This is a genomic window from Lentzea sp. NPDC036955 (genome assembly GCF_055608005.1).
In genome coordinates, this window is sequence record NZ_JBVJRC010000004.1 from 479,210 (window position 1) to 534,803 (window position 55,594).

General features: G+C 71.0%; 58 protein-coding genes (2 of these 58 cut by a window edge). 30 read left to right on the forward strand and 28 right to left on the reverse strand.

Features of this window, described 5'->3' with window-relative positions; all coding sequences use genetic code 11:
• Positions 1–953, reverse strand: partial view of an alpha/beta hydrolase gene (locus ACZ7CF_RS15740; RefSeq protein WP_470369851.1) — the beginning only. 1,033 nt of this gene lie to the left of the window's left edge; only the first 953 of its 1,986 coding nucleotides appear in the window; its start codon is at positions 951–953; its stop codon lies off the left edge, out of view.
• On the reverse strand, positions 950–1,273 hold the full coding sequence (locus ACZ7CF_RS15745; protein WP_360394409.1) for a type VII secretion target: 324 nt from the start codon (positions 1,271–1,273) through the stop codon (positions 950–952). Before ACZ7CF_RS15745 ends, ACZ7CF_RS15740 begins: the two co-directional genes overlap by 4 nt.
• A 95-nt stretch (positions 1,274–1,368) precedes the next feature.
• On the opposite strand from ACZ7CF_RS15745, the gene ACZ7CF_RS15750 reads away from it, so the two are divergent.
• From ACZ7CF_RS15750 to arfB, 6 genes are all read left to right on the forward strand, one after another.
• Positions 1,369–2,115 (forward strand): maleylpyruvate isomerase N-terminal domain-containing protein, encoded by a 747-nt coding sequence (locus ACZ7CF_RS15750; protein WP_360394412.1) that lies wholly within the window; start codon positions 1,369–1,371, stop codon positions 2,113–2,115.
• Positions 2,115–2,438, forward strand: a complete 324-nt coding sequence (locus ACZ7CF_RS15755) for a hypothetical protein (RefSeq protein ID WP_458429999.1) — start codon at positions 2,115–2,117, stop codon at positions 2,436–2,438. The genes ACZ7CF_RS15750 and ACZ7CF_RS15755 overlap by 1 nt, the downstream gene beginning before the upstream one ends.
• 180 nt (positions 2,439–2,618) lie before the next feature.
• Positions 2,619–4,124, forward strand: coding sequence for an amidophosphoribosyltransferase (gene purF, locus ACZ7CF_RS15760; protein ID WP_360394417.1), 1,506 nt, complete (start codon positions 2,619–2,621; stop codon positions 4,122–4,124).
• A 29-nt stretch (positions 4,125–4,153) separates the two neighbouring features.
• Positions 4,154–5,215 carry a phosphoribosylformylglycinamidine cyclo-ligase gene (gene purM, locus ACZ7CF_RS15765; protein WP_470369852.1) on the forward strand — a complete coding sequence of 354 codons (1,062 nt, stop codon included), beginning with the start codon at positions 4,154–4,156 and terminating at the stop codon, positions 5,213–5,215.
• 61 nt (positions 5,216–5,276) lie between these two features.
• The gene (locus ACZ7CF_RS15770; RefSeq protein ID WP_470369853.1) at positions 5,277–6,425 is read left to right on the forward strand and encodes a SigE family RNA polymerase sigma factor; all 1,149 of its coding nucleotides are present in this window, start codon (positions 5,277–5,279) and stop codon (positions 6,423–6,425) included.
• Positions 6,426–6,434: 9 nt separating this feature from the next.
• A complete protein-coding gene (arfB, locus tag ACZ7CF_RS15775; RefSeq protein ID WP_458430002.1) occupies positions 6,435–6,857 on the forward strand; it encodes an alternative ribosome rescue aminoacyl-tRNA hydrolase ArfB in 423 nt (140 codons plus the stop codon).
• On the opposite strand, the gene ACZ7CF_RS15780 is transcribed toward arfB, so the two are convergent.
• Together ACZ7CF_RS15780 and ACZ7CF_RS15785 are read right to left on the reverse strand one after the other, a co-directional pair.
• Positions 6,840–7,511: a response regulator gene (locus ACZ7CF_RS15780; protein ID WP_360394425.1), complete on the reverse strand. Its 672-nt coding sequence runs from the start codon at positions 7,509–7,511 to the stop codon at positions 6,840–6,842. The two genes, arfB and ACZ7CF_RS15780, sit on opposite strands and share 18 nt — an antisense overlap.
• Positions 7,508–9,037 carry a sensor histidine kinase gene (locus ACZ7CF_RS15785; protein ID WP_360394428.1) on the reverse strand — a complete coding sequence of 510 codons (1,530 nt, stop codon included), beginning with the start codon at positions 9,035–9,037 and terminating at the stop codon, positions 7,508–7,510. Before ACZ7CF_RS15785 ends, ACZ7CF_RS15780 begins: the two co-directional genes overlap by 4 nt.
• 130 nt (positions 9,038–9,167) lie before the next feature.
• On the opposite strand from ACZ7CF_RS15785, the gene ACZ7CF_RS15790 reads away from it, so the two are divergent.
• From ACZ7CF_RS15790 to ACZ7CF_RS15800, 3 genes are read left to right on the forward strand one after another with little or no spacing between them, the layout of a single operon-like run.
• Positions 9,168–10,136 (forward strand): Bug family tripartite tricarboxylate transporter substrate binding protein, encoded by a 969-nt coding sequence (locus tag ACZ7CF_RS15790; RefSeq protein WP_360394851.1) that lies wholly within the window; start codon positions 9,168–9,170, stop codon positions 10,134–10,136.
• The gene (locus ACZ7CF_RS15795) at positions 10,133–10,663 is read left to right on the forward strand and encodes a tripartite tricarboxylate transporter TctB family protein (protein ID WP_470369854.1); all 531 of its coding nucleotides are present in this window, start codon (positions 10,133–10,135) and stop codon (positions 10,661–10,663) included. The genes ACZ7CF_RS15790 and ACZ7CF_RS15795 overlap by 4 nt, the downstream gene beginning before the upstream one ends.
• Entirely contained in the window at positions 10,664–12,181 is a 1,518-nt protein-coding gene (locus ACZ7CF_RS15800; protein WP_470369855.1) for a tripartite tricarboxylate transporter permease, read from the forward strand.
• A gap of 69 nt (positions 12,182–12,250) precedes the next feature.
• Here the strand turns inward: ACZ7CF_RS15800 and ACZ7CF_RS15805 are convergent, their stop codons facing one another.
• Both ACZ7CF_RS15805 and ACZ7CF_RS15810 read right to left on the reverse strand, forming a co-directional pair.
• Positions 12,251–13,744 carry a CoA-acylating methylmalonate-semialdehyde dehydrogenase gene (locus ACZ7CF_RS15805; protein WP_470369856.1) on the reverse strand — a complete coding sequence of 498 codons (1,494 nt, stop codon included), beginning with the start codon at positions 13,742–13,744 and terminating at the stop codon, positions 12,251–12,253.
• Positions 13,741–14,742 (reverse strand): LacI family DNA-binding transcriptional regulator, encoded by a 1,002-nt coding sequence (locus ACZ7CF_RS15810; protein WP_470369857.1) that lies wholly within the window; start codon positions 14,740–14,742, stop codon positions 13,741–13,743. Before ACZ7CF_RS15810 ends, ACZ7CF_RS15805 begins: the two co-directional genes overlap by 4 nt.
• Before the next feature lie 133 nt (positions 14,743–14,875).
• On the opposite strand from ACZ7CF_RS15810, the gene ACZ7CF_RS15815 reads away from it, so the two are divergent.
• The 10 genes from ACZ7CF_RS15815 (at position 14,876) to ACZ7CF_RS15860 (ending at position 25,251) form a co-directional block, all read left to right on the forward strand.
• Positions 14,876–15,871, forward strand: coding sequence for a Gfo/Idh/MocA family protein (locus tag ACZ7CF_RS15815; protein WP_470369858.1), 996 nt, complete (start codon positions 14,876–14,878; stop codon positions 15,869–15,871).
• Between the two features lie 4 nt (positions 15,872–15,875).
• Entirely contained in the window at positions 15,876–16,736 is an 861-nt protein-coding gene (locus ACZ7CF_RS15820; RefSeq protein WP_470369859.1) for a TIM barrel protein, read from the forward strand.
• 14 nt (positions 16,737–16,750) lie between these two features.
• Positions 16,751–17,737: a sugar ABC transporter substrate-binding protein gene (locus tag ACZ7CF_RS15825; protein ID WP_458430011.1), complete on the forward strand. Its 987-nt coding sequence runs from the start codon at positions 16,751–16,753 to the stop codon at positions 17,735–17,737.
• A 75-nt stretch (positions 17,738–17,812) separates the two neighbouring features.
• Positions 17,813–18,802, forward strand: coding sequence for an ABC transporter permease (locus tag ACZ7CF_RS15830; RefSeq protein ID WP_458434291.1), 990 nt, complete (start codon positions 17,813–17,815; stop codon positions 18,800–18,802).
• Positions 18,799–19,569, forward strand: coding sequence for an ATP-binding cassette domain-containing protein (locus ACZ7CF_RS15835; RefSeq protein ID WP_360396733.1), 771 nt, complete (start codon positions 18,799–18,801; stop codon positions 19,567–19,569). Before ACZ7CF_RS15830 ends, ACZ7CF_RS15835 begins: the two co-directional genes overlap by 4 nt.
• Positions 19,566–20,498, forward strand: a complete 933-nt coding sequence (gene iolC, locus ACZ7CF_RS15840) for a 5-dehydro-2-deoxygluconokinase (RefSeq protein ID WP_360396734.1) — start codon at positions 19,566–19,568, stop codon at positions 20,496–20,498. Before ACZ7CF_RS15835 ends, iolC begins: the two co-directional genes overlap by 4 nt.
• Complete coding sequence (locus ACZ7CF_RS15845) at positions 20,495–21,400, forward strand: Cgl0159 family (beta/alpha)8-fold protein (RefSeq protein WP_360396736.1); 906 nt, start codon at positions 20,495–20,497, stop codon at positions 21,398–21,400. Before iolC ends, ACZ7CF_RS15845 begins: the two co-directional genes overlap by 4 nt.
• A complete protein-coding gene (gene iolB, locus ACZ7CF_RS15850; RefSeq protein ID WP_470369860.1) occupies positions 21,397–22,284 on the forward strand; it encodes a 5-deoxy-glucuronate isomerase in 888 nt (295 codons plus the stop codon). The genes ACZ7CF_RS15845 and iolB overlap by 4 nt, the downstream gene beginning before the upstream one ends.
• Positions 22,281–24,134, forward strand: coding sequence for a 3D-(3,5/4)-trihydroxycyclohexane-1,2-dione acylhydrolase (decyclizing) (gene iolD, locus ACZ7CF_RS15855; protein WP_470369861.1), 1,854 nt, complete (start codon positions 22,281–22,283; stop codon positions 24,132–24,134). Before iolB ends, iolD begins: the two co-directional genes overlap by 4 nt.
• A 121-nt stretch (positions 24,135–24,255) precedes the next feature.
• Entirely contained in the window at positions 24,256–25,251 is a 996-nt protein-coding gene (locus ACZ7CF_RS15860; RefSeq protein ID WP_470369862.1) for an NADH:flavin oxidoreductase/NADH oxidase, read from the forward strand.
• Between the two features lie 72 nt (positions 25,252–25,323).
• Here ACZ7CF_RS15860 and ACZ7CF_RS15865 read toward each other — a convergent pair whose 3' ends face one another.
• Positions 25,324–25,509: a DUF3073 domain-containing protein gene (locus ACZ7CF_RS15865; RefSeq protein ID WP_360396744.1), complete on the reverse strand. Its 186-nt coding sequence runs from the start codon at positions 25,507–25,509 to the stop codon at positions 25,324–25,326.
• 173 nt (positions 25,510–25,682) lie between these two features.
• Between ACZ7CF_RS15865 and ACZ7CF_RS15870 the strand changes: the two genes are divergently transcribed.
• A complete protein-coding gene (locus tag ACZ7CF_RS15870) occupies positions 25,683–26,546 on the forward strand; it encodes a DUF8083 family protein (protein WP_360396746.1) in 864 nt (287 codons plus the stop codon).
• On the opposite strand, the gene ACZ7CF_RS15875 is transcribed toward ACZ7CF_RS15870, so the two are convergent.
• Genes ACZ7CF_RS15875 through ACZ7CF_RS15895 form a run of 5 tightly spaced genes read right to left on the reverse strand, consistent with a single transcriptional unit; the run spans position 26,489 to position 30,648 of the window.
• Complete coding sequence (locus tag ACZ7CF_RS15875) at positions 26,489–27,670, reverse strand: MFS transporter (protein ID WP_360396748.1); 1,182 nt, start codon at positions 27,668–27,670, stop codon at positions 26,489–26,491. The genes ACZ7CF_RS15870 and ACZ7CF_RS15875 overlap by 58 nt on opposite strands.
• A 57-nt stretch (positions 27,671–27,727) precedes the next feature.
• Complete coding sequence (locus ACZ7CF_RS15880) at positions 27,728–28,297, reverse strand: RsiG family protein (protein ID WP_360396750.1); 570 nt, start codon at positions 28,295–28,297, stop codon at positions 27,728–27,730.
• A gap of 60 nt (positions 28,298–28,357) precedes the next feature.
• Positions 28,358–29,182: a beta-keto acid cleavage family enzyme gene (locus ACZ7CF_RS15885; protein ID WP_360396751.1), complete on the reverse strand. Its 825-nt coding sequence runs from the start codon at positions 29,180–29,182 to the stop codon at positions 28,358–28,360.
• A gap of 18 nt (positions 29,183–29,200) precedes the next feature.
• Positions 29,201–30,262, reverse strand: a complete 1,062-nt coding sequence (gene ygfZ, locus ACZ7CF_RS15890; RefSeq protein WP_458430017.1) for a CAF17-like 4Fe-4S cluster assembly/insertion protein YgfZ — start codon at positions 30,260–30,262, stop codon at positions 29,201–29,203.
• Positions 30,259–30,648 (reverse strand): Fur family transcriptional regulator, encoded by a 390-nt coding sequence (locus tag ACZ7CF_RS15895; protein WP_470369996.1) that lies wholly within the window; start codon positions 30,646–30,648, stop codon positions 30,259–30,261. The genes ygfZ and ACZ7CF_RS15895 overlap by 4 nt, the downstream gene beginning before the upstream one ends.
• Positions 30,649–30,719: 71 nt before the next feature.
• On the opposite strand from ACZ7CF_RS15895, the gene ACZ7CF_RS15900 reads away from it, so the two are divergent.
• Positions 30,720–31,562: an aminodeoxychorismate lyase gene (locus tag ACZ7CF_RS15900; protein ID WP_470369863.1), complete on the forward strand. Its 843-nt coding sequence runs from the start codon at positions 30,720–30,722 to the stop codon at positions 31,560–31,562.
• Position 31,563: 1 nt separating this feature from the next.
• On the opposite strand, the gene ACZ7CF_RS15905 is transcribed toward ACZ7CF_RS15900, so the two are convergent.
• The 11 genes from ACZ7CF_RS15905 to ACZ7CF_RS15955 form a co-directional block, all read right to left on the reverse strand.
• On the reverse strand, positions 31,564–34,098 hold the full coding sequence (locus tag ACZ7CF_RS15905; protein WP_470369864.1) for a glycosyl hydrolase family 18 protein: 2,535 nt from the start codon (positions 34,096–34,098) through the stop codon (positions 31,564–31,566).
• A gap of 85 nt (positions 34,099–34,183) precedes the next feature.
• Positions 34,184–35,035: a 5-oxoprolinase subunit C family protein gene (locus ACZ7CF_RS15910; protein ID WP_470369865.1), complete on the reverse strand. Its 852-nt coding sequence runs from the start codon at positions 35,033–35,035 to the stop codon at positions 34,184–34,186.
• Positions 35,032–35,619, reverse strand: coding sequence for a 5-oxoprolinase subunit PxpB (gene pxpB / locus ACZ7CF_RS15915; RefSeq protein ID WP_470369866.1), 588 nt, complete (start codon positions 35,617–35,619; stop codon positions 35,032–35,034). Before pxpB ends, ACZ7CF_RS15910 begins: the two co-directional genes overlap by 4 nt.
• Positions 35,620–35,685: 66 nt before the next feature.
• A complete protein-coding gene (locus ACZ7CF_RS15920) occupies positions 35,686–36,297 on the reverse strand; it encodes a heme-binding beta-barrel domain-containing protein (RefSeq protein ID WP_360396765.1) in 612 nt (203 codons plus the stop codon).
• A 247-nt stretch (positions 36,298–36,544) separates the two neighbouring features.
• Positions 36,545–36,844 (reverse strand): DUF1416 domain-containing protein, encoded by a 300-nt coding sequence (locus ACZ7CF_RS15925; protein ID WP_360396767.1) that lies wholly within the window; start codon positions 36,842–36,844, stop codon positions 36,545–36,547.
• A gap of 5 nt (positions 36,845–36,849) precedes the next feature.
• On the reverse strand, positions 36,850–37,695 hold the full coding sequence (locus tag ACZ7CF_RS15930; protein ID WP_360396769.1) for a sulfurtransferase: 846 nt from the start codon (positions 37,693–37,695) through the stop codon (positions 36,850–36,852).
• A 33-nt stretch (positions 37,696–37,728) separates the two neighbouring features.
• Positions 37,729–38,166: a DUF4395 domain-containing protein gene (locus ACZ7CF_RS15935; protein ID WP_360396771.1), complete on the reverse strand. Its 438-nt coding sequence runs from the start codon at positions 38,164–38,166 to the stop codon at positions 37,729–37,731.
• Between the two features lie 73 nt (positions 38,167–38,239).
• Positions 38,240–38,317, reverse strand: coding sequence for a putative leader peptide (locus ACZ7CF_RS15940; protein WP_352235731.1), 78 nt, complete (start codon positions 38,315–38,317; stop codon positions 38,240–38,242).
• Positions 38,318–38,396: 79 nt separating this feature from the next.
• Entirely contained in the window at positions 38,397–38,816 is a 420-nt protein-coding gene (locus ACZ7CF_RS15945) for a thioredoxin family protein (RefSeq protein ID WP_360396773.1), read from the reverse strand.
• Positions 38,813–39,649 carry an LmeA family phospholipid-binding protein gene (locus ACZ7CF_RS15950; protein ID WP_458430023.1) on the reverse strand — a complete coding sequence of 279 codons (837 nt, stop codon included), beginning with the start codon at positions 39,647–39,649 and terminating at the stop codon, positions 38,813–38,815. The genes ACZ7CF_RS15945 and ACZ7CF_RS15950 overlap by 4 nt, the downstream gene beginning before the upstream one ends.
• The gene (locus tag ACZ7CF_RS15955; RefSeq protein WP_470369867.1) at positions 39,646–40,302 is read right to left on the reverse strand and encodes an alpha/beta hydrolase family protein; all 657 of its coding nucleotides are present in this window, start codon (positions 40,300–40,302) and stop codon (positions 39,646–39,648) included. The genes ACZ7CF_RS15950 and ACZ7CF_RS15955 overlap by 4 nt, the downstream gene beginning before the upstream one ends.
• 240 nt (positions 40,303–40,542) lie before the next feature.
• On the opposite strand from ACZ7CF_RS15955, the gene ACZ7CF_RS15960 reads away from it, so the two are divergent.
• The 7 genes from ACZ7CF_RS15960 (at position 40,543) to ACZ7CF_RS15990 (ending at position 47,486) form a co-directional block, all read left to right on the forward strand.
• Complete coding sequence (locus ACZ7CF_RS15960) at positions 40,543–41,295, forward strand: response regulator transcription factor (RefSeq protein ID WP_360396779.1); 753 nt, start codon at positions 40,543–40,545, stop codon at positions 41,293–41,295.
• Positions 41,296–41,305: 10 nt separating this feature from the next.
• Positions 41,306–42,181 carry a mycothiol synthase gene (gene mshD, locus ACZ7CF_RS15965; RefSeq protein ID WP_458430025.1) on the forward strand — a complete coding sequence of 292 codons (876 nt, stop codon included), beginning with the start codon at positions 41,306–41,308 and terminating at the stop codon, positions 42,179–42,181.
• A gap of 198 nt (positions 42,182–42,379) precedes the next feature.
• Positions 42,380–43,486: a phosphate ABC transporter substrate-binding protein PstS gene (gene pstS, locus ACZ7CF_RS15970; RefSeq protein ID WP_360396781.1), complete on the forward strand. Its 1,107-nt coding sequence runs from the start codon at positions 42,380–42,382 to the stop codon at positions 43,484–43,486.
• 33 nt (positions 43,487–43,519) lie between these two features.
• Positions 43,520–44,584 carry a phosphate ABC transporter permease subunit PstC gene (gene pstC / locus ACZ7CF_RS15975; protein ID WP_360396783.1) on the forward strand — a complete coding sequence of 355 codons (1,065 nt, stop codon included), beginning with the start codon at positions 43,520–43,522 and terminating at the stop codon, positions 44,582–44,584.
• Entirely contained in the window at positions 44,581–45,495 is a 915-nt protein-coding gene (pstA, locus tag ACZ7CF_RS15980) for a phosphate ABC transporter permease PstA (protein ID WP_360396785.1), read from the forward strand. The genes pstC and pstA overlap by 4 nt, the downstream gene beginning before the upstream one ends.
• A 10-nt stretch (positions 45,496–45,505) precedes the next feature.
• Positions 45,506–46,282 (forward strand): phosphate ABC transporter ATP-binding protein PstB, encoded by a 777-nt coding sequence (gene pstB, locus ACZ7CF_RS15985; protein ID WP_360396787.1) that lies wholly within the window; start codon positions 45,506–45,508, stop codon positions 46,280–46,282.
• Between the two features lie 10 nt (positions 46,283–46,292).
• Positions 46,293–47,486 carry a hypothetical protein gene (locus ACZ7CF_RS15990; protein ID WP_470369868.1) on the forward strand — a complete coding sequence of 398 codons (1,194 nt, stop codon included), beginning with the start codon at positions 46,293–46,295 and terminating at the stop codon, positions 47,484–47,486.
• Between the two features lie 16 nt (positions 47,487–47,502).
• On the opposite strand, the gene phoU is transcribed toward ACZ7CF_RS15990, so the two are convergent.
• From phoU to dusB, 5 genes are all read right to left on the reverse strand, one after another.
• Positions 47,503–48,168, reverse strand: a complete 666-nt coding sequence (phoU, locus tag ACZ7CF_RS15995) for a phosphate signaling complex protein PhoU (RefSeq protein ID WP_360396791.1) — start codon at positions 48,166–48,168, stop codon at positions 47,503–47,505.
• A gap of 72 nt (positions 48,169–48,240) precedes the next feature.
• A complete protein-coding gene (locus ACZ7CF_RS16000; protein ID WP_470369869.1) occupies positions 48,241–50,976 on the reverse strand; it encodes an LCP family protein in 2,736 nt (911 codons plus the stop codon).
• A 958-nt stretch (positions 50,977–51,934) separates the two neighbouring features.
• Positions 51,935–52,780 carry a GGDEF domain-containing protein gene (locus ACZ7CF_RS16005; protein ID WP_470369870.1) on the reverse strand — a complete coding sequence of 282 codons (846 nt, stop codon included), beginning with the start codon at positions 52,778–52,780 and terminating at the stop codon, positions 51,935–51,937.
• A 141-nt stretch (positions 52,781–52,921) separates the two neighbouring features.
• Complete coding sequence (locus tag ACZ7CF_RS16010) at positions 52,922–53,374, reverse strand: hypothetical protein (protein WP_360396797.1); 453 nt, start codon at positions 53,372–53,374, stop codon at positions 52,922–52,924.
• Positions 53,367–54,494 (reverse strand): tRNA dihydrouridine synthase DusB, encoded by a 1,128-nt coding sequence (dusB, locus tag ACZ7CF_RS16015; protein ID WP_360396799.1) that lies wholly within the window; start codon positions 54,492–54,494, stop codon positions 53,367–53,369. Before dusB ends, ACZ7CF_RS16010 begins: the two co-directional genes overlap by 8 nt.
• 245 nt (positions 54,495–54,739) lie before the next feature.
• Between dusB and ACZ7CF_RS16020 the strand changes: the two genes are divergently transcribed.
• Together ACZ7CF_RS16020 and ACZ7CF_RS16025 are read left to right on the forward strand one after the other, a co-directional pair.
• Positions 54,740–55,417, forward strand: coding sequence for a DUF4241 domain-containing protein (locus ACZ7CF_RS16020; protein ID WP_360396801.1), 678 nt, complete (start codon positions 54,740–54,742; stop codon positions 55,415–55,417).
• A gap of 59 nt (positions 55,418–55,476) precedes the next feature.
• A protein-coding gene (locus ACZ7CF_RS16025; protein WP_360396803.1) for a DUF6328 family protein crosses the window boundary here: on the forward strand, positions 55,477–55,594 show its beginning. It continues 365 nt past the right edge of the window; only the first 118 of its 483 coding nucleotides appear in the window; it begins with the start codon at positions 55,477–55,479; the stop codon falls past the right edge of the window.

A 55,594-nucleotide genomic window follows, 5' to 3' on the forward strand; every position in this document is an offset into this window, starting at 1 on the left:
ACGTAGGGCTGCTTGCCGTTCGCCTTGCCCAGGTCCCTGGCGTCGGTCAACGCCTTGGCCGCGTCGTTGGAGTTCTTCTCCCGCCGGGCCGCCTCGTCGTACTGCGCCATCAGCTGGGAGCCCTGCGGGTCGTTGCGCAGTGCGCGCTGGCCCTCCGCCGACTTCGGGTCGACGCCGAGCTCCCGCGCGCGGTCGGCGAGCTGCTGCCCGAGCTGTTCGCGCTGCTGCTTGAACCGGGCCTGGTCCTCGGGGATGCGCTTGCGGTTGGCCTCGTCGAGCACGTCGGCCGGCAGGCCGCGGAGCTGGCCGAGCTCCTGGTACCTGGTGTCCCGCAACGCCTTGCGCTGGTCCTCGCTGAGCGAGTTCCACCAGGCGGCGACCGCCTTCGGGTCGGTTCCCGGCGGCGGCACCGGCGGCAGCGGTCCACCCGCACCGCTCGCGCGCTGGGCCGCCCGGCTCCAGCCGCCGTCGGTCCGCGCGGACTCCTCGAAGCCCGGCGGGATCTTGGCGAGCGCACCCGCGTAGGAGCGCAGCACGGCGTCGTAGCCGGTCCGCACCCGGTCCAGTGCGGCGTTGACCTGGTTGGCCAGCTGGCGCGTCTGCTGCTCGTCGAGGCCCGGCGGGCGGCTGCGCCACACGCTGATCGCCTGGTCGGCGGCGCCGCGCATCTGCCCGTAGGCGCGGGAGGCGGCCTGCACGATGTCCACGCCGGCACCGAGGCGTTCGCGGACCGCCTTCGTCGCGGTGGAGGACAGCTCCGCACGCGCGGTGAACTTCGCGGCGCTCTCGCCGACCCAGCTGCTGACCGCGGTCCTGCCGCCGTTGACGACCGACTCCCCGGCCCTGCCGACGGCGCTGATCGCACCGGTGATCGGGTCCGCGGCGGCGGCGATGCGGCTGACGTCCCCCGAGGCGAGCCGGCCGTACAGGCCCTCCGGATCGGTGTAGCTCACCGGCCGCCCCCCAGTCCGTTCATGATCTTCGTCAGGAACGACGCGTGGTCGTCGTCCGTGCGCTGGTAGGCCTCCGCGTTCGACACCAGGCCCTCGGCGGCGTCGGTGAACCAGGCCGAGCCGCGCTGGAGGTCCTGCGAGTGGGTGCCGACGAACCGCGACAGGGCGTCCGCGAACTCGGCGGCCGCGTCCACCTCGCCGAGCGCACCGGCGTCGAGCTGGAGCATCGAGATCATCTCCGCTGCCTCCCGCACCGCGTCGGAGCCGTTGCCGAACTCCTTCGACGCGGTTCGCAGCAGCTCTGGCTCAACGCCGAACATCGCCACCCCCTGGTTGGTCGTCGATCCATGCGACGCAGGAGCATCATGACCGGTTCCCCACTCATGCGAAGACCGTTTCGGGCACGATGACGCGCATGGTGCAGACAGGGTGGACGGCCCAGCGGTGGACCGCTGTGTTCATCGAGCAGGCGGAGATGTTCCGCAAGGCAGTGGCGGACGCGGACCCGGCGGCGGAGGTGCCGACCAGGCCCGGCTGGACCGTGCAGGACCTGGTCATCCACCTCGCGCGCTTCCTCGAGACCTCCACCGCCTACCTGCGCACCGGCAGCCGCAACCCGATGGCGCCGCCGCCCGCGCCGACCGGGCTGTCCCCGCTCGAGTACCTCGACCTCCAGCTCGTGGCCGCGAACGAGATCCTCACCGCGGTGCCGGGCAACCGCCCGGTGTGGACCTTCTCGCCGTCCGCCCCCGACCTCGCGTGGGTCTGGCACCGCCGGATCGCGCACGAGACGGTGCTGCGCCGGTTCGACGCGCAGACGGTCGTCCGCACGCTCGTGGGCACGGACGCCGACCTGTGCGCCGACGGCATCGACGAGGTGCTGACCACGATCGTCGCCGCCAAGCTCGACGGCGACTCGCCTGCCGTGCTGTCCGGCACCGCCGTGGTCCGGCCCACCGACGTGCCCGAGTCGTGGCTGATCTCCTTCACGCCGGGCGGGGTGCCGGACGTCCGCGCGGCCGCCCCCGGCGAGGAGGGTGACGCCGGGGTCACCGGCGAGGCCGAGCTCGTCTACTTCTGGCTGTGGAACCGGATGAACCTCCAGGACATGACCGGCGACCGGGCCGTGCTGGACGTCCTGCAGGTCGGACGGGGGCACTGATGCGCGAGCTCACCGCGGTCCTGCTCGGCTGCCTGCTGCTGTCCGGGTGCGGTGCGTCCGGCTGGGAGGGCCAGCTGCGCTACCGGATCGCCTCGATCGACAGGTCGACCCCCACCGAGTTCCTGGACCTCGAACTGGTGGGCGACGCACCCGAGGGGGTGCTGTGGCAGGACGGCCTCACCCCCAAGTCGCTGATGCCGAGCAACGTCAGCGGTGACGTGGCCGTGGGCGACGAGGTGGTCTGCACGGGCACCCAGAAGAAGGGCAGCCCGTTCGCGGACTGGCAGAAGGGCACCGAGCTGAGCGGGTGCCGGAAGGCCTGACGCGCGGCCGGGAAGTACACGATCGGGGTGTCGTCCCGGCGAACTCGGTGCGAACCGAGGTCGCCGGGTGCCGGAAGGCATGAGTTTCATCACCTCAACGGGGGTGCGATGGGGGTGAACAGGCCCCTGCTCCACATACACTCGGGTAGCAGCCAGCCCCGTCGTGAGGGAGCCAACTCGGTGGTCGCCGACCATTCCCAGCCCGAACAGGAACCTCGTGAGGAGTGCGGCGTCTTCGGCGTCTGGGCTCCTGGCGAGGACGTCTCGAAGCTCACCTACTACGGCCTCTACGCCCTGCAGCACCGCGGTCAGGAGGCAGCGGGCATCTCGGTCGGTGACGGCGCGCAGGTGGTCGTCTTCAAGGACCTCGGGCTCGTCAGCCAGGTCTTCGACGAGCAGGTCCTGCAGTCGCTGAAGGGCCACGTGGCCGTCGGCCACTGCCGTTACTCCACCACCGGGTCCACGACCTGGGAGAACGCGCAGCCGACGTTCCGCACCACCGCCGCCGGGTCGGGGCTCAGCCTCGGGCACAACGGCAACCTGGTGAACACCGCCGAGCTGCGGGAGAAGGCGCGGGAGCTGGGTCTGACCAGCCGCAACGGCGCCACCACCGACTCTGACATCCTCACCGCGCTGCTCGCGCACGCGGCGGCGGACAAGGGCATCGAGCAGGCGGCCATGGAGCTGCTGCCGACCGTCCGCGGTGCGTTCTGCCTGGTGTTCTCCGACGAGAGCACGCTGTACGCGGCACGGGACCCGCACGGCGTCCGGCCGCTGGTCCTCGGCCGGCTGGAGCGCGGCTGGGTCGTCGCGAGCGAGACCGCGGCGCTGGACATCGTCGGCGCGAGCTTCGTGCGCGAGGTCGAGCCGGGTGAGCTGATCGCGATCGACGGCGACGGGCTGCGGTCCAGCCGGTTCGGGAACCCCGAGCCCAAGGGCTGCATCTTCGAGTACGTCTACCTGGCGCGGCCGGACACGACGATCTCCGGTCGCAGCGTGCACGCCACGCGCGTCGAGATCGGCCGCCGGCTCGCCAAGGAGCACCCGGTCGAGGCCGACCTGGTGATCCCGGTGCCGGAGTCCGGCACGCCGGCCGCGATCGGGTACGCGCAGGCCAGCGGCATCCCGTACGGCTCGGGCCTGGTCAAGAACGCCTACGTCGGCCGGACGTTCATCCAGCCGTCGCAGACCATCCGGCAGCTGGGCATCCGGCTCAAGCTGAACCCGCTGCGCGACGTCATCCGCGGCAAGCGCCTGGTCGTCGTGGACGACTCGATCGTGCGCGGCAACACCCAGCGCGCGCTCGTGCGCATGCTGCGCGAGGCCGGTGCGCTTGAAGTGCACGTGCGGATCGCGTCACCGCCCGTGAAGTGGCCGTGCTTCTACGGCATCGACTTCGCCTCGCGGGCCGAGCTGATCGCCAACGGCCTGGACGACGACGGCATCCGCCGCTCGGTCGGCGCCGACTCGCTCGGGTACGTGTCGCTCGAACAGCTCGTCGCGGCGACCGAGCAGCCCAAGACGCGGCTGTGCTCGGCGTGCTTCGACGGCGAGTACCCGATCGAGCTCCCGGCGGACGCGCTCATCGGCAAGCACCTGCTGGAGGGCCTCAAGGGCGTGGCGGGCTCGGCCGCTCCCGTCCTGCCCAACGGCTATGGTGCCGAGGACGCACTGCGTCGCCCCTGAGGCCTCCAGAACAAGTGGAAGAAGTTGACGTGACCGACAGCGCCAAGGCCACCTACGCCGCAGCCGGAGTCAGTATCGCCGCAGGTGACGAGGCGGTGGAGAAGCTGAAGCCGTGGGCGGCCAAGGCGCACCGGCCCGAGGTGCTCGGTGGCATCGGCGGGTTCGCCGGCCTGTTCCAGCTCAAGCTCGACCGCTGGAAGGAGCCGGTCCTCGCCTCCTCCACGGACGGCGTCGGCACCAAGATCGCGGTCGCGCAGGCGCTCGACAAGCACGACACCGTGGGCATCGACCTGGTCGCCATGATCGTGGACGACCTGGTCGTGTGCGGCGCGGAGCCGCTGTTCGTGCAGGACTACATCGCGGTCGGCCGGGTCGTGCCGGACAAGATCGCGGCGCTGGTCAAGGGCATCGCCGAGGGCTGCGTGCAGGCCGGCTGCGCGCTGCTCGGCGGGGAGACCGCCGAGCACCCCGGCCTGATGGGCGACGACGACTACGACATCTCCGGCACCGGCGTCGGCGTGGTCGAGCAGTCGAAGCTGCTCGGTCCCGACCGGGTCCGCGACGGCGACGTCGTGATCGCGATGGGCTCGTCCGGCCTGCACTCCAACGGCTACTCGCTGGCCCGCCACGTGCTGCTGGAGATCGCCCGCATGCCGCTGGAGGGCCACGTCGAGGAGTTCGGCCGCACCCTCGGCGAGGAGCTGCTGGAGCCGACCAAGATCTACGCGAAGGACTGCCTCGCGCTGATCGCCGAGACGGAGGTCCGCGGGTTCTCCCACGTCACCGGTGGTGGCCTGGCCGCGAACCTGGCCCGCGTGCTGCCGGAGGGCCTGCACGCGAAGCTCGACCGCGGCACCTGGACGCCCGCCCCGGTCTTCCAGCTCATCGCCCAGCGCGGCCGGGTGGAGCGCGAGGAGATGGAGAAGGCGTTCAACATGGGCGTCGGCATGGTCGCCGTCGTCGCGCCGGAGGACGTCGACCGCGCGCTGGCCGTGCTGACCGCGCGCCACGTGCCGTCGTGGGTGCTCGGCGAGGTCACCAGGTCGGAAGAGGGCGGCGCCTCGCTCGTCGGGGACCACCCGCGTTTCTGATCTCCCGAGGCAACCTCCCGGGGTCGCCGCCGCGTACTAGGCGGCGACCGAGGAGGGGCACTTGGACCGGGACCGCGAGTTCGGGGAGTTCGTCGACGCACGCGCGCTCGTCATGCGCCGCACGGCGTTCCTGCTGTGCGGCGACTGGCACCGTGCCGAGGACATCGTCCAGAACGCGCTGATCAAGCTCTACGTGGCGTGGCCGCGGGTGCGCAGGGACAGCGTGGACGCGTACGCGCGCAAGGTGCTCGTGCGCACGTCGATCGACGAGTCCCGGCGCGGGTTCTTCCAGCGCGAGCGGTCCGTCGACGCCGTGCCCGAACGCGCGGCACCGGAACCGTCGACCGCCGACCTGGACCTGCGCCAGGCGCTTGACGCGTTGCCACCGGGGCAACGCGCCGTCGTAGTGCTGCGGTACTGGGAGGACCTGAGCATCACCGAGACCGCCCGCATCCTCGGCAGGACGGAGGGCACGGTGAAGAGCCAGGCGGCCAAGGGACTCGCCGCGTTGCGCGACCTGCTGGTCGACGAACCGCAGTCGGGCATCCGCCGCAGCGAGGTCATCAGAGCGGGCAGGACGAAGCTCGCCCGCCGCCGCACCGCCATCGCGGGCGCGCTCGTGTTCGTACTGGTCGCGGGCCTGGGCGGGGTGGTCGTCGCACTCCGGCCGCAGCTCACGGCGAGCGACAGCGCGGGCAGCGCGGTCTCCGGCACGATCGACCGCAACGCCCAGCTCACCGCGGTCCTGGGCGCCGCGGACGTGATCCCGGCCGGGGTGACCGTGCGGGACGTCCCCGGGGTGCCGGGACGTGCGCTGCAGTTCTTCGACCTGGACAAGAGCCGTCGCGCCGTGGCGCTGCTGGACGACGCCCAGGGCACCGGCGCGTTGACGATCGAGCTCACCCGCGGCAACGCCACGGACATCAGCACGTGCTTCGAGCCCGAGGTCGCACCGTGCGAACTGCGCGAGGTCGGCGGCATCAAGGTCCGGTCCAGCATCGCGGGCAGGCCGGACGGCGTCCACCTGTACCAGGTGGAGGCGCTCCGGCCGGACGGCACGTTCGTCAAGGTCATCAGCGTCAACGTGGGCGAGTTCCGCACCAACGTGGCCGGCGCGCCGAAGCTGGACGCCCCGACGTCCCGGCCGGCGCCGCTGCCCGACCGCGAGACGCTGATAAAGATCGCGACACTTCCGGGCCTGACCTTCTAACCTGGAGGCATGAACGACGTGACCGTGACTCGGACGCTGGTGCTCCCGGCGGCCGAGTTGCGTGAACGTTTTTCCAGGTCGGGTGGCCCTGGCGGGCAGGGCGTGAACACGGCGGACAGCCGGGTGGAGCTCAGCTTCGACGTCGCCGGCTCGCCCACGATCCCCGAGCACCTCAAGCGCCGCATGCTCGACCGCCTGGCCGGTCGGCTGGTCGACGGCGTCCTCACGATCGCCGCCTCCGAGCACCGCGCCCAGCTGCAGAACCGCGCCGCCGCCCGCGAACGCCTCGCCGCGGTCCTCCGCGCCGCCGCCGCGCCGCCACCGCCGATGCGCAAGCCGACCAAGCCCACCAGGGGCTCGAAGGAACGCCGCATCGCCGGCAAGAAGCGCCGGGCACAGACCAAGCGCGGCCGTTCAGGCTCCTGGGAGTAGTGCATAGATCCGTTCCGGACGGCCGGTTCCGCCGTACCGCAACCGGACTTCGGCCCGCCCCGCCGACACGAAGTGCTCCAGGTACCGCCGCGCGCTCACCCGCGCGACCCCCGTGGACGACGCGCACTCCGACGCCGACAACCCCTCCGGGTGCGCCCTCAGCGCGTTCTCCACGAGCCGCGCGGTCTCCGGCGTCAACCCCTTGGGCAGCAACGGTTTCGACGACGGCCGTGCACCGAACACCTGGTCCACGTCCGCCTGCCCGGCCGTTCCGAGCCGGTCGAGCTTCTCGTGCAGCGACGCGAAGTGCGCGAGCTGGTCGCGCAGCGCGTCGTAGTCGAACGGCTTGATCAGGTAGTGCAGGACGCCGCCGCGCATCGCACCGCGCACGGTGTCCACGTCGGTCGCGGCCGTGATCACGATGACGTCGACGTCCTCGTTGGCGCGCAACGACTTCAGCACGTCGAGTCCGCTCATGTCCGGCAGGTAGACGTCGAGCAGCACCAGGTCCGGTTTGAGCGTCGCCACCAGCCGCAACGCGTCCGCGCCCGTGTGCGCGACGCCGACGACCTCGAAACCGCCGGTGCGCGCGACGTAACCGCTGTGCACCTTGGCCACCATGAAGTCGTCGTCGACGACCAGCACCCGCTTCACCAGGGCAGCCTTGCCGTGAACACCGAGCCGGACACGCTCACCGACCCGCCACGCCGCAGGCACGCCCGCCGGATCAGCGCGAGTCCGAGGCCGCGTTCCCCGTGCGATGCCGCCTTGGTCGTGAACCCGTGCCGGAACACCTCCTCGGCCAGCTCCGGTGCGACTCCCGGGCCGGAGTCGCGGACCACGACCTGGACCTCGTCGTCCACCTGCACCACACCCACCTCGATCCACTTCCGGTCGCCGTTCAACGAGCTCAGCGCATCCAACGCGTTGTCGACGAGATTTCCCAGCACCATCACCAGATCGGCGGACAACGCCTCGTCGGTGCGGCCCAGCACGCTGTCCGGCGCCATGCGCAGCTCCGTGCCGCGCTCGGCGGCCAGCGACGCCTTGGCGATCAGCAGCGCGGCCACGGCGGGGTCGCCGATCGACGAGCTGACCTCGGCCCGCCACTGGTCCTGCGCCGAGCTGATCCGGTGGATGTAGTGGGTGACCTCGTCGTACTCCTGGAGCGAGATCAGCCCGGCGATGGTGTGCAGCCGGTTCGCGAACTCGTGCGCCTGCGCCCGCAACGTGTCCGTCGCGTGCTGCGAGGCGTCCAGCTCGTGTTGCAGCGCGAGGAGCTCCGTGCGGTCCCGCAGCGTCACGACCGCACCCGCGCCCTCGATCGGCATGCGGTTCAACGTGAGCACGACGCCTTGGCGCAGCACGAGCTGGTCGACGCCGGTGGCCCGCCCGGTGAGCACGTCGCGCAGCCGGTCGTTGAGCTCCAGCTCCTCCACCGCCCGCCCGACCGCGTCGCCCGGCAACGCGAGCAGCTCCCGCGCGTGGTCGTTGACCAGCGTGATCCGGTCCTGCGCGTCGAGGCCGACCACGCCCTCCCTGATGCCGTGCAGCAACGCCTCGCGGTTCTCGACCAGCGCGGTGATCTCGTGCGGTTCCAGCCCGAGCGTCTGGTTCTTCACCCGCCTGGCCAGCAGCAGCGACCCGGTGACGCCGATGACGAGCGCGATCAGCAGGTAGCGCAGCGCGTCGACCGGCTGGTTGAGGGCGCCCGCCCAGATGCCCGGCTCGCGCACGCCCGCGACCACGATCCCGTTGACCCCGCGGGTCTGCGGGTCGAACACCGGCACGTGCGCCTCGATCGAGCCTCCGGCCGTGCCGACCCACGCCCTGCCGTCGAACGCGGTGGTCGTGGTGTCCAGAGTGGACCCGACCTGGGCGGGGTCGGGTGAGGTGAGGACGCGCCGCTGGAGGTCGACGACCAGCACGTAGGTGGCGCCGGAGAGGCCCCGCGCGGTCTCCGCGGCCGGTGCCAGCAGGTCGCGGTTGCCCATCTGCGTCTGCACGACGTCCGTGGCGGCCACGTTCTCCGCGACGGAGAGCATCCGGCGTTCCTCGTTGGAGCGGAAGTTGCGGCCCGTCTGGACGACGGTCAGCGCGCCCACCGCGAACAGCAGGCACAGGACCACTACGAGTTGCCACACGAGCAGTTGGCTGGCCAGGGAACGGCGGCGGCGCATGAAACCTCCCGTGACCAGAAAGACCGAAAGAAACCTTAGAAGCGCAAGAGCGACATCCAGGTTTACACCAGAGCAACATGTCCAACCACGCGGACGAGAGGCGGGGATCACAGTGTCGGTGAAGGTGTGGGTGGCGGTGGCGACGGCGTTGCTCGCCGTCCTGCTGGTGCCGCCGTTGCTGACGCCGGGTGCGGACAGCGGCGACACGAACCAGGTGCGGGCGCTGCGCGTGCTCGTGCCGAACGCACCGGGCGGCGGCTACGACATCACGGCGCGCACCGCGGCCAAGGCCATGGAGGACGCCGACCTGCTGCGCAACGCCGAGGTGTTCAACCTCCCCGGCGCCGGCGGCACGGTCGGGCTCGGCCGCACGGTCGGCGAGCGCGGCAACGGCAAGCTGATCATGTCGATGGGCCTGGGCGTGGTGGGCGCGGTCTACACGAACAAGTCGCCCAACTCGCTGCTGGACACCACCCCGATCGCGAAGCTGATCGAGGAACCGGACATCGTCGTGGTGGCGAAGGACTCGCCGTACACGTCGATGCAGCAGCTCGTGGACGCGTGGAAGGCCAACCCCGGCACGGTCACCGTCGGCGGCGGGTCGGCACCGGGCGGTCCCGACCACTTGGCACCGATGCTGATCGCGAAGGCCGTCGGGCTGCCGCCCAGGACCGTCAACTACATCCCGTTCGACGGCGGTGGCGAACTGCTCGCGAGCGTCCTCGGCGGCAAGGTCGCGTTCGGCGTCTCCGGCGTCGGTGAGTACCGCGACCAGATCCAGGCCGGCACGCTGCGCGTGCTCGCGGTGACCAGCAAGGACCGCATCCAGGGCATCGACGCGCCGACGTTGCGGCAGGCGGGGGTGGACGTCGAGTTCACCAACTGGCGGGGCGTCGTCGCACCGCCGGGCATCGCGCAGACCGACCGCGACAAGCTCGTCGACCTGTTCGAGCGGATGCAGAAGACGCCGCAGTGGTCGGAAGCCCTGCAGCGCAACGGGTGGACCGACGCGTTCGCACCGGGCGACGAGTTCGGGACCTTCCTCGACAACGAGAACAAGCGGGTGGCAACGGTGCTCAAGGACTTGGGGCTCGCATGACGACGAAGACGGAGGAGCGGCCTCGGGCACGGCCGGGAAGCTGGCTCCGCGAACGGTCCGAGCTGGGCATCTGCGCCCTGCTGGTCGTGCTCGGCGCGCTGGTGCTGACCGACGCCGTGCAGATCCCGACCGACTTCGCCCAGCGCGGCCCGGTCGGCCCGAAGGCGGTGCCGGTCCTGGTCGGCTCGCTGCTGCTGGTCGTGGCGGTGCTGCTGGCCCGCGACGTGCTGCGCGGCGGCCGCGGTGAGGCCGAGGGCGGCGAGGACGTCGACCTGACCGCACCCGCCGACTGGCGCACGGTGTTGTTGCTGTGCGGTGCCTTCCTCGCGAACGCCGCGCTCATCGGCGTGGTCGGCTTCCCGATCTCCGGCGCGGTCCTGTTCTGGGGCGCGGCCTACGCGCTCGGCAGCCGCAACCTGGTCCGCGACCCGCTGATCGCGGCCGGCATGTCGGTCGCGACCTTCCTGGTGTTCAACAACCTGCTCGGCGTCCCCCTGCCCGGTGGCCCGTTGATGGAGGTGTTCTAGGTGGAACAACTGCTCGACGGCTTCGCGACCGCGCTGACGCCGACACACCTGCTGTTCGCGGCGATCGGCGTGCTCCTGGGCACCGCGATCGGCGTCCTGCCGGGCATCGGCCCGGCCATGGCGGTGGCACTGCTGCTGCCGGTCACCTACGGCATGGAGCCGACCGGCGCGTTCATCATGTTCGCGGGCATCTACTACGGCGGCATGTTCGGCGGCTCGACGACGTCGATCCTGCTGAACACACCGGGTGAGAGCGCCGCGGTCGTCGCCGCCTTCGAAGGCAACCCGATGGCCCGCAAGGGCAGGGGCGCGCAAGCGCTTGCCGCGGCCGCGATCGGCCACTTCACCGGCGGCATCGTCGGCACGCTGCTGATCGTGCTGCTGGCCCCGTTCGTCGCGAAGCACGCCGTCGACATCGGCGCACCGGACCTGTTCGCGATCATGGTGCTGGCGTTCATCGCGGTGACCTCGGTGCTGGGCGCCTCGCGCATCCGCGGCGTGGCGTCGTTGCTGATCGGCCTCACCCTCGGGCTGGTCGGCCTGGACGAGATGACCGGCCAGCAGCGCCTGACGTTCGGCTCGCTGCACCTCGCGGACGGCATCGACATCATCGTGGTCGCGGTCGCCCTGTTCGCGGTCGGCGAGGCCCTCTGGGTGGCCGCCCACCTGCGCCGCAAGCCGTTCGAACCGATCCCGGTCGGCCGCCCGTGGCTGTCCCGCGCCGACCTCAAGCGCACCTGGAAGCCGTGGCTGCGCGGCCCGGTGATCGGCTTCCCGTTCGGCGCGATCCCGGCCGGCGGCGCGGAGATCCCCACGTTCCTGTCGTACGTGACGGAGAAGCGCCTCTCCAAGCACAAGGACGAGTTCGGCAAGGGCGCCATCGAGGGCGTCGCGGGCCCGGAGTCCACGGCCTCCGCCTCCGCCGCCGGCACCCTCGTCACGATGCTGACCCTGGGCCTGCCCACCACGGCGGTCGCGGCCGTCATGCTCGCCGCGTTCCAGCAGTACGGCATCCAGCCGGGCCCGCTGCTGTTCCAACGCGAGTCCGGCCTGGTCTGGGCGCTGATCGCGTCGCTGTTCATCGGCCTGACCCTGCTGCTGGTGCTGAACCTGCCGCTGGCACCGGTGTGGGCGAAGCTGCTGCGCATCCCGCGGCCGTACCTGTACGCGGGCATCCTGTTCTTCGCCTCGGTCGGCGCCTACGCGGTCAACGCGGACATCTTCGACCTGCTGCTGATGTTCGTGATCGGCCTGCTGGGCTTCGCGATGCGCCGCTACGGCCTGCCCGTCCTGCCGGCGATCATCGGCGTCATCCTCGGCCCGGCGGCCGAACAGCAGATGCGCCGCGCACTGCAGCTCTCCGACGGCTCGCTCACCGGCCTGGTCAACACGCCGATGGCGATCGTCGTCTACGTCGTGATCCTGCTGATCGTGTTCTTCCCGCTGCTCCGCCGCCTCCTCCCCACCCCAACCTCTCCTGCTGCTCCCTCTCCCCAGCACGAGAAAATCGACGCCTGAGCAGGGCACGCGGGGACCTTTCGTACCCTCCTGGGGTACGAAAGGTCCCCGCGTGCCGTGAAGGCGGGGTCAGCCGTGCGTGGGGAAGCCCAGGTTCACGCCGTGCTGCTGCGGCCAGCGGGCCGTGATCGCCTTCGCCCGCGTGTAGAACCGCACGCCCTCGGCGCCGTGCACGTGCGTGTCACCGAACAGCGAGTCCTTCCAGCCGCCGAACGAGTAGTAGGCCATCGGCACGGGGATGGGGACGTTGATCCCGACCATGCCGACCTGCACCCGCCGCTGGTACTCGCGCGCCGCCAGCCCGTCACCGGTGTAGATGGCGGTGCCGTTGCCGTACGGGTTGGCGTTGACCAGCGCGAGCGCGTCCTCGAACGTCTCCGCGCGCACGACGACGAGGACCGGCCCGAAGATCTCGTCGGTGTAGACGCTCATGTCGGGGGTGACGTGGTCGAACAGCGTCGGCGCGAGCCAGAAGCCGTCCTCGTGGCCCTCGGGTGCGTGCCCGCGGCCGTCCACCACCAGGGACGCGCCCGCGGCCTCGCCCGCGTCCACGTAGGACCGGACGCGGTCCCGGTGCACGCCGGTCACCAGCGGGCCCATCTGCGCGGACGGGTCGGTGCCCGGCAGCACGGACGGGTGCAGGTCGCGAGTGCGCGAGGCGATCTTGGCCACGAGCTCGTCACCTGCCGGGCCCACCGCCACGACCACCGAGATCGCCATGCAGCGTTCGCCCGCGGAGCCGTAGCCCGCGGACACGGCGGCGTCGGCGGCCACGTCGAGGTCCGCGTCCGGCAGCACGACCATGTGGTTCTTCGCGCCGCCCAGCGCCTGCACCCGCTTGCCGGCCGCCGTACCGCGCGCGTACACGTGCCGGGCGATCGGGGTCGAGCCGACGAACGAGGCCGCCGCGACGTCCGGGTGGTCGAGCAGGGCGTTGACCGCGAAGGCGTCGCCCTGCAGCACGTTCAGCACCCCGTCGGGCAGGCCGGCCTCCTGGAACAGCTCGGCCAGGCGCACCGACGCCGACGGGTCGCGCTCGGACGGCTTCAGCACGAAGGTGTTGCCGGTCGCGATGGCGATGGGGAACATCCACATCGGCACCATCACCGGGAAGTTGAACGGCGTGATGCCCGCGACCACGCCCAGCGGCTGCCGCAGCGAGTACGCGTCCACACCGCGCGAGACCTGCTCGGAGTGCTCGCCCTTGAGCAGCTGCGGGATGCCGCACGCGAACTCGACGACCTCCAGCCCGCGCTGCACCTCACCGGCCGCGTCCGACAGCACCTTGCCGTGCTCGGCCGTGATGATCGCCGCGAGCTCGTCGCGCGCCTCGTGCAGCAGGTGCCGGTAGGCGAACAGAATCCTGCCGCGGGTCGACAGCGACGACTCCGACCACGACTGCGCCGCCTTCAGCGACGACGACACCGCCAGGTCGACATCGGCCTGCTCGGCCAGCACGACCTGCGCCGACACCGCACCGGTGGCCGGGTTGAAGACGTCGGAGGTCCGGGACGACACCCCGGTGGTGCGGGCGCCGTCGATCCAGTGGGGGATGGTGCTCAACGCGGTCCTCCTGGGGGAGCTGTCGTGTTCCGGACTACGAGGGAAGGGGTGAGGAGATGGCGCACGGGTTCGGTGCGTCCGTCACGAACCCGTTGCAGCAGCGCGGAAGCAGCCAACCGGCCGAACTCGGCGCGGGGCTGGTCGATCGTCGTCAGCGAGACGTGCCGCAACGCCGCCAGCGACGTGTTGTCGTACCCCACAACGGAAACGTCGGCAGGCACGCGCAACCCGGCGTCCTCCAGAGCCGAGATCGCGCCGACGGCGTTGAAGTCGTTGCACGACAAGACTGCCGTGGGCAGGGCATCCTCTTCGAGCAGCCCGCGGATCGCCCGCGCGCCGGCCGCGTCGGTGTACTCCGACGGCACGACCTGCGGCACCAGCCCGTGCGCCTCCATCGCGGCGACGTACCCGCGCCGGCGGGGCCCCGCCTGGGTGCCCTCGCCACCGTCCAGGTGCGCGATCCGCCTGTGCCCCAACGACACCAGGTGGTCGACGGCCAGCCGGGCGCCCACCTCGCCGTCGTCGTTCACCGTGTCCACAGTGGACGCGCGGGACGAACGGGCCACGAGCACGACCGGGAGTTGTTCGGCCGCCTTGGAGATCGCCGTCGCGGGCACGACCGGCGACAGCAGGACCAGGCCACCGGGGCGGAACGACAGCAGCGACTCCAGCGCCCTGCGCTCGCGGGTGGGTGAGCGGCCGCCGGTGTTGATGATGATGTCGAACCCCTGCTCGCGCGCCACCTCGTCGATGCCGTCCACGACCTCGGCGAAGAACGCGTTGTGCAGGTCGGACACCATCACGCCGAGCACCGTCGAGGTGCGCGAGGCCAGCGAGCGCGCCATGGCGTGCGGGGAGTACCCCAGCTCCTCCGCTGCCTTCAGCACCGCGGTGCGTCGCGCCTCGCTCACCTTGGGTGAATTGCGCATCACCAGTGACACGAGGGCGCGGGACACGCCCGCGCGCAGTGCGACGTCTTCCATCGTCGGCCTGACCACCGGCAACACCTCCCCTCACGTCACGGGCGGGAAACGCACCCTTGACACCCGTGTGACGCAAGCTACAGCATTAGAGCGCTCCAACCAATAGAGCGCTCTAACACATCAGGTCGATGAACAGGGGAAACCTGCGATGCGGATCGGAGTAGCGGGTGTCGGCAGGATCGGCACCATGCATGCGACCAACCTCGCCGCACTGGATCGGGTGGACGAGGTGCTCCTCTTCGACCCGGTGCCCGGCAGGGCAGCGCAGGCGTCGGCGGGCCTCGCCGGGACCACGGTGGTGGACGACCTCGACACGCTCCTGGGCAGCGTCGACGGCGTCCTGCTCGCCACCCCGACGAACACGCACCCCGAGATGCTCCGCGCGGCCATCGCCAAGGGCGTTCCCACGTTGTGCGAGAAGCCGATCGCGAGCGACGTCGCCGAGATGCGCGCACTGGTCGCGGACGTCGAGAAGTCCGGTGTGGAAGTCCTCGTGGGCTTCCAGCGCCGGTTCGACCCGGCGATCTACGAGCTGCACCGCCGCATCCGCGCCGGCGAGGTGGGTGACGTCTACCTGGTCAGGGCGGTCGGCAACGACGCCACCCCGCCGGACTTCTCCTACCTGCCCGCGAGCGGCGGCATCTTCCGCGACCTGCTGATCCACGACCTGGACTGCGTGCCGTGGCTGGTCGGCGAGCCGGTCGTCGAGGTCTACGCGAGCGGGTCGGTCCTGGTGCACCAGGCGTTCGCCGACGCCGACGACGTCGACAACGCGGTCGTGCTGCTGAAGTTCGCCGGTGGTGCGCACGCCACGCTGGCCGGCGGGCGGCACGACCCGGTCGGCTACGACCACCGCATCGAGGTGCTGGGCAGCAAGGACTCGCTGGTCGCGGGCGTCGACCCGCGCACCCCGCTGAACTCGCTGGAGCCCGGCGGCCACGTGGCCGGACCGGACGCCTACCCCGGCTTCCCCGAGCGCTTCCACCGTGCTTATGTCAACGAGGTGAAGCTGTTCACGCAGGTCATCAAGGGCGAGGTCGCGAACCCGTCGCCGGCGGGGCAGAGTTTGATCAGCCTTCGCCTGGCCGAAGCGTGTGAGCAGTCGCGCCGCAGCGGCGCACCGGTGCGGATCGAGGGGAACTGAGGACATGGCGAAGATCGCCGGAGCACCGATCTCCTGGGGCGTGTGCGAGGTGCCGGGCTGGGGTGCCGTGCTCCCGTCCGGGACCGTGCTGGGCGAGATGCGCTCGCTCGGCCTCACCGCGACCGAGCTCGGCCCGCCCGACTACCTCCCGGCCGACCCCGAGCAGCTCAAGACCCTGCTCAAGAGCCACGAGCTCGGCCTCGTCGGCGGCTTCCTGGCCGTCCCGCTGCACACCGGCGCCCAGTCCACCCTGGACGAGACCGACCGGGTCGCCGCGATCCTGGCGGCCGGCGGCGCCGAGGTGCTCGTGCTCGCCGCCGCGACCGGGCTCGACGGCTACGACGAGACGCCGGAGCTCAGCGACGACGAGTGGGACACCCTCGTCGGCACCTGCGCGAAGATCCGCGAGATCGCCGCCGGGCACGGACTGCGGACCGTGCTGCACCCGCACGTGGGCACCCACGTCGAGCGGGAGGCGGAGGTCGACCGGTTCCTCGCGGACTCCGATCTCCAGCTCTGCCTGGACACCGGCCACCTCCTCATCGGCGGCACGGACCCGGTCGAGCTGGCGCGCCGCTACCCGGACCGGATCGGTCACGTGCACCTCAAGGACGTGCGTGACGAGATCGCGGCGAAGGTGCGCAGCGGCGCGCTCAGTTACACCGATGCCGTGGAACAGGGCATCTACGTGCCGCTCGGGGACGGCGACGTGGACGTGGAAGCACTGGTGAAGTCCGTGCAAGAGGCGGGCTACACCGGTTGGTTCGTGCTTGAGCAGGACACCCGGCTCAAGCACGGAGGTCCCGTGGACAAGCCGCTCCAGGACACCGCGCGCAGCCTCGCGCACCTCAGCAAGATCCTCTGAAGGGACGGGAGACGATGAAGTCTCGTCTGGTCATCCGTGCGGGCGCCGCTCTCGCCGGTGTTGCTCTACTGGCCGCGTGCAGCGGCCCGACGGGAACGCAGTCGCAGAACACGGGCGACAACGCCCCGGCCGCCGCGTCGGGCGACCTCAAGGTCTCCGTCATCACGCACGGCACCGCGGGTGACGCGTTCTGGAGCGTCGTGAAGGTCGGCGCGGAGGACGCGGGCAAGCAGCTCGGCGTCGGCGTCACCTACAACTCCGACGGCGACCCCGGCGCCCAGGCCAAGCTGATCGACAACGCCGTGTCGCAGAAGGTCGGCGGCATCGTCGTGTCGATGGCGAACCCGGACGCGCTCAAGACGTCCGTCGAGAACGCGGTGAAGGCCGGCATCCCGGTCATCACGATCAACTCCGGCAGCGCGAAGAGCGCGGAGTTCGGTGCCATGGCGCACGTCGGCCAGGAGGAGACGATCGCGGGTGAGGAAGCCGGCAAGAAGCTCAAGGCCGCCGGCCGGACGAAGCTGCTCTGCGTGATCCACGAGGCCGGCAACTCGGGCCTCAACCAGCGCTGCGACGGTGCCCGCACCGGCTTCGGCGGCGCGGTGGAAAACCTCCAGGTCGACATCTCCAACCCGACCGACGTCGAGGCCCGCATCAAGGCCAAGCTGCAGTCCGACACCACCGTCGACGGCGTGCTCGCGCTCAACCCGCAGGTCGCCGTGAACGCCGCGTCCGCCATCAAGGGCACGAGCTCGAAGGCGCAGGTCGCCACCTTCGACCTCAACGCGGACGTGGTCACCGCGATCAAGGCGGGCGAGGTGCTCTTCGCCGTCGACCAGCAGCAGTACCAGCAGGGCTACCTGCCGGTCGTGATGCTGAAGCTGTTCAAGGACAACGCCAACACCCTCGGTGGCGGCAAGCCCGTGCTCACCGGCCCCGGCTTCGTCGACAAGTCCAACGTGGACAAGGTCGCGGAGTACGCCAAGAACGGCAAGAGGTAGGGAGGAGGCGGGGAGATGACCGTGACAGCCACAGCTCCACCGGCTGCCGACGAACGGCTGGGCAAGCCGAAGCCGATGGACCAGCTGGTCAAGCGGCCGGAGATCGGCGCCATGCTCGGCGCACTGCTCGTGTTCGTGTTCTTCTCCGTGGTCACCGAGCAGTTCCTGAGCGTCGGCGGTGCCGCCACCTGGCTGGACGACGCGTCCATGCTCGGGATCATGGCGGTCGCGGTGGCGTTGCTGATGATCGGCGGCGAGTTCGACCTGTCCGCCGGCGTCATGACCGCGTCCACCGCGCTGGTCACGGCTCTCCTCGCCACCCAGCTCGGACTGAACGTCTGGCTGGCGCTGCTGGTGTCGCTCGCCTTCGCGCTGGCGGTGGGCGCGCTGAACGGCTGGCTCGTGATGCGCACGGGCCTGCCGAGCTTCATCGTGACGCTGGGCAGCTTCCTCGCGTTGCAGGGCCTCAACCTCGGCGTCACGCGCCTGGTCACGGGCAGCGTGCAGGTGTCGGGCATGCGCTCGGCGGCCGGGTACGAGTCGGCCGGGTTCCTGTTCGCCTCGACGTTCCAGGTCGCTGGCACCGGCTTCTACGTGTCGATCATCTGGTGGGTGCTGTTCACCGTCGTCGCGTCGACCGTGCTGATGCGCACCCGGTTCGGCAACTGGATCTTCGCGGTCGGCGGTGCCGCGCAGAGCTCGCGCGCGGTCGGCGTGCCGGTCGTGCGGTCGAAGATCCTGCTGTTCATGACGACCGCGTTCGCCGCGTGGCTCGTCGGCTCGATCAACATCCTGCGGTACGCGAGCGTGCAGGCCAACCAGGGCATCGGCCTGGAGTTCCAGTACATCATCGCGGCGGTGATCGGCGGCTGCCTGCTGACCGGCGGGTTCGGTTCCGCGGTGGGCGCGGCGATCGGCGCGCTGATCTTCGGCATGGCCCGGCAGGGCATCGTCTACGCCGGCTGGAACAGCGACTGGTTCCAGCTGTTCCTCGGCGTGATGCTGCTGGCCGCCGTGCTGGTGAACAACATGCTGCGCCGCCGAGCGGAGAGGGTCCGGCGATGACGCCACTCATCGAGACCGAGGACATCGGCAAGACCTACGGCAGCGTCATCGCGCTCAGCGACGTGTCCACCGTGGTCAACGCCGGTGAGGTCACCTGCGTGCTCGGCGACAACGGCGCCGGCAAGTCGACGCTGATCAAGATCCTGGCCGGTGTGCACCAGCACGACCGGGGCTCGTTCAAGGTCGAGGGGCAGGAGATCCGCTTCTCCTCGCCCCGCGAGGCGCTGGACCACGGCATCGCGACCGTGTACCAGGACCTCGCCGTCGTGCCGCTGATGTCGGTGTGGCGCAACTTCTTCCTCGGCTCGGAACCGACGACGAAGCTCGGGTTCCTGGACCGGAAGAAGGGCAGGGAGATCACCAGGAAGGCGTTGTCCGACATGGGCATCGACCTCCGCGACGTCGAGCAGCCCGTCGGCACGCTGTCCGGCGGTGAACGGCAGTGCGTCGCCATCGCCCGCGCCGTGCACTTCGGCGCCAAGGTGCTGATCCTCGACGAACCGACCGCGGCGCTCGGCGTGAAGCAGGCCGGGGTGGTGCTGAAGTACGTGGCCCAGGCCCGTGACCGCGGCCTCGGCGTCGTGCTGATCACCCACAACCCGCACCACGCCTACCCGGTCGGCAACCGGTTCCTGCTGCTCAAGCGCGGCCGTGCGCTCGGCTCGTACGAGAAGTCCGAGATCGACATCAACGAGCTCACGAAGCAGATGGCCGGTGGTGCCGAGCTGGAGGCCCTGGAGCACGAGCTGCGGGGTGTGGAGGCGTGACGTCGCTGGAGGTGCTGACCGTCGGCCGGGTCGGGGTCGACCTGTACCCCGAGCAGTCGGGCGTGCCGCTGGCCGACGTCAGCACGTTCGCCAAGTCGCTCGGCGGCACGGCGACCAACGTCGCGGTCGCCGCCGCACGGCTCGGCCGCCGGGCCGGTGTGCTGACCAAGGTCGGCCCGGACGGCTTCGGGACCTACGTGCGGCGAGCACTGGAGGGGTTCGGGGTGTCGCCGGCACACGTCGGCACGTCGCCGGACCTGCTGACGCCGGTGGTGTTCTGCGAGCTGAACCCGCCCGCCGACCCGCCGCTGCTGTTCTACCGGCTGCCGACCGCGCCGGACCTGACGCTGACTGACGCCGACGTGCCGTGGGACGTCGTGCGGGACGTGCCGCTGCTGTGGGTGACCGGCACCGGCGTCTCCGCGGAACCGGCCCGCGCGACCCAGCGGAAGATGCTGGAGCACCGCGGCCGGCGCACGCACACCGTGCTCGACCTGGACCACCGGCCGATGTTCTGGCCGGACGTCGAGACCGCGCGCACCGAGATCGGCTGGATGCTCGACCACGTCACGGTCGCCGTGGGCAACCGGACCGAGGTCGAGGTCGCCGTCGGCACGTCCGACCCGGACGGGGCCGCTGACCGGCTGCTGGCCCGCGGGTTGTCGTTGGTGCTGGTCAAGAAGGGTGCCGACGGCGTGCTCGTCGCCACGCCGGAGGGCCGCTGGACGGTCGCGCCGAACCCCGTCGAGGTCGTCTGCGGGCTCGGCGCCGGTGACGCGTTCGGCGGGTCGCTGGCGCACGGCCTGCTGTCCGGCTGGGACCCGGTGCGGATCGCCCGCTACGCCAACGCGGCCGGCGCGTTGGTCGCGTCCCGGCTGGCCTGCGCCGACGCGATGCCGGACGAGAAGGAGATCGAGGAACTGCTGTGATCACTGATGGGCAGTGGCGCGAACTGCTGTGGCGGCGCGCGGAGGACCCCGGTTCGATCCGGCGGGCCTACCAGTCGCGCAGGCGCAGGCAGACGTTGCTGAACGGCAAGTCCACGCTGTTCCTGGTCGCGGCGGACCACCCGGCGCGCGGTGCACTCGGCGTCGGCGGCGACCCGCTGGCGATGGCGGACCGGCGCTCGTTGCTGGCGCGCCTGCTGACGGCGCTGGCCAACCCCGACGTCGACGGCGTGCTCGGCACGCCGGACGTGATCGAGGACCTGCTGCTGCTGGACGGCCTGCACGAACGCGTGGTCATCGGATCGATGAACCGCGGTGGCCTTGCCGGTGCCGACTGGGAGATCGACGACCGGTTCACCGCGTACTCGGCGGCGTCCATCGCGACGTTCGGCCTGGACGGCGGCAAGATGCTGCTGCGCCTGGTCGACTCGGACCCCGGCACGATCCCGACGCTGGAGGGCTGCGCGCGGGCCGTCACCGAACTGGCCGAGCACGGCCTGATGGCGATGGTGGAACCGTTGCCGTACCAGCGCGACCACAACGACAAGCTGGTGCTGCAGAAGGACGCCGCCGCCCTGTCGCGCGCTTCGGCCGTGGCAGCGGGGCTGGGCTCGACGTCCGCCTACACCTGGCTCAAGCTGCCCGCGCCGGGCGAACCCGAGGTCGTGCTGGACACGACGGCGCTGCCCGCGCTGGTGCTCGGCGGCGTGCCGTCCGCGAACCCCGAGGACGACCTCGCGTCGTGGGGCCGCTCGCTGCGCCACGACGCCGTGCGGGGCCTGGTCGTCGGCCGCGCGCTGCTCTACCCGCCGGACGGTGACGTGGCCGCCGCCGTCGCCGCTGCCGCCGAAGTCCTCCGCGCCGCGAAGGGGATCACCGAATGACCCTGCACCGTCCACACGGGACGCTCTCGACGCCGTCCGACGTCGTCTCGCTCGCGCCTGCGGACGCGGGCTGGACGTACACCGGTCTGCGGGTGCTGCGGATCGAGGCCGGCCACGCCCGCACCGTCGCGACCGGTGAGTTCGAGGCGTTCGTGCTGCCGCTCGCCGGATCGCTCGTGGTCGAGGTGGACGACGAGCGGTTCGAGCTGCGGGGCCGCGAGTCGGTCTTCACCCGCGTCACGGACTTCGCCTACGTGCCACGCGACGCGACGGTCGTCTTGTCCAGTGTGGACGGATGCGAGGTCGCGCTGCCGATGGCGCGCTGCGAGAACCGGCTGACGCCGAAGTACGGTCCGGCGGAAGGTGTTCCGGTCGAGGTGCGCGGCTCCGGCAACGCCACCCGCCAGGTCACGAACTTCGGCGTGCCGGGCGTGTGGGACCACGCGGACAGGCTGAACGCGTGCGAGCTGATCACCCCGGACGGCAACTGGTCCTCGTACCCGCCGCACAAGCACGACGCCTCCGCGCCGTGCGAGGTGGAGAACGAGGAGGTCTACTACTTCCGCATCGCCGACCGGGACGGCGTCACGCCGTCGCGCACCGGTTTCGGCTTCCACCGCACGTACACCGACGACGGCACGATCGACGAGGACGTGACCGTGCGCGACGGCGACGTGTTCCTGATCCCGCGCGGCTACCACGGCCCGTGCGTGGCCGCGCCCGGTTACCCGATGTACTACCTGAACGTGCTGGCGGGGCCGGGTGCCGAGCGTTCGATGGCGTTCTGCGACGACCCGGCGCACACCTGGGTCCGCGACAGCTGGGCGGCGCAGGAGCTCGACCCGCGCTGCCCGGTCACGACCGCAGAGGGGCGGACCAAGTGAAGCTCACGACCGCACAGGCGCTCGTCCGCTGGATGCTCGCCCAGCAGACAGAGCTCTTCGACGGCACCCGCGCACCGCTGTTCCCCGGCGTGTTCGCGATCTTCGGCCACGGCAACGTCCTCGGCATCGGCACCGCGCTGGAGGAGGTCCGCGACCGGATTCCGGTGTGGCGCGGCCACACCGAGCAGGGCATGGCGCTGGCCGCCGTGGGCATCGGCAAGGCCACCCACCGCCGTCAGGTCGGCGTCGCCACGTCGTCGATCGGCCCCGGCGCGTTGAACATGGTCACCGCGGCCGGCGTCGCCCACGCCAACCGCCTGCCGCTGCTGTTGCTGCCCGGCGACACCTTCACCGGCCGCGCGCCGGACCCGGTGCTGCAGCAGGTCGAGCACTTCCACGACCCCACGGCCACCGTGAACGACGCCTTCCGCGCCGTCTCCCGCTACTTCGACCGCATCACCCGGCCCGAGCAGCTGCTGTCGACGTTGCCGCAGGTGGCCCGCGTGCTGACCGACCCGGCGGACTGCGGCCCGGTGACCCTGGCGCTGCCGCAGGACGTGCAGGCCGAGTCCTTCGACTTCCCGGAGTCGCTGTTCAAGCCGGTCGTCCACCGCCTGGTGCGCTCCCGCCCCGACCTGCACGCGCTGGCCGACGCCGCTCACCTGGTCCGCTCGTCGGCCCGCCCGCTGCTCGTGCTGGGCGGCGGCGTCCGCTACTCCGGTGCCGCCGGCCGCGCCCTGCGGTTCGCCGAACAGCACGGCATCCCGGTCACCGAGACCACAGCGGGCCGCACGCTGGTCCCGCACGACCACCCGCTGCACGCCGGTCCCCTGGGCATCACCGGCTCGACCTCGGCGAACGTCCTGGCCGGCGAGGCCGACCTGGTGCTCGCGGTGGGCACCCGGCTGCAGGACTTCACGACCGCGTCCTGGACCGTGTTCTCCCCGGACGTGAAGCTGGTGTCGCTGAACACGGCCCGCTTCGACGCCGTGAAGCACGGCTCGTCCGCCCTGGTCGCCGACGCCGACGAGGGCCTGCGCGAGCTGACCGACGTCCTCGGTTCCTGGCAGGCCCCGTCGCCGTGGGCCCAGCGCGCGGCCTCGGAGCGTGCGAAGTGGGACGCCCACATCACCGCGCTGCGCACCCCGTCGGCAGGCCTGCCCACGTACGCCCAGGTCGTCGGCGTGGTGAACGAGGCCAGCGGCCCGACCGACTACGTGCTGACCGCGTCCGGTGGCCTGCCCGGCGAGCTGATCGGCGGCTGGCGCGCCACCGGCGCGGCCACCATGGACGTCGAGTACGGCTTCTCCTGCATGGGCTACGAGCTGGCCGGCGCCTGGGGAGCCGCGATCGCCCACACCTCCGGTGTCGTCACGACCCTGCTGGGCGACGGCTCGTACCTGATGCTGAACTCGGAGCTGTTCTCCGCGTCCTTCGCCGGCCACGGCTTCGTGGCCGTGGTCTGCGACAACGACGGCTACGCCGTGATCCACCGCCTGCAGACCGGCCAGGGCGGCACCGGCTTCAACAACCTCTACGCCGACTGCCGGTCCACCCACGCCGCACCGCCCCGCACCGACTTCGCGGCACACGCGGCGGCCATGGGCTGCGCGGTGTTCCCGGTCGACTCGCTGGACGAGCTGGACGGCGCCTACCGCAAGGCGCGCGAGGTGGCGGTCGGCGAGCAGCGGCCCGCGGTCGTGGTGATCCGCACGCACCCGTCGTCGTGGACGGAGGCCGGGGCGTGGTGGGAGGTCGGGGTGCCGGAGACCTCGCACCGGGCGGAGATCGCGGCGGCGCGGGAGGACGTGCTGGAGGGCAAGGCCAGGCAGGTCCGCTATCTGACCTGATGACCGGTTCGGTGTCTCAGCGTCACGCCCAGTGACTGAGACGACGCCGCTGCCGGGAACAACACGCCGAGCGGCTCCCTTGAACATTTAGTTAGGTCTACGAACGTTCAAGGGAGCCCCCGTGAGCTTGCTGTTCTCCCCGCTTACCCTGCGGGGCGTCACGCTGCCCAACCGCATCGCGGTCAGCCCGATGTGCCAGTACTCGGTGGACCAGGAGGACGGCGTCCCGACCGACTGGCACCTCGTCCACCTCGGCTCGCGCGCCGTCGGCGGGGCCGGCCTGGTGATCGCCGAGGCCACGGCCGTGGTGCCGGAGGGCCGGATCTCACCGCAGGACACCGGCATCTGGAACGACGAGCAGGTCGCGGCCTGGTGCAGGGTCACGAGCTTCATCAAGGCGCAGGGCAGCGTCCCCGGCATCCAGCTCGGGCACGCCGGGCGCAAGGCGATCGGCGACTGGGTGCCGGTGGCGCCCACGACCGAGCCGTTCCCCGGTGGCAACCAGCCGGAGAAGATCACGAACCACACCGGGGTCGTCAAGGCGTTCGTCGAGGGGGCGATCCGGGCGCTCGCGGCCGGGTTCGAGGTGATCGAGATCCACGCCGCCCACGGCTACCTGCTGCACCAGTACTACTCGCCGCTGACGAACGAGGGCAGCCTGGAAGAACGCATCGCCGTTCCGGTCGAGGTCACCGCCGCCGTGCGGGCAGCCGTCGGCCCGGAGGTGCCGGTGATCGTGCGGATCAGCGGTACCGACTGGGTCGACGACGGCTGGACCGCCGACGACAGCGTGGTGCTGGCGACGGCGCTCAAGGCCGCGGGTGCCGACCTGGTCGACGTGTCCAGTGGTGGCAACACGGCGCAGGCGGAGATCCCGGTCGGGCCCGGCTACCAGGTGCCGCTGGCTGAGGCTGTGCGGCGCAAGGCGGACGTGCCCACGGGTGCGGTCGGCCTGATCACCGAGGCGAAGCAGGCCGAACAGGTGTTGAACGACGGTGCCGCCGACCTGGTGCTGCTCGCACGCGAGCTGCTCCGCGACCCGTACTGGCCACTGCACGCGGCACAGCAGCTGGGTGTGGAGGTTCGAGCACCGAGGCAGTACGCCAGGGCGTTCTGAGCAGGCCTGACGAGGTCAAGGGTTGGGTGGCCTCGATCAGCCACCCAACCCTTGAACCGCGTCAGGCTTGATTCAGCGACGGTAGTCGTCGTAGTCGTCGTACGGGTCGTCATGGCGCTCATCGCCACCACTCCCGTTCGGCGACGTTTCGCCACCAGACAGCTCTCGCTGCAGCGCAGCGAAGTCGGTCTCATGAGAGCTGTATTTGAGCTCCCTGGCGACCTTCGTCTGCTTGGCCTTCGCTCGGCCGCGCCCCATGGCTCGACCCCCTCGCACAGGGACGGGGGCGGCCGGGGGAACGGCGGCCCCACTCGTCTCGACAACTAGTTCCTGGTAACTACCGTACCGTGCCGATGGGGTTCCTCGCGACGCGGTAGGCGTGACACGCACCGCCAAATCTCCCAGCCGCCCCCGCGTGGGAGGATGCACAGGTGCCCAGACCGTTCGTCGCCTACCTCAGGGTGTACGAACCGTTATCGGTTCTGGACGCGCCGCTGGCCGATGAAGTGCGAAAAGCCCTGGACAGGGGCCCTGTCGCCCGCGCGGAGGTCGGTGACCGAGAGCGAGAGCTGTGGTTGCGCTCACAGTTGGCGAAGAAGTTGCTCCCGGGCGGTTCGGACCTCGACGTGATGACCATCAGCCCGGCCGAGGTGCCGACGTCCGACGCCGCGCGTGTCGGGCCGGGACCCCTCGTCTGCCCGCTGGACCTCAGGGCCCGGTCCGCGGCGGCCCTGGTGGGCTTCCTGGCCTCTTCTCCGCCCGTTCTGCAGGACGCGGCGCTCGGCGCGGCACCGGAGACGGTCCGGTCGCGTGCGTCCGCCGTGCTGGCCGAGCTGTCCGCCGGGGCCGTGCACGTGATCTCCACGACGTGGACGGTGCCGCTGCCGTGGTTCGCCCTCGTCGACCCGGCCCAGCGCCGGGTGGTGCTCGCGAGCGCCCAGGACGACCCGGAGCGGCAGGTGTCCTGGCGGGTTGCCATGGCCGACGCCCGCCGGCGGGTCGCGCGGGCGTTGAAGGTCGTGAAGAGCGCGCTGGGCGACGACGGACCGGCCAAGGTCCTCGCCGACACCGGCCGCTGGTTGGAGCACTTCCACCCGCACTCGGCGGTCGAGCTCGACTACGGCGGCCTGGTCCAGCTGCTGAACGACGTGGACCTGATGGAGGACTCCTCCGCGGCCGACGTGAACGCCGTCGTCGACGCGCTGGAGACCGGGGACGCCGAGGAGGTCGCGCTGCGCTACGAGACGCTGCGCGAGTTCTGGGGCGAGCTGGCCCGCCGCGAACGCCACGGCTGAAGCAGCGCCCACCCGGCGGTCGACGCCGCGGCCGCGAGCAGCATCGCCGCGGGCCACCCCACGTGCACCGCGACCCAGGCCGAGACGGCGGGCGTGACCGTCGCGCTGAGGTAGTTCGCGCTGTTCTGCATGCTGATCGCGGTCGCGCTGCGGCCCTCCGGCGCGAGCTCGCCCGCCTCGGTGACGGCGAGCCCGTTCCACGCCAGCGCCACCACGGCGGTCGGCACCAGCACCGCCACGAGCACCGGCACCGGCGCCCGGTCCAGCACGGCGGTCAGCACGAACCCCACCGCCATCGCCACGGCGAGCACCCGCAGCGGCCCGACGCGGCTGCCCACCCGGTCCGACCAGACCCCGGCCGCCAGCCGGCCGGCCCCGCCCAGCGCCTGCGCCACGCCGAACACCACGGCGGCGGTCGTGACGGCCAGCCCGCGGTGCTCGTGCAGCAGCGGCACCAGCAGCGTCGCCGCGGTGAACTGGGGGACGACGAGGAGCCCGCTGGCCGCGGTGAGCCGGATCAGCCGCGGGTCCCGGAGCACGAGCCCGTGCGCGCCACCGCCGCGGGTGGCACCCGGTGGTTCGCGGACCAGCAACGCCACCGCGAGCGCCACGAACGCCGTCACCGACGCCAGGACGACGAACGCCACCGGCACGCCGGAGGCGAGCGCGATGCCGGGCAGGAACGCGGCGGTCAGCGCGGCGCCCAGCGGGGTCGCCGTCTGCCGCACCCCCATCGCCAGCCCGCGCCGGCCGCTGGGGAACCAGGACATCACCGCCCGGCCGCTGGCGGCGTTCACGCTGGCACCGAACAGCCCGGCGCCGAGCAGGGCCGCGCCCGCGAGCCACGCGTCGCCGACCGCCACCCCGAGCAGGCAGGCCGCGGCGCCGGCGCCCCCGATGGTCATCGCGAGCCGTTCGCCGCGCTTGTCCGCGAAGAGGCCCCACGGCACCAGCGCGATCATCGTGCCGAGGTTGACCGCGCCGAGCAGCAGTCCCACCTGGGGCAACGTCAGGCCGAAGTGGTCGCGCAGCTGGGGGCTGAGGGCCGAGAGGCCGAGGAAGACCGCCGCGTTGGTGCCCTGCGCCAACGCCCCCACGAACAGCACGACCCAGCGGTACCCCATGGGGGCACGCTAGGTCCGCCGCTCAGAAAGTGGAACGACTCTCCCAGATGCTGGGAGTCAGCTCTTCCGCCGGTGGTGACCGCGCTCCGCGGCCAGCAGCTCGTCCACGGACGCGCTCCCGCGCTGGTAGCGGGACGCGATCTCGGCGTTGAGCCGGTCCACGACCACCTGCACCTCGCGCCGCCGCACCGACACCGAGGCCTCTTCGGAGATGAACGTCTCCAACACCTCACCGAGGCGGTCGTCGGACAGCTTGCTCACGTCGGAGAGGTCGACATCGGAAATCAGCGCTTCCACGTGCCGTTGATGCGCATCAGCACGTGAGGGCTCATGGGTCTGGTACCGGCCGAGGCCGGTCGCCGGCCCGACGGCGTTCGTGGAGAGGATCGTGGCCAGTTGGTCGACCACCGCCGAGCCGCCGGAGCTGCGGCGCTGCTGTTCGGCACGCACGATGTCGATCCGCGCGTGCAGCAGCCGCCGCAGGTAGGACAGGTCGGTTTCCTCCTGCGCTGCTTCGTCGCGGAGTTCGCGCACCTCGACGAGCGGGCGTTGCTCGACGCCCTCCGTGTAGTCGGGAGCGAGCACCCGGTCGATTCGGCGGCGCCCGCCAGGACGCACCTCGATCACGTGTCCATCCTGCGGTAGATCCTCCTCAGCCGCCAACAGATCCCTTGCACCGAACTTGTCTCAAATCTGCACGCCCAGCACCTTGCGCGCCTCGTCGGGCGACAGCGGCGGCCGCTGCGCGATCTTCGCGAGACCCGCCGCACGGGCGACGAGCTGTGCGTTGTCCCGCACCGGCACGCCTCGCGAGTAGCTGGTCGTGTCTTCCATACCCACGCGGAGGTGCCCACCCGCGCCCAATGCGGTGAACATCACGGGAAGAGTGGTCCGGCCGATCCCGGTGGCGGAGAACGTCGCCCCGTCCGGCAGGGCGTTCACCGCGGCGACCAGCGTCTGCGCGTCACCGGGCATGCCGCCGGGCACGCCCATGACGAGGTCGACGTGCACGTGCCCGCCCGCGGGCAGGCCGTGCTGGTCGAGCAGCCGCTTCAACGACGCCAGCTGGCCGATGTCGAAGATCTCGTACTCGGGCACGATGCCGCGTTCCTGCATGCCCTTGTGCAGCGCGACGACGAACTCCCAGCGGTTCAGGAACACGTCGTCGCCGAAGTTGACGGTCCCCATCGTGCAGGACGCCGAGTCCGGCATCGCCTCCAGCACGCGCAGCCGGTGCTCCTCCGGGTCGTGCACCGACCCGCCGGTGGACAGCTGGACCACGAGGTTCGTCTGCTCGCGCAACGCGGCGACGGTGGCCTTCAGCAGCCCGAGGTCGAGCGACGGCTTCGCGTCCGCGCCGCGGACGTGGACGTGGATCATCGCCGCGCCGACCTGCTCGCAGCTCCGCGCCGTCGAGACCAGCTCCTCCAGGGTCACCGGGAGCTGGGGGACGTCGGTCTTCGCGTGCTCCGCTCCGGTGGGAGCGACAGTGATGAGCGTGCCCAGGGACATAGGCGCGACTGTAGGGGCTCAGCCCCTCAAGTTGCGAACAGCTTCCCTGCCCAGACCGGGCGTGTCCGGCGGCACCGAGTCGGGGTCGATGCGGGCGGCCGCCTGGCGCTCCCCGTCACCGGCGACCAGCTCGGACTCGACCGGTACGGACCGCTTGACCAGCGCCAACGCGATCGGCCCCAGCTCGTGGTGCTGCGCGACGCTGCCCACCCGGCCCACCACGCGGCCGTCCAGGAGGACCGGGTCACCGGTCTCCGGCTGCCCGTCGGCAGAACCATCCAGGTGGAGTAGGAGCATGCGGCGGGGCGGCCGTCCCACGTTGTGGACCTTCGCGACCGTCTCCTGGCCGCGGTAGCAGCCCTTGCTCAGGTGGACCGCCGGCTCGACCAGGTTCACCTCGTGCGGGATCGTGCGCTCGTCGGTGTCGACGCCCAGCCGGGGCCGCAGCGACTCGACCCGCAGCGCCTCGAAGGCGAAGCTGCCGGCCGGGCGGGCGCCCGCGCCGGTGATCCGCTGCCACCACGCGGCCAGCTCGGCGCGCGGCACCAGCAGGTCGAACGCGCCCTTGCCCGGCCACGACGTCCGCCGCACGAAGCCGTCGCCCAGCGCGGCGACGTCCGCGGGCACCGGCACGCCGAGCTTCTCCAGCAGCGCGGCCGCGTCCGGGCCGATGACCGTCAGCAGCGCGAGCTCGGCCGTGGCGTCACGTGGCTCGACCTTCGACCAGAAGACCATCTTCTTCAGGTACGCGAGCAGGTCGTCGACCTTCTCCACGTCCAGGAACACGGTGCCGCCGACGTTCGCGACGACCATGTGGTGCTCCAGCCGGCCCTGCGCGTCGAGGATCAGCGCCTCGGTGCCGGCGTTCTCGCCGAGCTGCTCGAAGTGCTGGCTGGTGAGCTGGTGCAGCCAGGTGAGCCGGTCCTCGCCGGGCACGGCGATGATCCCGCGGTGCGAGCGGTCCACGACGACGACCGAGCGCGCGGCCGAGCGTTGTTCCGCGAACGGGTCGCCGTAGTGCCAGGCGACGCCGGCGTCGGTCGACTCGTCGGGCGGCGGAACGGCTCCTGGGAGGCTCACTCGGTCTCCTGCTCCTGCTTCAGGCAGTCGCGGCACGTGCCGGACAGCGCGAGGTGGCTTGCATCAAGTTCGAACCCGTCGCGCTCCCGCAATGTTCCGACCAGCGGGTCGAGCAGCTCACACGGGATCTCGTCGATCCGGCCGCAGGAGTGGCAGACCAGGTGCACGTGCTGGTGCTCGTCGACGGAGTAGCTCGGCGCGCCGTGCCCGAGGTGCGTGTGCCGCACCAGCCCGAGCCGGTCGAGCAGGTCGAGCGTGCGGTAGATCGTCGTGATGTTGACCGTCGGCGCCGTCTCCTGGACGCGCTGGCAGATCTGCTCCGGGGTCGCGTGGCCCAGGACCCTGACGGCGTCCAGCACGAGCTGGCGCTGCGGTGTCATCCGCATGCCGCGGTCGTGCAGCGTTTTGCGCAGGCCTCTTGCGGTCTCCACAGCCCTGATGTTAGTAGGCTCACGCCATGCGCGTGCTGGCACTGCTCGACGGAACCCTTGCCGACCCCGACGCCCCGCAGATCCGTGTCGACGACCTCGGTCTGATGCGCGGCGACGGCGTCTTCGAAACCATCCTCGTCGTCGACGGCAAGCCCCGTGAGCTGTCGCCGCACCTGGACCGCCTGGAGCGGTCGGCGGCCATGCTCGACATGCCGGTCCCGCCGCGGCCAGAGTTCGAGCGCGCGGTCGAGCTCGTCATCGCCAACTGGACCGGTGGCGGCGAGTTCGCGCTCAAGCTCGTCTACACCCGCGGTGTCGAGGGCGGCGACGGCACCGGCACCGGGTTCGCGCTGGGCATGGAGATCGGCCCGAAGGTGCTCAAGCAGCGCGCCGAGGGCCTGTCCGCGGTGACGCTGGACCGCGGCATCGAGGCGGACCTCGCCGACCGCGCGCCGTGGCTGCTGCTGGGCGCCAAGTCGCTGTCGTACGCGATCAACATGGCCGCGATCCGCGAGGCCGAGCGCCGCGGCGCCGCCGAGGTCATCTTCACGACCTCCGGCGGTTCCGTGCTGGAGGGCCCCACCTCCACCGTGGTCCTGGTGCGCGGCAAGACGCTGGTCACGCCGCCGTCCGAGCTCGGCATCCTGCCCGGCACCACGCAGTACGCGTTGTTCCGCGCCGCCGAGCGCGCCGGCTGGACCGTGCTCGTGGAGCCGGTCCAGACCGGCGAGCTCTACGACGCCGAGGGCGTGTTCCTCGCCTCCAGCGTCCGCAAGATCACGCGGGTGACCACGCTGGACGGCAAGCAGCTGCCCGACTCGTCGGCCCTGCTCACCGAGCTGCAGGGCCTGTACGAGTCGGAGTACTGAGCTACCTCAGCCCGGCGTCGACCGCGGCCAGCAACGGGCCGCGGTCACCGGACATCTCCCAGAACATCGCGCCCAGCAGGTTCTTCGACTTGAGCCACGCGGTCTTCTTCTGGATCGACCACACGTCGTCGAAGGTCCACCACTGGTTGCCGGTGTAGCAGGACGTCGCCACCGCCACCTCGTCGTGGAAGACGGTGCAGTTCGGCACCGACGCGACGAGGTTGGCGTACCCGCGCGTGCCGGACTCCTCCGGGAACTGGCCCGGTGCCGCGCCACCCGCCTGCTGCCACTCGCCGTTCTTGCCGCCGTTGACCACGTTCTGCCAGCCGCGGCCGTAGAACGCGAGCCCGAGCGTGATCTTGCGCGGCGGCACCCCCGCGTCGAGGTAGGCCTGCACCGTGCTCTCCACGCTGAACTTCGTCGGGTACGGGTCGTCCGGGTCCGGGTACAGGTTGCCCTGGTGGCCGGTCCGGTTGGGCTCCCACGAGTTGTCGCTGCCGGAGCCGTGGAAGTCGTAGCCCTGGACGTTGAAGATGTCCATCGACTGCGCGACCCGCCCCAGCTCCCAGCCCGCCTCGATCTTGGCCGGGTCGGCCGGCGTGAACGCGGTCAGCTGGTAGCGCTTGCCGGTCGTGGCGCCGTAGGCGTCGATCTGCCGGCGGAACTCCTCGATCAGCAGGGTGTTGTTGACCTTGTCCTGCGGACCGAAGTGGTTGCCCGCGTGGCCCTCCGCGCCCGGCCACTCCCAGTCGAGGTCGAAGCCGTCGAAGATGCCCGCCGCCGTGCCGGGACCGCCCGCGCCGTTGTAGACCGGCAGGTTGCCCTTGAGGTAGACGTCGATGCACGACGACACGAACTTCTTGCGCGCCGCGTCGGTGGCCGCGACGTCGGAGAAGTACTTGGAGTACGTCCAGCCGCCGAGCGAGATCAGCACCTTCAGGTCCGGGTGCTTCACCTTGAGCTTCTTGAGCTGGTTGTAGTTGCCGCGCAACGGTTCCCAGCCGCTGTCCGCCACACCGTCGACGGACTGGGCCGCCGCGAACGGCCTGCTGTAGTCGGCTTCCGCGTCACCGGCGCCGTCACCCTGGTTCGGGTCCTGCGGGTTCGGGCTGGTGCCCTTCGTGACACCGTGCAGGCACGTCAGGTTGACCGGGTCGATGTTGCCGAACGCGTAGTTGACGTGCGTCAGCTTCGCGGCGTCCATGTCCTTCACGAAGTACTGGCGTCCGTAGATGCCCCACTGCACGAAGTACCCGACACGGGCGTAGCCGCCGACGATGTCACTGGTGCGTTCGTTCACCGCGTTGCTCGCGGCGGACACGTTGTCGTAGATGTCCCGTGCGCGCACGGTGAACGTGTAGTCCGTGGACGGCGCAAGGCCACTGACGACCGCGGTGGTGCCGGAGACCGTCTGCTTCACGGTCGAGCCGACGTAGACGTCGTAGTTCGCGACGCCGCGGTTGTCGGTGGACGCGGTCCACGCCAGCGTGACGCTGCCCGCGTCCTTCGCCGTGGCGCGCAGGGTGCCCGGCGCGGTCGGCGGGGTCGTGTCGTCGGCGGGGTTGTTGGTGGTGACGGCCACGGCCGTGCTCGGAGCGCTCTGCGTGCCCTTGGTGTCCTTGGCGCGCACGGTGAACGAGTACGCCGTGTTCGGGTTCAGGCCGGTGATGATCGTGGACGTCGTGGTGGAGCTGCCGGCGAGCGTGCTGCCGTTGTAGACGTCGTACCCGGCGATGGGCAGGGAGCCGGGGTTCGACGCGGTCCACTGCAACGTCACCGTGCGCGTGGTCTTCGTCGGCGAGGTGAGGCCCGTCGGGGTGCTCGGCGGGGTGTCCGCGCTGCCGTCGCAGTTCGCGTTGTTGATCCGGCACGTCACCGGGTCGACGTTGGAGCTGATGGCGAACGTCGGGCTGTACGGCTCGGTGCTGCCACCCGCGGCCACGGTCTTGTTGTAGTGCAACGGGGTGATGGTGACCTGGTTGCCGTTCTGGCTGACGGTGCCGTTCTGGCCGTTGCCTGCCGTCACGCCGTTGGGCAGCGTGAGGGAGATCGACCAGTCGCTCACCGCGGCGGTGGTGTGGTTGCGCACGACGAACTTCGCCGCGCCACCGGCCACCGAGTACTCGGCGGTGAGCCCGGTGGGCGCCGGTGCGGGGTCACCGCTGCCGTCGCACGCCATGCCGTTGATCGTGCAGGCGGTCGGGTCGGCCGCGGCGCTCAGCGTGAACGTCGGGCTGTAGGGCTCGGTGGTGCGCCCCGCGGGGAGGTTGGCGAGGTAGAACGCCGGGGTGAGCGTCACCCGCGTGCCGTTCTGGGTGGTGGTGGCGTTCTGGACGCCGCTCACCGTGACACCGGTGGGCAGGTCGAACTTGACCGACCAGCCGTTGAGCGCGGCCGTGGACGCGTTGGCGACCACGAGCTTGGCGCTCGTGCCGGTGCGGGTGAAGGTCGCGGTGATGCCCGTGGCGGCGTGTGCAGGGACCGCCAGGGCTGTTACCGCGACCAGAATCGCTAGGAGGGCAGGGAATCGGCGCATGCGGAACTCCAGTTTGGTGAAGGTTCCGCGGCGGCCTGGTGGATACCGTATTTGGTCTGGACCACTTCCGTCAACGCCGTGGTCCTCAGTTCCGCGGCAGGAACCTCACCGTCGTGCCGGGCCTGGCCTGGCCGAGAAACCGCAGGTGAGCGTTGTCGACGACGCCGATGACGGGGTAGCCGCCGGTCGTCGGGTGGTCGTTGAGGAAGACCACGGGCTGCCCGTTCGGCGGCACCTGGACCGCGCCGGTGATCATGCCCTCGCTGGGTATCTCGCCGTCACGACGATTCAGAACGGTGCCCCGCAGTCGCACGCCGACCCGGTTGCCGCGGTCGCTGACGGTCCAGGAACCCCGGCGCAGCTGGGTTTCCGCGTCCTCGAACCAGTCGTCGCGCGGGCCGAGCAGGACGGGAACGGTGATGGTCTGCGGTGCGTGGAACGGCGGCACGACATCGGCGCCGGTCGCCGGGTTCGGGGCGCCGAGCTCCAGGACGTCGTTGTCCCGCAAGGGTTCTGGACCGATTCCGGAGAGCAGGTCGGTCGACCGGCTGCCCAGCTCCGCGCGCGCGTCGATGCCGCCCGAGACGGCGAGGTAGGTGCGCAGGCCGGTCTGCGGGGTGCCGATGACGAGGGTCGCGTTCGCCGGCACGTGCAGCGGCTGGTGCGAGTCGGCGAGCCGGCCGTCGACGCGGACCTCGACCGCGGGACCGGTGACGGCGACCGTGCAGGAGGAGTGCGCTTCGAGGTGGAGACCACCGAGCAGCAGTTCGAGGCCGGCGGCGGTCTCGTCGTTGCCGACCAGCCGGTTGGCGAGCCGCAGCGAGTGCGGGTCGACGGCACCGGACGGCGGCACGCCGAGGTGGGCGTTGCCGGGGCGGCCGAGGTCCTGGACGAGCGCCTGCGGGCCGGTGCGGACGATCGTGACGCGGCGGCTCATGCGACCACGAACCTGACCTCGTCGCCGGGCGCGAGCAGGGCCGGTGTCTCGGCCCCGGGGTCGAACAGCGTGATCCGGGTGCGGCCGATCAGGCGCCAGCCGCCGGGGGTCGCACGCGGGTAGGCGGCGGTGAACTCGCCGGCGATGCCGACCGACCCGGCCGGGACCTTCGTGCGCGGCGAGTCGAGCCGGGGTTGCCGGAGCACCTCCGGCAACCCGGTCAGGTAGCCGAAGCCGGGGGCGAAGCCGCAGAACGCGACCTCGTAGGTGGCGGCGGTGTGCAGCTCGACGACCTCGGCGGTGCCGATGCCGGCGGTCTCGGCGACGAGGTCGAGGTCCGGCCCGTCGTAGGTGACGGGGATGGTGACCTGGCGGGACTCGGTGGCGGGCGCCCTGGTCAGGTCGACGTTCGCGAGCACTTCCCTGACCCGCGGCAGCGCACCCTTGACGAGCACCGTCCTGGCGGCCGGGACGAGCTCCTCGACTCCGGGCAGCCCGTGCAGGGCCGCGCGGACGGCCGCGACCTCGGTCAGCGAGTCGACCTCGACCAGGAGTGCGTCAGTACCGCAGCGCCGCAGCAGCATGGACCCATGCTACGGGGAATCGTGGGATTGTTGAACAATCCCACGACCCCGGCTTCAGCGTGTCGCTCAGCCGACGATGCGCTGGAGCTGCGCCGACGCGTGCGCCTGCATCGGCTGCCCCATCATGGCGCGCTCCTCGACGTAGGCGAGGTCGCCGTTGACGATGCCGTAGAGCCGCTGGGCCGCGGTGACGTCCTTGGCGGTGGCGGTGCGGATCAGCGCGTCGGTCTGGAACTCCCAGGCCGTCTGCTTGATCGGCTTGCCGTAGTACATCTCGATGATGCCCGTGTTGTGCGTGAGCAGCACCTCGATGGTGTCGTCCGGCTGCGGGCGCCAGAACCCGCTCTCCCGCGCCGCCGGCCTGATGACCTCGCCTGCCTCGTTGAGCAGCCACGACCGCGCCTCGTAGACGAGGAACGGCCGGCCGTCGTGGGCGAACGTGATCTGCTGGCCGAAGCGGAACGGGCCGTCGATCGTCGGGTAGACGACCTCGCCCTCACCCCGCCACACACCCACCAGCGGCAGCACCGCGAGCAGGGCGTCGTTCAGGTTCGCGCCCTCCCGCAGGTTCGCTGTGTCGCCCGGGATGGGCATGTCGGTGAACTGCGGCAGGTTGCGGGCACGCGTCGCCTCCGCGCGCTGCTCGGCCAGGCGGATGGCCTCGTCGCCGCTGGTCATCGCTGGTCGGAGTAGAGCCGGTACACGACGTAGGCCGAGAACCAGACGACCGCGATGGTCACGAGCACCAGGAGTCCGGTGAAGATGTGTTCCACCGGGAAAGGATATCCCGGGGCGGCTGACGTGCAGGATTGTGGTGGTGGACGACACGGCTCACGCCCCGCGTGAGCCGCGGCTGTCGCGGCAGGCCTGGACGGCGAAGGGCCCCGGCAGTGGCGTGACTGCCGGGGCCCTCCTGCTCGAAGCGTCAGGCGACCGCGATCTCCAGCGAGTGCACGCCGGGACCCGAGGCCGCCACGTCGGCCTGCCCGTTGCCGGTGCGGTGCAGGGCGCGGACGGTCCAGCTGCCCGGCGCCGCGAAGAACCGGAAGTCGCCCTCCGGGGAGGAGACGACCTCGGCCGTGAACTCGCCGGTCGAGTCCAGCAGGCGGACGAAGGCGCCACCGACGGGGGTGCCGTCGGCCACGACCTTGCCCTGCAGGACGGTCTCCGAGGACGAGACGTCGATCGCGCCGCCCTGGACGGGCGCGCCGCACGAGTCGCTCATGGTGATCAGGCCTCCTTGCCGGAACCGAGCTCGATCGGCACGCCGATGAGCGAGCCGTACTCCGTCCAAGAACCGTCGTAGTTCTTGACGTCTTCGTGGCCGAGCAGCTCGCGCAGGGCGAACCAGGTGTGCGAGGAGCGCTCGCCGATGCGGCAGTACGCGATGGTCTTGCGCGAGCCGTCGAAGCCGGCCTCCTCGTAGAGGGCGCGCAGCTCCTCGTCGGACTTGAAGGTGCCGTCCTCGTTGGCGGCCTTGCTCCACGGCACGTTCACGGCCGAGGGGATGTGGCCGCCGCGCTGGGCCTGCTCCTGGGGGAGGTGGGCCGGGGCGAGGAGCTTGCCGGAGAACTCGTCGGGGGAACGGACGTCCACGAGGTTCTTGTTGCCGATGGCCTCGACGACCTCGTCGCGGAACGCGCGGATCGAGAGGTCCTGCTCCTGGGCGGAGTAGGAGGTGGCCTCGCGGACGACCTCCTCCTTGTCCAGCGGACGGCCGTCGAGCTCCCACTTCTTGCGGCCACCGTCGAGGAGCTTCACGTCGTTGTGGCCGTAGAGCTTGAAGTACCAGTACGCGTAGGCGGCGAACCAGTTGTTGTTGCCGCCGTAGAGGACGACGGTGTCGTCGTTGGAGATGCCCTTGGCGGACAGCAGCTTCTCGAAGCCCTCGCGGTCGACGAAGTCGCGGCGCACCGGGTCCTGGAGGTCGTTCTTCCAGTCGATCTTGACGGCGCCGGGGATGTGGCCGCCCTCGTACGCGGTGGTGTCCTCGTCGACCTCCGCGAAGACGACGCCGGGCGTCTGGAGGTTCTCCTCGGACCAGGCTGCCGAGACCAGCACGTTCTCACGGCTCATCGAAGTTGCTCCCATTTAAGGTTCAGTGCTTGTTCATTGGGGACGGGCGAGGGCGGGTGCGTACCGGCGCAGCAGCAGGTACATCTCGCACCCGAGGCACAGGCCGAAGGCGGCGTTGAGGAACGCGGCGACCAGGGCGAGGCCGGTGGCGACGGTGCCGAACGTGGGGTAGCCCGCTGCGTAACCGACGGTGCCGAGCAGCGCGAACACGAAACCGACGCCCTGGGCGAAGCGCAGCGGGGCCGCTTCCTCGCGTTCGGTGGTCGGGGTGATGCGCGGCTGGACGGCGTACCGGTAGACGTGGCCCCACGGGTTGAGCTTCAGCGAGATGAACGCGCACATCGCGAAGAGCACGGTCTGGGCGGCTAACAGGCGCCACCAGCCGGTGAGCAGCACGATCGCGAGGACGACGGTGGTCATCCAGGCGGAGAAGCGCGGTCCACGCGGGTCTACAGGGGCATCTTGGGGCACGACGACCTCCGGACATTCGGACGAGGGGTGATTCAGTCCGTCAGAGGTGGCTGGTGGGCGTCAAGCGGCCCAGTCAGCTCGTCGTGCGACACAGGCTGCTGCGCACGCGGCACAGATCAACCGCGCGTCGCTTCGTGAGCAGCATGGTCATGCCAGCGAGGGTAGTACCCGATCCCTCGGTCCGGGAGATATGTCCATCAGGTGGAACAACGCAGGTTCACTCAACCGGACTAGGCCGATTGCGCGCCCAGATGTGGGCGCAACGCCGCCAGCAACGTGTCCCGTTTCGGCACCCCGCCGACCCGCAGCACCTCGGTCCCGTCGGCGGTCAGCGCCAGCGTCGTGGGCGTGCGCATCACGCCGAGCCGTGCGGCCACGTCCGGCAGGTTCGTCACGTCCAGCTCGGCGTGCGTGAGGCCGTCGGTGCGGTCGGCGAGGTCGCGCAAGATCACCTTGGCGTGCCGGCACGGTGCGCAGAACGTGGTGGAGAGCTGGACCAGCGTCACGCCCGGAGCGAGCAGTGCGCGCACGGGCTCCGGCAGGTCGACGGCCCGCGCCGGCTCCTTGATGCGGCCCTCGCGGACCTTGAGCAGCACGCCGATCGCACTGGCCACGGCCAGCGCGCCCAGCAGCGCCCACACCCCGGTCATCGTCCGGCCAAGGGTACGTCCGTGACGATGCCGCTCAGGGTGAACGCGCCGTTCTCCACCTCGACGGCGGTGGGCTTCGCACCGAACGGCAGCGCGCCGGGGTCGATCTTGATCGCGAGTGCGTTGCGCAGCTGCGGGACGAGCTGCTTGAGCGACGCGTCCTCCAGCTCGATGTCGTCGACGGTGATCTGGATGGCGCCGTCGACGAGCGCGATCTGGCCGTACGCGGCGACCGTGATGGTCTTGCCGGCGAGGTTCGTCTGGCCGGACAGCTTGATCGCGGCGGTCGTCTTCTGCTTGGGCGTCTCCGGTGCCGCGGGCGTCGGAGTCGTGGTGGTCACCCGGTTGTCCGGCTCGATCGACAGCTTGTCGAACGGCGTGACCTGGTTCGCGAGCCGGTTCAGGTCGAGCGCCTTGATCCGCACCTTGCCGTCGACCTGGTCGATCGTGGCCTTGGAGACGTTGCCCGCCAGCAGGTCGCCCAGCTCGACGCGGGTGTGCAGCAGGTCGGCCTCGACGTCGAGGTCGCGCAGCTCGATGTCCTTCTGCTCGTCCTTGATCGGCACGCCGTAGGCGTCGATCTCCACGCGCTGGTAGTCACCGCGGATCGCCTGCAGCACGAACGGGAAGCCGCTGATCCGGACCGACGGGTCCTCCTTGAGCTGCAGCTTCTCCCGCATCCGCTGCGCGATCTGGTACTCGGCCGCCGCGGCCAGTGCGAAGTCGGCGGCCACCAGCAGCACACCGAGCACGAGCACCGCGATCACGAGGAACTTGCCGCGCCGCGACTTCCGCTTCACCTTGCGCGTCTGTCCAGAGTGCCCTGCAGTCATCCCTCGTCCTCGACGTTGCCGGCGGTCCAGGCCGCCATCCGGTCTACCAGGTCAGGAGTCGTCGCCGATTCCGCGTGCCGCATGCCCGGTTCCAACCACAGCCGCGCATGTCCGGAGGACGCGCGGTGCAGCGACTTGGCGTGCTCCGGTCCGAAATAGTGGTCCAGCTCACCGTGCACGAGCAAAAGCGGGGTCGGTGCGATCCGCGAGACCACCTCCAGCGGGCTCTCGGGCACCTGTACCCACGGGTCACCGAGCCGAACCCCCATCGCGCGGGCGGCGAGCTTGCCGTGCGGCTGTTCCAGCAGCCAGTGGACCCGCCGCATCGGCGCGGTCTCCCGCGACCACCACCGCGCGGGCCCGCTCACCGCGACCACGGCGTCCGGCTTCGCCTCCCCCAGCGCCGCGTGCCGCACGACGATCGACGCGCCCATCGAGAACCCGACCGTCGCAACGCGGGTGTAACCCAGTTCACGTGCCGTCCGGACGGCCGCCTCCACGTCGTGGACCTCGTCGGCACCGACCGTGCAGCGCCCGCCGGACTTGCCGTGACCCCGGAAGTCGAACGCCACGACACCCCCGTGCCGGGCGAACCGGGCGAGCACCCGTGCCACGTAGGGCTTGGTCACGTTGTTCGTGAACCCGTGTGCCACAACGAAAGCGAGGGGGCCTTCACCCTTGTGGTGGACGCCGTGCAGACGCACGCCGTCGTGTGACATGGATGTAACAGGCGTGACGCTTGTGGAAACAACTGTGAGCACGGCTTCTTGACCTGGGACTTTCTCGGGGTGCACCGGTATTGTCTCCGTCATCCGCAGGCAACGGGGCCCGGTCACCGTACGCCGCTGGTCTGGTCGTGGTGACCGACCACGGCCGACTTGGAGGGCGCCGCGATGAGCATCGACGTGCTTCTGCTGACGACAGACCCCGACCCGGAGGCGGTGCTCCCGGCTCTGGCGCTGCTCCCGCACGCGGTCCGCCCGCTGCGTCCTGAGGTCTCCGCGCTGCTGGAGGCGGGCCCGCACGACATCGTGCTGGTCGACGCCCGCACCGACCTGGTCGGAGCGCGGTCGCTGTGCCGCCTGCTCGACTCGTCCGGCGTGGACGTCCCGGTCGTGGCCGTGGTCACCGAGGGCGGGCTGGTCGCGGTCAACTCCGACTGGTCGGTCGACGAGATCCTGCTCCCGACCTCCGGCCCCGCCGAGGTCGACGCCCGCCTGCGCCTGGTGCGCTCGCGCCGCGGCACCACCCAGCCCGGTGGCGACGGCGCGCTGCAGCTCGGCGACCTGGTGATCGACGAGGCCACCTACACCGCGCGGCTCAAGGGCCGCCCGCTCGACCTCACCTACAAGGAGTTCGAGCTGCTCAAGTACCTCGCGCAGCACGCGGGCCGGGTGTTCACCCGCGCGCAGCTGCTGCAGGAGGTCTGGGGCTACGACTTCTTCGGCGGCACCCGCACGGTCGACGTCCACGTGCGGCGCCTGCGCGCCAAGCTCGGCCCCGAGCACGAGGCGCTGATCGGCACCGTGCGCAACGTCGGCTACAAGTTCGTCCGGCCGCCGCGCCCCGGCTCGTCGCGCCGCGCGTCCGATGTGGAGATCGCCGACTCCGTCCGAGTCCTGGATGACGAGTTGATCGCGCGGTAGGTTCGCCGGTGTGGCGCAACTGAGCTGGTTCGACGAGCTGACGACCGACCAGGCTGCGGAGGTCGCGCAGCTGCTGACCGCCGCGGAGGCGACCGACGGCGTCGCCCCGGTGGGCGAGGCGGTCAGGCTGCGGATGCGGCCGGGCGCCACGGGCAGCAGGCACCTGCTCGCCCGCGTCGACGACCGGCTCGCCGGCTACGCGCACCTCGACCTGCTGGGCGACTCCGGCGGCCACCAGGTCGCCGAGCTCGCCGTGCACCCCGAGCACCGCCACCGCGGCGTCGGCGCCGAGCTGGTGTCCGAGCTGCCCGCGCGGAACCTGCGGATCTGGGCCCACGGCGGCCACCCCGACGCGGACCGCCTCGCGGGGAAGCTCGGTTTCGACAAGGTCCGCGAGCTGCTGCGGATGCGCCTGCGGGTGCAGGACGACCTGCCGGAGCCCCGGCTCCCCGAGGGCGTGGTCATCCGGGCGTTCGTGCCCGGCAAGGACGAGGCCGCGGTCGTCTACGTGAACCACCGCGCGTTCGACTGGCACCCCGAGCAGGGCGCGATGTCCATCGAGGACGTCCGCGCGAAGGAGCAGGAGCCGTGGTTCGACCCGGCCGGGTTCCTGCTGGCGTTCGACGCGGAGGACCGGCTCGTCGGCTTCCACTGGACGAAGGTGCACACCCCCGAGCTCGGCGAGGTCTACGTCGTCGGCGTCGACCCGGACCGGCAGGGCGGCGGCCTGGGCAAGGCGCTGACCCTCGCGGGCCTGCGGCACCTGCGCGACCAGCGGGTCCAGGAGGTCATGCTCTACGTGGAGTCGGACAACACCGCGGCGGTGCGGGTCTACACCAAGCTCGGCTTCACCCTGTGGGATGCCGACGTCCAGTACGCGCGGTAGTCAACGTACCGTCACAAAACGCATACGCGCTGGTCACGCAGTCACTCTTTCGGCCGTGTGACCCGTCACTTCCCGTTCGGTGTTCACCTCCCGTTCACCCGGTCTAGGTGGTCTGTCCACTCTGGCTACCTACCTTCCGAAGCGAGCGGCGACGTCCGTCGCGAAACCGCTAAAGCTTCCGCAAGGTGGAGGACCAAGGTGAAGATCCAGCGGCACGGCGCCGTGCTCGGCCTCGTCGCGGCCAGCGCGCTTCTGCTCGGTGCGTGTGGTTCCGACAACAACACGGGCGCGGGTGGCAGCACGAACACGCCCGCCGCCTCCGGTGTCGAGTGTGGCGGCAAGACCAAGCTGAACGCCGAGGGCTCTTCCGCCCAGAAGAACGCCGTCGACGCGTTCGTGCAGGCGTACCAGGCGGCTTGCCCCGGCACCGACCTCGCCTACAACCCGTCCGGCTCCGGTGCCGGCGTCAAGAACTTCAACGCGGGCCAGGTCGACTTCGGCGGCTCCGACTCCGCGCTGAAGGAGGGCGCCGAGACCGAGGCGGCCGCCAAGCGCTGCCAGAGCAACCCGGCGTGGAACCTCCCGCTGGTGTTCGGCCCGGTCGCGGTCGGCTACAAGGTGTCCGGCGTGGACAGCCTGGTGCTGGACGCCAAGACCACCGCCGCGATCTTCTCCGGCGCGGTCAAGAAGTGGAACGACCCGGCCATCAAGGCGCTGAACGGCTCCGCGAACCTGCCGGACAAGGACATCGCGGTCATCTACCGCTCGGACGAGTCGGGCACGACCGACAACTTCCAGAAGTACCTGAAGGTCGCCGGCGGCTGGACCAAGGGTGACGGCAAGCAGTTCAAGGGCGGTGTCGGCGAGGGCAAGGAGAAGTCCGCCGGTGTCGCGCAGGCCGTCGGCTCCATCGACGGTGCGATCACCTACGTCGAGTGGTCGTTCGCGCAGGACAACAAGCTCTCGATCGCCAAGATCGACTCCGGTGCCGGTGCGGTCGAGCTGACCGCCGAGTCGGCCGGCAAGGCCATCGACGGCGCGAAGGTCAAGGGCGAGGGCAACAACCTCGTCCTCGACCTCGACTCGATCTACGGCTCCAAGGCCGCCGGCGCGTACCCGCTGCTGCTCGCGACCTACGAGATCGTCTGCTCGAAGGGCTACGACGCCGACACCGCGAAGGCCGTCAAGGCGTTCCTCACGGTCGCCGCGACCACGGGCCAGCAGCAGCTCGCCGACGCCGGCTACGTGCCGCTGCCCAAGGCGTTCCAGGACAAGCTGCTGACCGCCGTGAAGGCGATCGCCTGAGGTTGATGCGAGACTTCGACCAACGCTGACGCGATGAACGATCCCGTCGTGGCCAAGCGCCCCGCCCGCACCGGTGCCGCCGGTGCGGAGCGGGGCGTTGCGGCTGCTCCCCACGCCTCGGAGGCTCCGATTCCCCCGACACCGGAAGCTCCAGAAACCCCTAAGGCACCGCACGTTCGGCCCGGTGACCGCATCTTCCGCGGCCTGGCGACGGGGTCTGGTGTCTTCATCGTCGTCCTCATCGGCGCGATCGGCCTGTTCCTGATCCTGCAGGCCATCCCGTCGCTCGGGCTGGACAACGTCAACTTCCTGACCAGTCGCGAGTGGAACACCACCGACCCGTCCAACCTGCGGTTCGGCATCCTGGACCTCACGCTCGTCACGGTCGTGGTGGCGGTGCTGGCCCTGCTGATCGCCATGCCGATCGCGCTGGGCATCGCGCTGTTCCTCACCCAGTACGCGCCGCGCAACCTCGCCCGGCCGTTCGCCTACGTCGTGGACCTGCTCGCCGCGGTCCCCTCGATCGTGTTCGGCCTCTGGGGCCTGTTCGTGCTCGGCCCGGTGCTCTTCCCGTTCTCCGAGTGGCTGATCTCCAACCTCGGCTGGATCCCGCTGTTCGCCAAGGGCAACGTGAACGTCCAGCTCGGCGGCACCATCTTCACCGCGGGCATCGTCGTCGCGGTGATGATCCTGCCGATCATCACGGCCGTCACCCGCGAGGTCTTCGAACGCACGCCCACCATGCACGTCGAGGGCGCCATCGCCCTCGGTGCGACCAAGTGGGAGGTCGTGCGCACGACGGTGCTGCCGTTCGGCAAGGCCGGTTACGTCAGCGCCTCCATGCTCGGCCTCGGCCGCGCACTGGGCGAGACGATCGCCGTCGCGATCATCCTGAGCACGGCCACCCAGTCGTTCGGCTGGTCGCTGTTCGACGGCGGCTCGACCTTCGCCTCGAAGATCGCGCTGGCCGCGCCCGAGTTCAACGACCCGCGCTCGGCAGGCGCCTACATCGCCGCCGGTCTGGTGCTGTTCGTGCTGACCTTCGTCGTCAACGCCATCGCGCGCTCGATCGTCGCCGGCCACAAGGAGTACGAGTGAGCACCAACCTCGCCGACCCCACGCGGCTCGCGACGCCGCCGACGTTCCAGTCGGTCAGCGTCTCCCGCCGGCTCAAGAACGGCCTCGCCACCACGCTCGTGTGGGGCGCGTTCGCGGTCGCGATCATCCCGCTGGTGTGGGTGCTCTACACCGTCGTCCAGCGCGGCTTCCCGGTCATCCTCGACGGTGACTGGTGGCAGAAGTCGATGTCCGGCCTGCTGGCCCGCCAGCAGGGTGGCGGCGCGTACCACGCGATCTACGGCACCCTGGTCCAGGGCCTGATCTGCGCCGTGATCTCGGTGCCGATCGGCATCATGGTCGCGATCTACCTCGTCGAGTACGGCGGCCGTTCGAGGCTGGCCAAGGCCACGACGTTCATGGTCGACATCCTCACCGGTGTCCCGTCGATCGTCGCCGCGCTGTTCGTCTACACGGTCTGGATCACGTACTTCGGCCTCGGCCGCAGCGCGCTCGCCGTGTCGCTCGCACTGGTGCTGCTGATGGTGCCGGTCATCGTGCGCACGACCGAGGAGATGCTCAAGATCGTCCCGGACGAGCTGCGCGAGGCCTCCTACGCGCTCGGCATCCCGAAGTGGAAGACGATCGTCAAGATCGTCATCCCGACGGCGCTCTCCGGCATCCTGACCGGCATCATGCTGGCCCTCGCCCGCGTCATGGGCGAGACGGCACCGGTGCTGGTACTCGCGGCGTACGCGCCGTTCATCAACTACAACCTGTTCGACGGCCCCATGGCCTCGCTGCCGTTGATGATGGTGAACGAGCGCAACAACCCGACGCAGGCGGGATTCGAGCGCATCTGGGGCGCGGCGATCACGCTCGTCGTCCTCATCACCCTGTTCAACCTCCTGGCGACCGTGATCTCGCGGGCGCTGGCGCCGAAGACGAAGTGAGCGGGCGGACATGGCCAAGCGACTCGACATCAAGGACCTGAACCTCTTCTACGGCAAGTTCCACGCCGTCGAGAACGTCTCGCTCGCGGTGCCGCCGCGCAACGTGACCGCGTTCATCGGTCCCTCCGGTTGCGGCAAGTCCACGGTGCTGCGGTCGCTGAACCGCATGCACGAGGTCGCGCCCGGCGCCCGCGTCGAGGGCAAGGTGCTGCTCGACGGCGAGGACATCTACGCGTCCACTGTGGACCCGGTCGAGGTGCGCCGCACCATCGGCATGGTGTTCCAGCGGCCCAACCCGTTCCCCACGATGTCCATCAAGGACAACGTGGTGGCCGGTCTGCGGCTGGCGGGCGTGAAGAACAAGAAGCAGCTCGACGAGGTGGCGGAGCGCTCGCTGCGCGGCGCCAACCTCTGGAACGAGGTCAAGGACCGCCTCGACCGCCCCGGCGGCGGCCTCTCCGGTGGTCAGCAGCAGCGCCTCTGCATCGCGCGTGCCATCGCGGTGCAGCCGGACCTGCTGCTGATGGACGAGCCCTGCTCGGCCCTGGACCCGATCTCCACGCTGGCGATCGAGGACCTGATCACGGAGCTGAAGAAGGAGTACACGATCGTCATCGTGACCCACAACATGCAGCAGGCGGCGCGCGTGTCGGACCAGACCGCGTTCTTCAACCTGCTCGGTGTGGGCCAGCCCGGTCAGCTCATCGAGGTCGACGACACGGAGAAGATCTTCTCCAACCCCGGCCAGAAGGCGACCGAGGACTACATCTCCGGCCGGTTCGGCTAAATTGCCGGGCGTGAGCCCGCAGAGCAAGTCCCGCAAGAAGAAGCAAGGCAAGGCACCCGGCCGCCGGCCGGAGCAGCAGTCCCCGTACGGGGCGCTGCTCGAGTCGGCGGCCGTGCTGCGTTCCGAGTCCTGGTTGCTCGCGGACGCCTGGGCGAGCGAGGTCGTGGCGTCGCTCTGGCTGGGGTCCTGGCGGTTCCCGGAGCCGGCCGAGGCGTTCGAGTCCGAGCACGGGAAGCTGGTCGCGGGGGTGCTGCGGGCCGGTGGTGAGGCCGCGCTGACCGCGTTGCGCGCGCTGTCCGGTGTGTCGTCCGGCGAAGCGGCCGTCGAGGCGGCGGAAACCCTTGCCGCGCAGGGCGTTGCCGAACCGTCGTGGTTCGTCGCCGGTGCGGCGCTGGAGTTCCGCGAGGCGTTCCTCGTCACGAACCTGCTCGGTGACGTCGAGGTCGTCGCGGTCACCCAGGAACGCGCGGGTGCCGTGGAGACCGTGCTCTTCATGCGGCAGCCGGTGCTGGGCGCCACCGCGATCGAGCTGTTCGCGACCCCGGACGAGGGCACCACCGCGTTGCTGGAGGACATGATCTCCTCCGCGCCGGGTGCGTTCCGCGACCGGATCACGCCGATGAGCGCCGAGGAGGCGTTCAGCCGGGTGTGGCCCGACATCGAGCTGTTCTGGAACGAGGAACCCGACGAGGAGGCCGAGGCCGGTCTGCTCGACGACGACGAGGAGGCGCGGCACCCGATCCAGCTCATGGCGCTGGCCGAGGCACGGGTGCGGGCGCTGGTCCCCGACGACTACGAGATCCCCGAGCGGCCCGACCGGACCGACGAGGTGGTCGAGGCGTTCCTGGCGTCCGAGCACGCCACCGCGCTGCCGGACGCGGAGCTCGCGAGGGCGCTCGCGCGCGTGCTCGCCGGGGAGGCCACCGAGCAGGACCGCGACCCCGTGGCGTACGGGCCCGCGTCGCTGACCGGTGTGCTGATCCTGGCCGTGGCGGCCCGGCTGCACGTCTCGGACGAGGACCTGGCACTGCTGCCGGACGTCGTGCGGGCGTGGGCGTACTTCACCGCGGACGCGCGCGATCTGCCGCGCGAGGAGGCGCGCGCCGCCTGGGACGCGGAACTGCCCACCGTGCTCGCCGAGTTCTCCGAGGCCTACGCCGATCCGGAGCTCGAGGCTGAGCGCGACGGGCAGCTGCGCGGGTAGCCGTACCTGAAGTTTTCTAGAGGTCGTCGTCGCCACCGTAACCGGGCATCCGGCCGGTGACGACGAAGACGGTGCGCTTGGCGACCGACACGGCGTGGTCGCCGTAGCGCTCGTAGAAGCGGCCCAGCAGGGTCACGTCCACGGCGGCCGCGACACCGTGCTGCCACTCCTTGTCCATGATCACCGAGAAGAGGTGGCGGTGGATGTCGTCCATCGCGTCGTCCTCCTCTTCGAGGGAACGGGCGCGGGCGACGTCCCGCTCGCGGATGACCAGGGCGGCCTCCGTCGCGAGCTTGACCGCGATCCGGCCCATCTCGGTGAAGTACGGCTGGACGTCCTCGGGGATCGCGGACGCGGGGTGGCGGCGGCGCGCGGCCTTCGCCACGTGCAGCGCCAGGTCGCCCATCCGCTCGACGCTCTCGGCCGCGTGGATCACCGCGAGCACGGTGCGCAGGTCGGTCGCGACGGGGGCCTGCAACGCGAGCAGCGCGTAGGACTGCTCCTCGATGCTGGCGCGGACGTCGTCGACCTCCTGGTCACCGCTGATGACCTGCTCCGCCAGACCGAGGTCGGCCTGCAGCAGGGCAGCGGTCGCGTTCTCCATCGCCTCAGCGACCATGCCGGTCATGTCGGCCAGTCGTTCGGCGAGCTGTTCTAGCTGGTCGGTGTAGGCCTCGCGCATGGGGCTCAGCCTACGGTGCGACCATCGCGGCAGCGACATGCCCGAGTGAACCGCGGGTGAACCCCAGGCGAATCACTTCGCGCAGGGGTCCTGGCCCGCGTTCACAATGGACAGATCACCCTGGTTGCCCGCGCTCTGGTTCTGGTTCTGCGCGGGGGCGTTCCCACCCGTCTTCGGGTCGACCACCTTGTCGTCGAAGTCGGAACCGAGGACGAGCATCACCGCGCCACCCATCTCCGGGGCCTCCACCAGCTCCGCCTTGGGCACCGCGGCCCGCAGCGTCGCCGCCTTGTCCTCGAAACCCCTGGCGTAGCGGATGGTCGTCTTCGCGGCCCGCTCCGTCGCGTCGCCCTTGAAGGACACCTGGAAACCGACGCCCTGCAACGCGTCCGCGGTGCGGCCGGCAACACCGTCGTTGTCCGGGTCGCCGTTGAGCACCTGGATGAGGACGCTCTTCGGGTCGATCACCGTGCCCTGCTTGGGCGCGGAGCTCTGCTCACCCGGCTTCTGCTCGGCCGGCTTCTCCAGCGGCAGCGGCGTTCCGTCGATGATCGACTGGAAGAGCCTCTTGACGCCGTCCTTGTCCAGCCGCTCGATGTTGTCGTCCGGGATGTTGATGAGCTTGTTGTCGTCGGTCCAGTGCGGCATCGTCACGAACGACACCCGACCGGCTTCCAGGCCCTGCAACGACTGCCCGAGCTCCAGCAGCTGCGCGACACCGATGTTGTCGCCGACCGTCGACCTCGTGAAGGCCTTGATGAAGTCGTTGAGCCTGCTGGGGTTCAGCAGCACCTCGCTCGACAGGGCCGTGCGCAGCATCGAGGACATGAACTGCTGCTGCCGCGTGATGCGCGCGAAGTCCGAGGCGTCGTCACCCTGGACGTAGCGGGCGCGCACGTACTGCAGCGCCTGGTCGCCCTTGAGGACGTGCTTGCCCGGCTTGTCGATCACGACGCCGATCTCGTTGTCCTTGATCGGCTTGGACGTGCAGATCTCGACGCCGCCGACGGCCGTGGCCATCTCGCGGAAGCCGTTGAAGTCGATGCTGACGAAGTGGTTGATCTTGAGACCGGTCAGCTGCGTCATCATGTTGGCGACGCACTGCGGTCCGCCCTCGGCGTAGACGCTGTTCGCCATGACGTCCTTGGCCGGTGCCAGCGCGTCGCCGTACTCGCCGTTGTCCGAGTTCCAGCTGCGGCAGTCCGGCCGGTCGACGCGCACGTCCCGCGGCAACGACACCACGACCATCCGCTTCCGGTCGGCCGGGATGTGCGCCAGCATGATCACGTCGGACCGGGCGCCCTTCTCGGTCGCCGTCGTGCCGACGTTGTCGCCCGCCTTCGCACCCGCCCTGGTGTCCGAGCCGACCAGCAGGAAGTTCTCGTCACCGAGCTGCTTCTCGGCCTGCTGCACGGCCTGCGAGTTGCCGCCGAGCGCGTCGATGTCCCTGAACTGCGAGTCGGCCCACTGCATCGCGCCCCAGCCGATGCCGGTGGACGCGAACACCACGGCCGCCGCGGCGATAGCACCGACCTTCGCCGTGCGCATCAGCTTGCGCTGCTGCGGCGTCCGTCCGGCCGGACCGGCCTTCTGGTCGTCCTCCGCGCCGACGACGACGGGGTCGGCGAACTGGGTCGCCTCCTCGTCCTCGCCGTCACCGTCGTTGAGCCACGGCATGAGCTTCGCGCGGCGTTCCTTGCGCTGGCGCTCCTGTTCGAGCAGCTCGTCGTGGACGGCCGAGAACCGCGCGAGCGTGTGGTCCACCTCGCGGCGCTTCTTGACCTCCTCGCCGATGGCCTCCATCTCGGTGGTCAGGCTCATCGGGTCGATGTCCTCGCGCCGTTCCACCTTGGCCACACCCGCCGGGGCGATCTGGGTGGCCTCGGGGCCCTTGTCCTGCGTCGCGTCGTCCTCGGGGGCACCGGCGGGCCGGTCGGCGACGTCGCCGCCACCGAGCCGGTCGGAGACACCGCCGGGAGCGGGCCGCGGCGCGCTGGACTCCGCACGCGTCGGCATCGGGTGCCGGCCGGTCACGTCCCCGGTCGCGGGCCGCTCACCCGGAACGGGCGGACGCGGGATCCGGTTCGCCGAGGGCGCCTCGCCGGGGAGCAGCCTGCGCGGCGCACCCTCCGGTGCCGGGGGCACCGCGTTCGGGTCGGGGCGCCGGATGCTGTTGGACGACGGTGCGTCGCCGGGGTGCCTGCGCGGGCCGCCCTCGGGAGCGGGCGGGCGCGGGATGCCGTTGGAGGAGGGCACGTCGTGCCGGAGCGCCTCACCGGGAACCGGTGGCCGCGGGATGCCGGTGGACGAGGGCACGTCGTGCCTGCGCGGTCCACCGTCGGGCGCCTCACCCGGAGCGGGCCTGCGGCCGTCCGGTGCGGGCGGACGCGGGATGCCGTTCGACGACGGCGCGTCGCCGGGAGCGAGCCGCCTGGGCGCACCACCGGGACCGTCGAGCCGGCGCTGCACGCCCTCGGCGTCCGCGGGAGCACCCGGACCGGGACGCCGCATCGTGCCGCTGGGGGGACCGTCCTGGCGGCGCGGCGCACCGGTCACGTCACCGGGCCGGACCGCGGGGTCCGGGCGCCGCTGCGCACCGGTCGCCTCGCCGGGCCGGGGTCCGCGCGGGACGCCGTTCGGGTCTGCCGGGGGCTCCGGTCGCCGGACCGGTCCGCTCACGTCACCGGGACGCACGCCCGGTGCGTCGGCCGGCGGAACGGGACGGCGCACCGCACCGCTCGCCTCGCCCGGCCGCACGCCGGGAGCCGGTCGCCGCGGGGCGCCGTTCGCGTCCGGCCGCGGTCGCATCCCGGTCTGCTCGCCGACGGGCGGCGGGGTCTGTGCGGGCCGTGGTCGCGTTCCGGTCTGCTCACCGGTGGGCGGTGGGGCCTGGGCAGGTCGCGGTCGCGTTCCGGTCTGTTCGCCGACGGGTGGCGGGGCTTGCGCAGGTCGCGGTCGCGGTCCGGTCTGCTCACCGGTGGGCGGCGGGGTCTGCGCAGGTCGTGGGCGCGTTCCCGTCTGCTCGCCTGCGGGCGGGGCCTGCGCGGGCCGCGGTCGCGTTCCGGTCTGCTCACCCGGACGGACACCGCTCCGCGGCGGTGCCGGGGGCGCTGCCTGCGGCGGGTTCCGGTCCGGTCGCGGCCGGGCACCGGTCTGCTCGGCACGGCGGTCACCCGGCGCCGGGCGCGCGGGCGCACCGTTCTGCTCGGGTTCGGGCCTGCGCCGCCGACCGGTCTGGTCGGGTGCCTGGCCACCGGTGAAGCCCTGCGGCGGAGCGGGTTGCCGCTGGTCGGCGGGCGGCTCCTGCAGCGAGCGGCGGCCGGTGGCCGCGGGCGGGTTCTCTGGCAGAGCACGCCTGCCGGTAGTGGAAGCGTCGGGCGAGCCGGGCGGGACGGGCCGGGGGATGTCCGTCCTGCTGTGCTGCTCGATGAGGTCCGAGACGCTCAGGCCCCCAGAGCCATCCATCGAGCGACGTCTACGGCCGGTCGGCTGGTCGTGCTGGGGATCCTGATCACCGCGGGAAGAGGGGCCGCCACGTCGGGGGTCGTCGGGCACCCAATCTCCCTTCTGGGTCAGAAGCGCTTTAGCGGTTCGCTATTACGAGTTGACGACGACCGGGACACAAGGGTTGCATCACCGGGCGTGTCAGTTGCGCCCGCGATACTACGGATGTAGCCGTCTTCTGACGACCACTCCGGGTGATACGAGTTCGATCTGTACGCGATTACGCGCAGTCCGCTTGCCCTGAACGGGTGAGCTGGGTCACTCAGCAGTAACCGAGAACACGTGTTTCAGCGACGGCACGCCGCTCGGAAGCGGCACCGGCGAGGCGAACCCGGCCGTCCGAACGGTACGCCACGGCGTTGCGGCCCGACTGCTTGGCCGAGTACAGGAGGCTGTCGGCGCGCAGCAGCTGCTGCTCGGCGCTGACCGGTGGCCGCTGCGGAGCCTCGTCCGCGGGCGGTTCGTAGGCGAGACCCGCCGAGACCGTCACGCGCAGCCCGGGAGCGATCTCGTCCCAGGGGTGACGCTCGACACGTTCTCTGGCCTTCTCGGCCACCTCGACGGCCGCGGCGGCGTCCACCCGCGGCAGCACGAGCACGAACTCCTCACCGCCGTAACGGGCGCAGAACGCACCTTCCGGCAACCCCTGCTGGAGCAGCTCCACCACGCGCTGGAGCACGCGGTCGCCGAGCAGGTGGCCGAAGGTGTCGTTGACCTGCTTGAACCAGTCGAGGTCGATCAGGGCGATGGCGAGCCCGTGCCGGCACGCGCCGTGCTCGGCCAGCAGGTCCATCAGCCGCTGGTCGAGGTAACGGCGGTTGTAGGAGTCGGTGAGGCTGTCGCGCAGGCTCTGCTCGCGCGCCTCCGCGTGCTCCCGGCGCAGCCGGTCGACCTCGCGGCGCAGTTGCTCGGGGACGTGCGGCTCCTCCTCCTGGTCGGCCTGGACGAGGTCGAGCGCCGAGCGCAGGTGCTGGTAGGCCTGGCGCCACTGACCGCGGGAGGCGAGCAACCTCGCGATGGACTCGTGCAGGCCGACCAGTGCGGGCCCCTGCCCGGCAGCGGCGTCGGCCGGCTCGGTCTCTGCGATTTCGGGTCGCAGCGCGGTCATCGCGATCACCTCCTTACTTGCCAGGTGTCGTCTCCGAAGAGGCGGCGCTTGAGCAAGAAGGACGGGTGGGGGCGGGATTTCCCCCGTCCGGTTGACCGGGGCCTGCTCCGATCCAGTGAGCTTGGGAGATCAACAACCCGCTCAGCCACCGGGACAGGGGGCGAACCCGTAGACCTCGTCGTCGAGGAGCACCACGTGCAGTGATCCGATCTGGCTGCCGACGACCGCGTCCTCCTGGCGCAGCGTCACCGTCACGGCGACGACGTACACGTCCCCGCGTGGGTGGGACTTCTCGCCAGGGGGTGCCCAGTCGGCGTCCATCCGAAGCGTCGACCAGGTCGGTTCGACCTTCAGGGTGGCGCCCCGCAGGTTGCAGGTCTTCTGCTTGAAGTCCGGGTGCTGGGTGTCCTTGAACAGCGCGGCCTGCTGCTCGGCGCCCTCGTCGCCGGCCTTGTTGACCCGCTCGTAGTACTCGCGGAACTTCGCGCGGTCGCCGTCGGACAACGACACCGGCCGCGCCTTGCCCGCGACGGGACCGCCGCAACCCGCGAGCAGCAGCAGGGAGACCAGGAGAACCGCCGCGCGCTCAGCCACCGGAGTGCATCACGTCCGCACCGGCGGGAACGGTCGCGTCCTCGGGGTCGTCCAGCCACCCCTCCGGCAGCACGACCTTGGCGGCGGACCCCTGCCGCCCGCGCGGCCCCTCGGCGTTGGCCGGGAACGGCACGTCCGCGTCCAGCTGACCGATCAGGTCGTCCAGCTCCTGCAGGCTCGACACCATCGCGAACGCCCGCCGCGTGTCCCCGCCGACCGGGAACCCGTGCCAGTACCAGGCCATGTGCTTGCGCAGGTCGCGCAACCCCTTGTTCTCGCCGTCGTGCGCCGCCAGCAGCCGCGCGTGCGTGCGCAGGACCTCGGCCACCTCGCCGAGCGACGGCCCCGGCGGCACCTCCTCGCCCCGGAACGCCGCCTGCAGATCGCGGAACAACCACGGCCGCCCGAGGCACCCGCGCCCGACGACCACGCCGTCGCACCCGGTCCGCGCCACCATGTCGAGCGCGTCCTGGGCGCTGAAGATGTCGCCGTTGCCCAGCACCGGAATGCTCGTCACGGCCTCCTTGAGCCGCGCGATCGCACTCCAGTCCGCCTTGCCCGAGTACCGCTGCGACGCGGTGCGCGCGTGCAGCGCCACGGCCTGCGCACCCTCGTCCTGCGCGATCCGCCCCGCGTCGAGGTAGGTCAGGTGGTCCTCGTCGATGCCGATGCGGAACTTCACGGTCACCGGCATGTCCCCGGCGTTGCGCACCGCGGCCCGCACGATCTGCCGGAACAGCTCCCGCTTGTACGGCAGCGCCGCCCCGCCGCCCTTGCGCGTCACCTTGGGCACCGGGCAGCCGAAGTTCATGTCCATGTGGTCGGCGAGATCCTCGTCCACGATCATCTTCGTGGCCTCGCCGACGTTCTTCGGGTCGACGCCGTAGAGCTGCATCGACCGCGGGTTCTCCCCCTCGTCGAAGGTGATCATGTGCATGGTCATCGGGTCCCGCTCGACCAGCGCACGCGCCGTGATCATCTCGCAGACGTAGAGCCCGGCCCCGTACTGACGGCACAGCTGCCGGAACGCGACGTTGGTGATCCCGGCCATCGGCGCGAGCACAACGGGCGGGTCGACGGCGTAGGGGCCGATCTTGAGGGTGGGGGCGGACACGACCACCAGGTTACGGCACTGACCTGGCCGGATCTTCGCCGATGGAGGAAGGCAGCGCCTCCCGCACCGCCACCTGGTGCCGGTACTGGTCACCCCCGCTGCACCCCCGGGTCCACCGCCGGCAGCGTGGGCAGCAGAAGTGCCTGCTGAACGCCGTTTTCCCGGAGCCCGGCCGGATTGTGGTGGTGGTGCCCCGATCGGGTGGCGCACACCCCTTCTGCCAACATGCCACCTGGAAAGGAGACCGAAGCGTGGGGGCGAGTCAGCTGATCAAGACCGGGTTCGAGCTCTTCTTCGAGGAAGGTCCCATCGGCAGACCGACCGGTGGTGACGAGCAGCAGGTCATCAGCGTGCGCGAGGTCGGCTTCCTGGCCATGCCCACCGGTCGGCTGGTCGCGGCCGACCCGTTCGTGCTGTGGCCGGAGGACGCCGAGCCGTTCACCGCGACGTTCGAGCCGGGCAAGTACCCGGTCGCGGTCTCCCTGGTGTCGTGGCTCGACCGCGACGGGTTCCCCGACGTGCGCCAGGGCTACCGGGTCGCCGCCGCCAAGCTGACCGTGCGCGACGAACCCGCCTACGTCTGGGAGCCGGCCCTGGTGCCGGGCGAGCACGTGACGCCGATGCTGCCGGGCCAGCGCTTCGGGTACGAGGTCGAGTCGAGCACCGGCGCGTTCTTCGACCTCTCCGCGGCACCCGCCGTCGACCGGCTCGCCGGCGACGACCAGGGCGGCTGCGAGCTCATCGACGCGCTGAGCGCGGTCGGCGGCGGTCGCGGCCCTGCCAACGTCACCGACGTCGAGTCGGGCCTGAACGTGGTGGCGTTCTCGACCGGCTGGGGCGACGGCGTCTACCCGACGTGGGTGGGCCGCAACGCCGCGGGCGACCCGGTCGCGTTCGTGACGGACTTCTTCGTGATCAACCGGTTCTGAGGGGCTGGTTCGCCCGGTCGCCGCGTTTCGAACGGGGGTGACCGGGTACGCGGGAAGGCGTGAGCGAAGCCGAGGAGTCCGATCAGCACAGGCTCGCGCGCAACGTCAACGAGCTGCTGCAGGAGCTCCGCGTGGCGCAGGCCGGTGTGCAGATCCTGTTCGGCTTCCTGCTCTCCA

What these genes read in the sequence shown, in the direction of transcription:
- ACZ7CF_RS15745 (WP_360394409.1), bottom strand. Translation starts at nt 1,273, where the DNA reads ATGTTCGGCGTTGAGCCAGAGCTGCTGCGAACCGCGTCGAAGGAGTTC.
- ACZ7CF_RS15750 (WP_360394412.1), top strand. Translation starts at nt 1,369, where the DNA reads ATGGTGCAGACAGGGTGGACGGCCCAGCGGTGGACCGCTGTGTTCATC.
- ACZ7CF_RS15755 (WP_458429999.1), top strand. Translation starts at nt 2,115, where the DNA reads ATGCGCGAGCTCACCGCGGTCCTGCTCGGCTGCCTGCTGCTGTCCGGG.
- arfB (WP_458430002.1), top strand. Translation starts at nt 6,435, where the DNA reads ATGAACGACGTGACCGTGACTCGGACGCTGGTGCTCCCGGCGGCCGAG.
- ACZ7CF_RS15785 (WP_360394428.1), bottom strand. Translation starts at nt 9,037, where the DNA reads ATGCGCCGCCGCCGTTCCCTGGCCAGCCAACTGCTCGTGTGGCAACTC.
- ACZ7CF_RS15795 (WP_470369854.1), top strand. Translation starts at nt 10,133, where the DNA reads ATGACGACGAAGACGGAGGAGCGGCCTCGGGCACGGCCGGGAAGCTGG.
- ACZ7CF_RS15815 (WP_470369858.1), top strand. Translation starts at nt 14,876, where the DNA reads ATGCGGATCGGAGTAGCGGGTGTCGGCAGGATCGGCACCATGCATGCG.
- ACZ7CF_RS15820 (WP_470369859.1), top strand. Translation starts at nt 15,876, where the DNA reads ATGGCGAAGATCGCCGGAGCACCGATCTCCTGGGGCGTGTGCGAGGTG.
- ACZ7CF_RS15825 (WP_458430011.1), top strand. Translation starts at nt 16,751, where the DNA reads ATGAAGTCTCGTCTGGTCATCCGTGCGGGCGCCGCTCTCGCCGGTGTT.
- ACZ7CF_RS15830 (WP_458434291.1), top strand. Translation starts at nt 17,813, where the DNA reads ATGGACCAGCTGGTCAAGCGGCCGGAGATCGGCGCCATGCTCGGCGCA.
- ACZ7CF_RS15835 (WP_360396733.1), top strand. Translation starts at nt 18,799, where the DNA reads ATGACGCCACTCATCGAGACCGAGGACATCGGCAAGACCTACGGCAGC.
- iolB (WP_470369860.1), top strand. Translation starts at nt 21,397, where the DNA reads ATGACCCTGCACCGTCCACACGGGACGCTCTCGACGCCGTCCGACGTC.
- ACZ7CF_RS15865 (WP_360396744.1), bottom strand. Translation starts at nt 25,509, where the DNA reads ATGGGGCGCGGCCGAGCGAAGGCCAAGCAGACGAAGGTCGCCAGGGAG.
- ACZ7CF_RS15875 (WP_360396748.1), bottom strand. Translation starts at nt 27,670, where the DNA reads ATGGGGTACCGCTGGGTCGTGCTGTTCGTGGGGGCGTTGGCGCAGGGC.
- ACZ7CF_RS15885 (WP_360396751.1), bottom strand. Translation starts at nt 29,182, where the DNA reads ATGTCCCTGGGCACGCTCATCACTGTCGCTCCCACCGGAGCGGAGCAC.
- ACZ7CF_RS15895 (WP_470369996.1), bottom strand. Translation starts at nt 30,648, where the DNA reads ATGCGGATGACACCGCAGCGCCAGCTCGTGCTGGACGCCGTCAGGGTC.
- ACZ7CF_RS15900 (WP_470369863.1), top strand. Translation starts at nt 30,720, where the DNA reads ATGCGCGTGCTGGCACTGCTCGACGGAACCCTTGCCGACCCCGACGCC.
- ACZ7CF_RS15905 (WP_470369864.1), bottom strand. Translation starts at nt 34,098, where the DNA reads ATGCGCCGATTCCCTGCCCTCCTAGCGATTCTGGTCGCGGTAACAGCC.
- ACZ7CF_RS15910 (WP_470369865.1), bottom strand. Translation starts at nt 35,035, where the DNA reads ATGAGCCGCCGCGTCACGATCGTCCGCACCGGCCCGCAGGCGCTCGTC.
- pxpB (WP_470369866.1), bottom strand. Translation starts at nt 35,619, where the DNA reads ATGCTGCTGCGGCGCTGCGGTACTGACGCACTCCTGGTCGAGGTCGAC.
- ACZ7CF_RS15920 (WP_360396765.1), bottom strand. Translation starts at nt 36,297, where the DNA reads ATGACCAGCGGCGACGAGGCCATCCGCCTGGCCGAGCAGCGCGCGGAG.
- ACZ7CF_RS15925 (WP_360396767.1), bottom strand. Translation starts at nt 36,844, where the DNA reads ATGAGCGACTCGTGCGGCGCGCCCGTCCAGGGCGGCGCGATCGACGTC.
- ACZ7CF_RS15930 (WP_360396769.1), bottom strand. Translation starts at nt 37,695, where the DNA reads ATGAGCCGTGAGAACGTGCTGGTCTCGGCAGCCTGGTCCGAGGAGAAC.
- ACZ7CF_RS15940 (WP_352235731.1), bottom strand. Translation starts at nt 38,317, where the DNA reads ATGACCATGCTGCTCACGAAGCGACGCGCGGTTGATCTGTGCCGCGTG.
- ACZ7CF_RS15945 (WP_360396773.1), bottom strand. Translation starts at nt 38,816, where the DNA reads ATGACCGGGGTGTGGGCGCTGCTGGGCGCGCTGGCCGTGGCCAGTGCG.
- ACZ7CF_RS15950 (WP_458430023.1), bottom strand. Translation starts at nt 39,649, where the DNA reads ATGACTGCAGGGCACTCTGGACAGACGCGCAAGGTGAAGCGGAAGTCG.
- ACZ7CF_RS15960 (WP_360396779.1), top strand. Translation starts at nt 40,543, where the DNA reads ATGAGCATCGACGTGCTTCTGCTGACGACAGACCCCGACCCGGAGGCG.
- pstC (WP_360396783.1), top strand. Translation starts at nt 43,520, where the DNA reads ATGAACGATCCCGTCGTGGCCAAGCGCCCCGCCCGCACCGGTGCCGCC.
- pstB (WP_360396787.1), top strand. Translation starts at nt 45,506, where the DNA reads ATGGCCAAGCGACTCGACATCAAGGACCTGAACCTCTTCTACGGCAAG.
- phoU (WP_360396791.1), bottom strand. Translation starts at nt 48,168, where the DNA reads ATGCGCGAGGCCTACACCGACCAGCTAGAACAGCTCGCCGAACGACTG.
- ACZ7CF_RS16000 (WP_470369869.1), bottom strand. Translation starts at nt 50,976, where the DNA reads ATGCGACCGCGGCCGGACGCGAACGGCGCCCCGCGGCGACCGGCTCCC.
- ACZ7CF_RS16005 (WP_470369870.1), bottom strand. Translation starts at nt 52,780, where the DNA reads ATGACCGCGCTGCGACCCGAAATCGCAGAGACCGAGCCGGCCGACGCC.